This is a genomic window from Stenotrophomonas sp. AN71 (genome assembly GCF_050435725.1).
Lineage (GTDB): Bacteria > Pseudomonadota > Gammaproteobacteria > Xanthomonadales > Xanthomonadaceae > Stenotrophomonas.
Genome location: NZ_JBNDKU010000003.1, coordinates 227,708 through 285,378 on the forward strand (window position 1 = coordinate 227,708; position 57,671 = coordinate 285,378).

Here is a 57,671-nt window from a genome sequence, read left to right on the forward strand (position 1 = left end):
AACTACGCGGCAACAACAACGAACGCTACAGCGCCACGCTGAGCGGGCAGCTGCAGAACCGCATCGGCCAGACCGGCGCCACGGTATCGCGCTACCAGCACCAGGGCGGCAACGAGGTGGCGTACAGCGCCACACACAGTTCCGGCCTCGCGATCGGCTCGCGCGGCCTGTACTGGGGCGCAGGCGTGGGCGCCGATGCCGGCTTGGCGGTGCAGGTGGACGGCACCGACGACCTGGACCTGACCGGCGTTGCCGCCGAGCTGCAGGTGGGTGGACTGCGCCGGCAGCGGCTGAAGCTGGGCGAACGTCGCCTGCTGCCGGTGTCCGCCTATCAATCGCACCGCGCCGAAGTGCAGGATGCCAGCGCATTGGACAGCATCGCGGCGGTCCGCGTGAGCGGCGTGGGTGGCGCGCGCCCGCTGTTCCTCTCGCCCGGGCGGCTGGTACGCATGCCGGTGCCGATTGAAGTGACCTATACCTTCATCGGCAACGCCCACGACATCGCCGGTGCACCGCTGCGCGGCGCCCGCATTCTCAACGCGCCGGTGCCTGGCACCGGCAGCAACGGAGGCTTCGTGGCCGACTTCCCACGACGCGAAAAGACCCTGTACCTGCTGCAGGACGACCGGCTGCTGCATTGCCCGCTGCAGGTGCGCGAGCGCCGCAGCGTGGTGATGCTGGTGGGCGCTGTGCAGTGCGAACCCTTGGCCGTGGCGCAGCTACCTGCTGACATCCGGCATCAGGCACGGGTGACACGACTGCTGCAGGAGCAGGCGTTGATCGCCGCCACGCCGCAGACCGCGGCAGCGGGAGGTGCGCAGTGAGCCGCCGGGTGTGGTGGGTGATGGCGGTGCTGTGTGCGCTGGTGGTATTGGCGCCGCGAGCGATGGCGCAGCAGCCGCCGGAGACGCATCCGACGAGTGAGCATCGCGGCATCGTGATGAGCTGGGATCGCTCTGCGATGCCGGGGGATATCGAGTTGTGGGCGCCGAGGACTGTGCTTGGCTATGAGCTGTCCGGGACGCTTGATTACGGAAGTCTCTATCTGACCTGCAAGTCGAACAGCGACGCCGCGACCGGAAGATGCCCGGTCAATGACACGCTGGAGAATGCGACAAACCTCAAGAGCGTTATTCCTCTTCGTTTCACCGAGCAGCGAAGTGGAATGACCGAGGAGATTGAAGTAACAGCGGATCTGCGTAGAGGTGACGCCACAGTTGACTGCAGCCTGGATTATTGGGACAGCTCGACTCGCTACATATGGTCTTCGACTTTCACGCCATGCTTCGGAAAGCCCGTAGGCACTGCTGTATCGATGGAGATACAGAGGCAGCAGCTTGAGAGATTGGTTGCAGGAAGATGGAAGGCCCAACTGGCTCTCTCGCTGCACACGCCCTCTCAGTCGGGCATCGCAACGTACAAGTTCGATTTCGAACTTGCCATCACCGACTACAACGCGGTCTCCATCTACTTCCCGCTCTTCGACCAGGTCACGCCACACGTCGGCTTGAACCTTCAGTACGACCCGATCGCACAGACCGTCGGCGGCCGAGCCCAACTCGACATGTGCCTGTACGACGGACTTGGCTCGCAAAGCCAGTACCTGGGCGTCACCGTGCGCGATAGCGGGCCACGTCCTCCGGGGCCTTCCGGCTACTCGGTCTGGCACACCGACGGCGGCGGTGACGCCACGCAGCGCGTGGACTACACCGTCACCCTTGATCACAACGGCAGCGCCCTGCCCATGCGCAACGGCGTGGAGCAGCTGCTGCATGGCATCGATACCGCAAAGCTGCGCTTGGTGCTGCTACCCGGCATGACGCAGCCGGTGTTCTGCGTGCCCACGCCACTGACGCTGGAAACCCCCCGCGTGCCGGTCAGCAGCAAACGCCCCGGCTATTACGACGGCGATCTCAAGGTGGAACTACGCGTTCCCACTGTCACGCCCTGATTCCCATGGAGCCCCCGATGAAGCCCCTCATTCGCTGCCTGCTTCCCCTGTCGCTGCTGATGGCGATGCCTGCCCACGCCAACCTCACCGTGCATCCCATGCGCACGTCGGTCGACGTGAAGAAGGGCGCACAGATCCGCATCTATTCGCAGTCCACCCAGCCGCAGTACGTGCAGGCCTCGATCAAGCGCATCGTCAATCCGGCCGGTGCAGACGAGCAGGAGGTTGAGGTCGAGCCCGGCGAAGCAGCCATCGCCATCACGCCCGGCAAGTTTGCGCTGGCCGGTGGTGGCAATCGCCTGATCCGGGTGATTCCGCTGCAGCCGGTCGAGAAGGAAACCGCCTACCGCGTGTACTTCGAAGGTGTGCGTGGCCCTGAAGGGATCGAACGCGCAGGCGAGGGTGAGCGTGCACAGGCCAACATCGGCGTCAGCCTGGTTTGGGGGGCGCTGGTCAATGTGCTGCCCGCGCAGCCTGCCATGGCGGTACAGGTGGAAGGCAATCGCCTGCGTAACACCGGCACGGTGCGAGTGGGCATCACCAGCATCGCCGATTGCGATGGTGCGCGCTGCACCGCGCACGACGTGTCGAGAAGCCTGTACCCGGGCAGCGCGCTGGAACTGCCTTTCCCCGTGCAGCCGGGACACACGCTGCAGATGCGTTACCGCCTGACCCGCGATGGCTATCGCGAACACGTACAAACCTTGGCGCCCAGCGCCGGTTGATTCCCCAGCCCCGCCAGCGGCGCTGGTGGGGTTCTTTCTGACATCCCTGTTAAGGAGATCCAATGAATCGTATCTATCGTCGACTGTGGAACCGCGTTCGGCAGTGCTGGGTGGTTACCAGTGAATTGGGGCGGGCAAAAGGCAAGTCCGCCCGGCAAGGTAGGGTCACACCCGCGTTGGTGCTGTTGACTCTGGCCGGTTCAGTTAGCGCTTCAGTCGATGTAGAGCGGGATCGCGGTGATCACGTCGATTGGCGTGATCCCATGTCGTTGATCGGATCACCTCTTGCCTTGAGGTCTGCCGTCAGTCCGATGGCGACGTACAGGCAACTAGCCATCGTGAACGACCCAAACTATCGCGATTCGACCGTGAGCGGGGATTTCTCGATGATCCTTGGCTCGCGCTCGACGGCAACTGGAAAGTCATCTGTTGTGTATGGGACGCTGGCAATCCTTGATGGTGAAAGCTCCGCCGCCATTGGTTCGCATTCCACGGTGAGGGGGAGCTTCAGTGTCGGCGTTGGTGCAGGTTCGTACGTCAATGGATCTGGTTCAACTTCAGTTGGTGCGTATGCGAGGACTGTTGGCGACAACGGGGTGGCGATCGGAAGAGCGGCTTACGTAGACACTGGCGCTGGAGTTTCAGGAGTTGCCATCGGTGCTGATTCCCGAGCTGGTACGCCAGGCTGGACAGGTGCCGTAGCAGTGGGTGGAGAAGCTCAGGCGGGCTACGATGGCGTGGCGCTCGGGTATGTGGCGAAAGCCAACGGCGCAGGCGCATTGGCCATGGGCAGCAGGGCCAATGCGACCTCCAACGATGCCCTTGCCTTCGGAAGGAACTCCAGATCGAGCGGCGCCGGTGCAACTTCGCTCGGGGGGTACGCCTCTGCCAGTGGCACGGGAGCAACGGCAATCGGGCTCAACGCCTCGGCCACAGGCGAGTTCGCAATCGCCTTCGGTTACGAGTCAAAGGCGAGCAGCACTCACACGACTTCCTTGGGCAGTCGCTCCAGTGCCAGTGGAATTGGCGCAACCGCCTACGGCAACTCGTCATATGTGAGCGGACGTAATGGTATTGCCGTGGGCAGTGGCTCCCGTGTTGACAGCGGAAGCTCGGAGGGTGCCATCGCAATCGGTGGCGATTCCCGTGCCGGGGCCAACGGCTACAACGGTGGCATCGCGTTGGGAGGCAAGGCGAACGCCAGCCACGATAGTGTAGCCATCGGCTACGAAGCTGCTACGCGAGCAAACAATGCGGTTGCGCTGGGGCGTGGCTCGATTGCGACCGAGGCCAACACGGTCTCAGTGGGAACCAGTAGCGCCAAAAGGCGCGTTGTGAATGTGGAGGACGCGCGTCTGTCGACCACCAGTACCGATGCGGTTACCGGCAAGCAGCTCAATTCCACCAACACCAACGTGACCAGAGCCCAGACCGCTGCCGATGCAGCGAAGACGACAGCCGCGGCAGCGCAGTCCACGGCCAACACGGCCAATACCAATGCCAACACAGCACTGGCTAAGGCCAATGCAGTCAGTGGCCTGGTCAGCCAAGTCACGGCCAGTGGCAACGTGCGCCTTGGCGGCGAGAACACAGGCAACGTGCTGGATGTGCGCAACAAGTCCAACGCAGTTCGCAGTATCACCGGCCTGAAGGATGGGGCGCTTTCTACATCCAGCACTGAAGCTGTGACGGGCAAGCAGCTCAATGCAACCAACACGAATGTGACCAGTGCCAGAACTGCAGCCGATGCAGCGAAGACAACGGCCACGGCAGCGCAGTCCACGGCCACTACGGCCAATACCAATGCCAACACTGCATTGGCCAAGGCCAATACGGTCAGTGGCCTGGTCAGCCAGGTATCGGCCAGTGGCAACGTACGCTTGGGTGGCGAGAACACCGGCACGGTGCTGGATGCCCGCAACAAGTCCAATGCTGTTCGCAGTATTACGGGCCTGAAGGATGGGGCGCTGAGCACGTCAAGCACGGAGGCGGTCACCGGCAAGCAGTTGAATGCCACCAACAGCAACGTTGCCGCCGTGAAGTCCACGGCGGACGCAGCGCAGGCACGCGTGGCGGTACTGGATGGCCTGGTGGGGCAGGTATCGGCAAATGGAAACGTGCGCCTGGGTGCAGACAACACCGGTACCGTCGTCGACGTTGCCAACAAGGCTGGTGCCAAGCGCAAGCTGCAGAATCTGGCCAATGGCGTGCTCAGTACGTCCAGCACGGATGCAGTGACCGGGCAGCAGCTCAATGCCACCAATAGCGAAGTGACCAGTGTGCGGACGGCGGCAACCGCGGCGAAGACGGCGGCCGACGCCGCTCGTGGCGTAGCCGATGGCGCTGTGCAGAAGGCTGATGCGTTGGCTGGGCTGGTGGGGCAGGTCTCTGCCAGCGGCAATGTCCGCCTGGGTGCAGAGAACACCGGAACGATTGTGGATGTCGCAAACAAGAGTGGTGGCAAGCGGCGCATCTACAACATCGCCAACGGCACGCTGAGTGCAGGCAGCACAGATGCGGTGACCGGGCAGCAGCTGTTTGCGACCAATGCCACGGTGGAGACACAGCGACAGGCTTTGGCTGGGCACACGCAGCAGCTGACGGATCAGGACGGGCGTATCACCGACAACCGGGTCGAGCTGGATGTGCTGCGTGCGGACTTCGACAACTTCGATCCGGATCTGGATGGCGTGGTCAAGTTCAGTGCTGACCGCCGGTTGGTGGACATGGAGGGCGCCCGCGTATCCGGTGTGGCGGCGGGGGATATCAGTTCTGCGACCAGTACGGATGCGGTGAATGGTGGGCAGTTGTTTGTGACCAACGCAAGGTTGGAGGAGCTCGCTGAAGCTGGAGAGCTTGTTTCAGTCGGCAGTGGTGGACCGGGCGTTGAGGCGGTCACAGGCTTGGTTGCAGTAGCAGTCGGTGATTCGACAAGGGCCGAAGGCGAGGGGGCAGTGGCACTCGGTAGTTTCGCGGTAGCAGAGGGTAAGAACTCCGTCGCGCTCGGGAGGGCTGCCAGTGTCGCGGCTAAGGCTGAAGATGGTTTTGCGCTGGGAGTAAGGGCGTCGGTTGAGTCGGCAAAGGGTGTTGCAATCGGCGCCGGCAGTTCGGTTGCGGAAGGTGCATTCAACAGTGTCGCGATTGGTGCTGGCTCTGCTGCGAATGACGCGTTGACGGTCTCCTTTGGAGAGGGCGCATTGAAGCGCCGGCTTGTAAATGTTGCCCGAGGCATGAGTGAGAGCGATGCATCGACACTTGGTCAGTTGAGTGACGCTTTGGCTGCGCTTGGTGGCGGCGCTGGCGTTGGCCAAGGAGGCGATGTTGTTGCTCCTGTCTATGGTGTGCAAGGCGGAGTGCAGAACAATGTCGGAGACGCCTTGGCTACGCTTGATGGGGCGGTGGTCAGGTCAGAAAGTCGCGTAGATGGCCTCGAAGGCCAGCTGCGTGCGACATTCCAACAATCACCCTCGACCCGGGCGGATGGTGTGGGTCAGCTGAATCTGACCGGTGCGCAGGGCATGGTTCTGTCGAATCTTGCCGATGGGCGTATTGCTGCAGGTAGCCGTGATGCAGTTACGGGTAGCCAGCTGTACGCAGCCAAGCAGGAAATCGCCAGGAATGGAGATGAAATCGAGCGTATGAAGAGCATGTCAGACGGAGGTGTGAAGTATGCCCTTCGGGAAGCACTTGATCTGCGCGGCGGACCGATCGATTTCGCTGGATCGCGATTGACTGGGATTGATTCGGGGGACATCTCATCTGCCTTCAGTACTGATGCAGTTAACGGTGGTCAGCTTTATGCGACCAATGAACGAATCGCGAGCGTGGAATCGACTCATCGATTCTTCAAGATCGGTCGGGATGATTTGAGTGAGGAGGCCAAGGCTGGATTGTTTGGTGTTGCGATTGGTGAATCCGCGCAGGCCACACCACAGGCTGGAAGTGAGGGTGGAACAGTCATTGGCGCTTTTGCGGTTGCTTTGGGCAAGAATTCTGTTGCTCTGGGTAGAGGGGCCTTGGTCGAGGAGGGAGCCGAAAGTTCCTTTGCTCTCGGTGTGGGCTCACGCGCTGCTGGTGTCGAGAGTGTGGCACTAGGCGCGGATAGTAGGACGGATGCCAGTGCGCTCAGATCCGTTGCCATTGGTGTGAGTTCTTCGGCTACCGAGGCTGACACTGTTTCCTTTGGTCACGGCAGATACCAGCGTCGCCTCGTCAACGTAGCCAACGGCCGCAACACCAACGACGCAGCCACCATCGGCCAGCTGCGCGGCGCCCTGTCCACCCTCGGCGGCAACATCGACGCCAACGGCAACGTCACCACCCCTGGCTTCAACGTCCAGGGCCAGCACCAGAGCACCGTCAACGATGCCCTCGCTGCCTTGGACTCCGCCGTAGTCACCACCGGCTCCCGCATGGTCCGCGTCGAGTCCCAGCTCCGCTCGGTCTTCCAGGAAACGCCCTCCACCCGTAGCGACGGCACCGCCCAGCTCACCTTGGCCGGCGCCAACGGCATGGTCATCTCCAACGTGGCCAACGGTCTGATCGCCGCCGGCAGCCGCGAGGCGGTCAACGGGGGCCAGCTGCATGCCGTGCAGCAGCAGCTCAATGGCCGTATGGATGGCTTGGAGCAGCGCGTGGATGGCCAGCCGCAGTCGCGTGCATTGGCTACGGCTTCGGCCGCGCACACCGAACAGGTCACGCCGACGCCGGCAGCCAGCGATTCGCCGCAGGTGGCCTCGGCAGGCGAGGGCACGTCGCCTACGCCGCAGCCGAAGTCGACGAAGGACGACACGCCGTCGCCCACGCCGCAGGTCGATACCGCTGAACTGGAGAAGATGCTGGCCCGTGCCAACGAATACACCGATAGCGCCATCAGCAACGTCGAACGCCGCCTGGACAAGATGGACAAGCGCTTCAACCGCATGGCGGCGATGAGCAGTGCGCAGACGGCCATGGCCATGAACACCGCTGGCCTGGCCACCTACAACCGCCTCGGCGCGGGCGTGGGCTACGCCGAGGGCGAGTCGGCCATGGCGGTGGGCTACCAGCGCGTACTCAACGAAAAGGGCTCAGCCACCTTCAGCCTCAATGGTGCGTTCACCAACAGCGGTGAGCGCAGCATGGGCGTGGGTGTGGGCATCGGCTGGTAAGCCATGCTGCCCTGGCGTGGTGCGCGTAACCCGTCCCGCCGCGCCGGGGCCATTGCCGAGGAGATGGCGATGTATAGATGGGTAAGTCGATTCATCAGTTACCGCAGCTTCTACCTATGGCGAGCACGTTTTCGGTACTACACGCGCAACCTGGACCGATGGGTGCTGTTCTCCGCGCTGTGCCTGGCGGGCATGGCGCTCGTGCTGTGGTACTACTGGCGGGTGGCCTCCCTGCCACCGCCACGTGTGCATCCGGAAGTGGCAGCACTGCGGGTGGAGGGCATCACCAACGAGGCGATTCATCGCGTCGTTCTGGTGCGCCACGGTGGCAGCACGCCCGGTGTGGTGTTCACCACGCCCGAAGAGATTCGCGCCAGCACGTTGCGGACACTGCGGGTGCGGCAGGTGATGGAGGGGGAGGTGGTGTGGCAGCTGAAAGCCAATCTGCTTGCTGATATTGCAGGGTACATTGCTGTGACTGGTGGTTGCTTCCCGTATGACTGCCGGCGGGTGATGCAGCGGCTGCAACTGCTGCGAGCCGTGCAGGAAGAAAATGCAGCGATCAACGCTGCGCTGGAACCCTTGCTGGAGGTGCCCTTGCACAGCATGCCCAACCTCCAGGGTGGCGAGCGTGCGCGGGTACAGAGTGGTTGGTCCGATGCGTTCGGCGACATCTACAACCACACCTGGTTGCTGGGTGATGTGCAGCGGATGCACGCGCGGATGATGCAGGAGTATCCGCAACGCGCAGGGGCGCCGTGGTTGGCACGCCTGCTGACCGGCGATGCGCAGGACCCGCACCCGGCCTGGTAGGACAAGGTGAAGTGTGAGTGGAAGACGGTGCGTCAGGCACTGCGTCCCTCAGTAGAGCCGGGCCATGCTCGGCTGCTTTGCGCCCCCGAATCGAGACGCCGGAACACGGTGCGGACCGACGGTCCGCACCCACCGGGTGCGTCGGCGCAGTCTTCAACCGCCGATGTAGGCGGTGATCTCAGCCTCGGCCAGCACCTGCCGCAACTGCGCCACGGACGCGCGCCGCATCGGCTTCTCATCCACCGGCGACAGCGGCGCCTGACGCAGGGCATCGTACGGCAGCACCGCCAGATCGAAGGTCAGTTCCTCGGCACTGAACACCCAGACCGGCACGTCGAGGCAGCGCTCGCGGTCCATCCGCAGCCGCCGCACACGCGATTCGGCAGGGATGCCATGCTCCTCCAGAAAACGATGCACGGCTTCCGGGTCGTCGCTGTGCACGTGCAGCTGCACGGGGCTGTTGGCATCGGCGGTTCCCTCCAGCACCGGGCCGACCAGCCGCGGTGCGAAGCCGTGCAGGAACTCCAGCGCGCGCATCGCCGCTTCGCGGCGGCGCTGCAGTTCGTTGCCGTGCTGGGGGCCGGAGAACAGACGCTGGTACTCGCGCAGGGCGTCTTCGATCTCGGTATTGCGGGGCAGGGAGGCATCGTCATGGATGCCAAGACGGCTGGCGGCCTTCAACTTGGCCTGGTGATAGTCGCGGATGCCGCCCTCGGCCATCAGGCGGGCGGCTTCGTGGGCGAGGCGGTGACGACGCTCGCGGGTCTGACTGGCAGCATGCTGGTGGGCGCGATGCATGCGATGACTCCTGTGGCGACCTGGCCACAGCCTAACGCACGGATGTGACATCTGCGTGGGTAATTCACGGAGGCGCCGCTGCGCTCGCCGGGCGTGGCCCGGCGCTACCCGGGCAAAACTGCGGCCGGCGGATGCATCGGTGCCAACCCACGGTTGGCACCCACCGGACCCTTCCTCAGAAGATATCGAACGCGGCGGCGTCGGCCTGTGGGGTATTGAGGTTCAGGTCGTAGTCGGTCAGGCGGTCCATGTCTTCTACCTTCACCCACTCGGTTGCGCCGTTGAGGGTCGCCTGCACCATCCCGCTGGGCGGGTCGTTCTGCGCGATCGGGGTGTCCTTCAGCGCGGTGCGCATGTAGTCGATCCAGATCGGCAGGGCTGCCTTGCCGCCGTATTCGCGGTAACCCAGCGAGCGGAAGTCGTCGCGGCCCACCCACACGGTGGTCACGTACGGGCCGCCGAAGCCGGAGAACCAGGCATCGCGGTGGTCGTTGGTGGAGCCGGTCTTGCCGCCCACGTCCTCGCGGCCGAGCACCTTGGCCTGCACACCGGTACCGCGCTGGACCACGTCGCGCATCATCGACACCAGCTGGTAGGCGGTGCGGGCGTCGATCGCGCGCGGTGCGGTGCGGGCATCCGGGTTGGCCGGTACGGCGGCGGTTTCGGTCTTGGCTTCGGGCTTGGCGGCAGCGGGGTCCACCTTCGGTGCCGGGGCGCCGAAGTTGAAGCCGTCCACCACCTGGTTGACCGGCTGGTCGCTGCTGCCGGCACAGTCACGGCAGGCCAGTGCCGGGTTTTCCTTGAACACCAGGTTTCCATCGCGGTCGTTGACCTGGTCGATCAGCCAGGTGTCCACGCGCGAGCCGCCGTTGGCGAACACGGCGTAGCCACGGGCTACCGACAGCGGGGTCAGCGAGGCGGTACCCAGCGACATCGACAGGTTCGGCGGCAGTTCCGACTCGGCAAACCCGAACTCGCTGATGTACTTGCGTGCGTAGTCCACGCCCATGCCATCGAGCAGGCGCACCGAGACCAGGTTGCGCGACTGCACGAGGGCCTCGCGCAAGCGCATCGGGCCGCGGAACCCGCCGCCGTCGTTCTGCGGGGCCCAGGTCTTGCCGCGGCGGTCGCGGAACACGACCGGAGCGTCGAGCACGATCGAGGCCGGGTTGTAGCCCTTGTCGAAGGCGGCCGCGTACACGAACGGCTTGAAGCTCGAACCCGGCTGGCGACGGGCCTGGGTGGCACGGTTGAACTTGTTGCCGGAGAAGCTGAAACCGCCCACCAGCGCCCGCAGGGCACCGTTGTGGGCATCCAGCGAGACCAGCGCGGACTGACCGCGCGGGATCTGGTCCAGCAGCCACTCCCCTTCCTTGGCGCCGGTGCGCACGCGCACGATGTCGCCGCGCTGCACCAGCTTGCCCGGGGTCTTGTTGGTCCACTTGGCGGCGCCGGCCGGCAGCACGATCTCGCTGCGGTTGGCCAGTACGACGGTGGCGCTGCCATCGGCGCCGGTGCTTGCGACGATGGCCGGCAGCAGGCCGGATTGGCCGGAGATGCCACGCAGGTGCTCGGCCAGGGTGGCGGCATCGTCACCGGCGCCGAGCTGCACCTGCTTCTCTACGCCATGCCAGCCGTGGCGGTGGTCGTACAACAGCAGGCCGTCACGGACCGACAGGTTGGCTGCGGTCTGCAGGGTCGAATCGATGGTGGTGGTGACGTGGTAGCCCTTGTTGACCACATCGCCGCCGAAGCGGGCGATCATTTCCTGGCGCACCAGCTCGGCCACGTACGGCGCCTCCACCTGCACCGGCGGCTCATGCGCACTGGCGTGCATCGGTACGGCCTTGGCCGCATCGGCCTCGGCCTGGGTGACGAACTTCAGGTCGGCCATGCGCTGCAGCACGTAGTTGTCGCGGCGCTGGCGGGCACGTTCCGGGTTGGAGATCGGGTTGCCCGAGGAGGGGAACTTGGGGATGCCGGCCAGTGAGGCCATCTCGTCCAGGTTCAGCTCGCCCAGCTTCTTGCCGTAATAGAACTCGGCCGCAGCGGCCACGCCGTAGGCGCGGTTGCCGAAGAAACTCTTGTTCAGGTACAGCTCGAGGATCTCGTCCTTGCTCAGCTCGGACTCGATCTTGCGCGCCAGCAGGATCTCGGCCAGCTTGCGGGTGTAGCTGTACTCGGAGCTGAGGAAGAACTGGCGGGCCACCTGCTGGGTGATGGTGGAGCCACCCGGCACGCGCTTGTCGTTGGTGGTGGCCAACAGCCACACCGCACGGGCGATGCCCTTGTAGTCCACGCCGCCATGCTCATAGAAGCGGGCGTCCTCGGTGGCCAGGAAGGCTTGCTTCAGCTTTTCAGGCACGTCCTTCATGGTGATCGGGGTACGCCGGGTCTCGCCGAACACCGCCATCAGCTTGCCATCGGCAGCATAGACGTACATCGGTTCCTGCATTTCCACGTCGCGCAGGGTCTGCACGTCGGGAAGCTTGGAGGACACGGCATAGTACAGACCGCCCACGGCGGCCGCGCCGATCAGCGCCAGGACCAGGACAATCAGGAAGATCCAGCGCAGCCAGCGGCGGAGTCGAGTCATCGGGTTCAGATTCCGATTGCGAATTTCGTGGTCGCAGAGTATAGATTACGCAAGGTGGCGGCTGGGGTCGGCACCGGGGAGCGCAAGGGGAATTGCCAGGGGCTGCTTCGTGAATCCGTGAGGGACTTCACAGCAGGGCGGTTGCCATTTGCTAAGAATACGTTATTAATGCGCGGACGCAGCTCTTGCGTCCAAGTGCCCGTCGGCAGGGGAGAAACCGTGGGGCTCATCCCAAAAAGTCAGTCGCCGCTTGTAGGCGTCGACATCAGTTCGACTGCGGTAAAGCTTTTGCAGCTGTCCCGCAGCGGCAATCGTTTCCGTGTGGAACACTATGCTGTGGAACCTCTTCCGCCCAATGCGGTGGTGGAGAAGAACATTGTCGAAGTGGAGGCCGTGGGTGAGGCCATCCGCCGGGCGATGAACCGTTCAGGCAGCAAGGCCAAATTGGCCGCTGCCGCCGTCGCCGGGTCGGCGGTGATCACCAAGGTGATCCCGATGCCGGCCGATCTCGACGAGAACGACATGGAAGCCCAGATCGAGCTGGAAGCGGTCAACTACATCCCGTATCCGATCGAGGAAGTGAACCTGGATTTCGAGGTGATCGGGTCGATCCCGAACAACCCGGAGATGGTCCAGGTGCTGCTGGCTGCGTCGCGTTCGGAGAATGTCGAGCTGCGCCAGTCCGCGCTGGAACTCGGCGGCCTGCAGGCCAAGGTGATGGACGTGGAGGCCTTCGCGGTCGAAAACGCCTACGCCCTGGTCGCCAGCGAACTGCCGGTGTCCATCGATGGCGTTGTCGCTCTGGTCGACATCGGCGCCACCATGACCACCCTTAACGTCCTGCGCGGCGGCCGTAGCCTGTACAGCCGCGAGCAGGTGTTCGGTGGCAAGCAGCTGACCGACGAGATCATGCGCCGTTACGGCCTGAGCTATGAGGAAGCCGGACTGGCCAAGCGCCAGGGCGGGTTGCCGGAAAGCTACGAGATGGAAGTGCTGGAGCCGTTCAAGGAAGCCACGGTCCAGCAGATCAGCCGCCTGCTGCAGTTCTTCTATGCAGGCAGCGAATTCAACCGCGTCGATCACATCGTGCTGGCCGGCGGCTGCGCCGTCCTCGGTGGCCTGCCTGAGATGGTCGAGGAACAGCTGGGCGTGCCGACCGTGGTCGCCAACCCGCTGGCACAGATGACCCTGGGGCCGAAGGTGAACGCGCATGCGCTGGCCCAGGATGCCCCCGCGCTGATGATCGCAACCGGTCTGGCGCTGAGGAGCTTCGACTGATGGCACGCATCAATCTATTGCCCTGGCGCGCCGAGCGGCGCAAGCAACGCCAGCGCGAGTTCTACGCAATGCTGGGCATGGCCGCGATCGGTGGCCTGCTGCTGTCGCTGCTGATCTGGTTCTATTACGACCGCCAGGTGAGCGGCCAGATGGACCGCAACAGCTATCTGGAAGCCGAGATCGAGAAGGTCAAGGAACAGAACAAGGAGATCGACCGCCTCGACGCCCAGAAGGAACGCCTGCTGGCGCGCAAGAAGGTGATCGAGGAACTGCAGGCCAAGCGCTCGCAGATGGTCCACCTGTTCGATGCACTGGTGCGTACCATCCCCGACGGCGTGGTGCTGACCGCACTGAAGCAGGAAGGCGACGTGCTGACGCTGGAAGGCCGCACCCAGTCCAACGCCCGCGTTTCGGCCTACATGCGCAACCTGGAGACCTCGGGCTGGATGACCAACCCGGAGCTGTCGATCATCGAGGCGCGTGACCCTGAAAAGGACAAGGACGGCAAGGCCGGCCCGCTGGCCGACATCAAGGCGCTGCCGTACGTGTTCGTGGTCAAGGTGAAGCTGCCGGCACAGAGCGAAGAAGTGTCGGCGACGCCGGGGCTGAACGCCGATGGCTCGGTGGCGACCACTGCCCCGGCACCGGTGGCTCCGTTGGCCGCAGGTCCGGATGCTGCCACGCCTGCGGCTCCGGCCGCGGGTCAGCCGGCCGCGGCACCCGCTGCACCTGCCGCTGCGCCGTCAGCCGCTCCGGCCGCTCCGGCCAAGCCGAACCAGCCCGCCGCGCCGGCCCCGGCACCTGCCCCGAAGCCTGAAGGCAGCCGCCTGGCGCAGCCGCCGCAGGCCTTCAATGCGCTGCTGCAGGGGGATCGCGCATGAGCCAGAAGATCGACATCAAGAACCTGGATTTCAACGACATCGGCAATTGGCCGCAGAAGGCCAAGATCGTCTTCTGCTCGTTGCTGGCGCTGGTGATCATGTTCGTGGCGTGGATGCTGCTGATCAGCGGCAAGCGCGAGGAACTGGCCGGGCTGGAATCGAAGGAAGTCGAGCTGCGCACCGAGTTCACCAAGCAGCAGGAGCGTGCGGTGAACCTGGAGCCGCTGAAGCAGCAGCTGGCGCAGATGGAACAGGTGCTGCAGCAGATGCTGCGGCAGCTGCCGAGCAAGACTGAAATGCCGGACCTGATCATCGACATCTCGCAGACCGCGTTGTCCAGCGGCCTGACCAACGAGCTGTTCGAGCCCGAACAGGAGCAGATCAAGGAGTTCTACGCCGAGAAGCCGATCAAGCTGCGCATGGTGGGCAGTTACCACCAGTTCGGTGCGTTCGTCAGTGGCGTGGCCTCGTTGCCGCGGGTGGTGATCCTGACCATGCACGACATCAACCTCAAGCCCAAGGAAAAGACCGGCGGCAACGTCCGCAGCGGCGCCCTGGAACTGTCCGGTACGGTCAAGACCTACCGTTACCTGGACGAGACCGAGGTGCAGGCGCAGCAGGCGGCTGACGCTGGCAAGGAGGGCAAGAAGTGATGCGCGCGCAGACCGTACGTGGTGCGATGGTGCTGGCTGTCCTGCTGCTGGCCGGTTGCGGCCGCGGTGTGACCAGCACGCCCGGCGATGCACCGAATCTGGAAAAGTGGGTGGAAGGCGAGCGTGCGCGACCGGCGCAGCCGCTGGAGCCGCTGCCGGTGATGCAGCAGTTCGAGACCTTCGAATACTCCGCGCAGGGCATGCGCGATCCGTTCACCGATGCCTGGACCAATCCGCAGCAGGGGAATGGCGGATTGCGGCCGGATCCGAACCGGCGCAAGGAGCCGTTGGAAGGCTTCCCGCTGGATGCGCTGGACATGGTCGGCACCATCGGCACCGGTGCAGGCACCGTGGCGCTGGTAATGGGGCCGGACAAGGTCACCTACCGGGTTCGTCCGGGCGGTTACCTGGGGCAGAGCGACGGGCGGGTCACAGCGGTCTTCGAAGATCGCGTGGAGCTGATCGAACTGGTGCCGGATGGCGCGGGTGGCTGGCTGGAACGGCCGGCAACGCTCTCGCTTGAAGATCAATGATCGTTTACTGGGGATAGCACGATGACCTTTCACCAAGCCAAGGGGCTGCGTCCCATCCGGCGCTCTACCTTGAACCGTGTCAGCGCGCTGGGAGTCGCGCTGATGCTGGCCTGCGCTCCGGCACTGGCGGCCGCACCGGCGGAAAAGCCGGTGGGCGCCACCGTGGCACCGGCCGCTGCGCCGGCCAGCCTGTCGGTGGCCAAGATCGATTTCAAGCGCGGCGATGACGGCGCCGGGCGCCTGATCGTGCAGTTCGACGGGCAGGGCGCGATCCCTGACCTGCGCACGCAGGGCAACAGCGTGGTCGTCGACGTGGGCAATGCGCGCCTGCCGGCGAACCTGCAGAAGCCGATGAACGTCATCGACTTCGCCACGCCGGTGCAGCGCATCGATGCCAAGCCGTCCGGCGCCGGCACCCAGCTGGTGCTCAGCACCGGCGGGGCGGTGGAATCGCTGGCCTACCAGAGCGGCAACGAGTACGTGGTCGAGATCAGCCCGCGCCAGGCGCCGGCTGCGGTGGGCGCGGTTACTTCCAGCAGCGTGACCCAGGCGGCCAAGGCCGTCGGCCAGCGCGGCTTCACCGGCAAGCCGGTGACCTTCAACTTCCAGGACGTGCCGGTGCGCACCGTGCTGCAGTTGATCGCCGAAGAGTCCAACCTGAACGTGGTCGCGTCCGATTCGGTGCAGGGCAATGTGACCCTGCGCCTGGTCAACGTGCCGTGGGACCAGGCGCTGGACATCGTCCTTCGTGCCAAGGGCCTGGACAAGCGTCGCGACGGCAGCGTGATCTGGGTGGCGCCGCAGGCCGAGCTGGCCAAGTTCGAGCAGGAGAAGGAAGACGCGCGCATCGCCATCGAGAACCGCGAAGACCTGCAGACCGACTACATCCAGATCAACTACCACAGCGCCACCCAGATCTTCAAAGCGCTGACCGAAGCCAAGGGCATCGGCGGCGGCGGTGGTGGTGGCAGTGGCGGCGGTGGTGGTGGTTCTTCGCAGGAAGACAGTGGCTTCCTGTCCTCGCGCGGCCGCATCGTCGCCGACGAGCGCACCAACACGCTGATGATCAGCGACATCCCGAAGAAGATCGCGCGCATGCGCGAACTGATCAACGTGATCGACCGCCCGGTCGACCAGGTGCTGATCGAAAGCCGCATCGTCATCGCCACCGACACCTTCGCCCGCGAGCTGGGTGCGAAGTTCGGTGTCAGTGGCAGCCGCGACAACGTGTACTTCAGCGGCAGCCTGGATGCCAACGCCAAGACCCGCGAATCGCAGGTCGCCACAGACCTGGCCAACGCCAAGGCCGAGCGCGATTGGCTTGCCGGTGGCAGCGTCGGTCCGGCCCCGGTGAAGTCCGGTTCGGCCATCACCCGCGGCCTGAACTGGAACCTGCCGGTGGCCGCGGCCAGCAACCCGGGTTCGCTGGCACTGTCGATCCTCAATGCCGGTTACCTGCTGGACGTGGAGCTGTCGGCCATGCAGCAGGAATCGCGTGGCGAGGTGATCTCCAATCCGCGTGTGGTCACCACCAACCAGCGCGAAGCGATGATCAAGCAGGGTAAGGAAATCGGCTATGTCACCATCAGCGGTGGTACCGCGGGCGGTGTGGCCACGCCGAACGTGCAGTTCAAGGAAGTGGTGCTGGAGCTGAAGGTCACCCCGACCATCACCAACGACAACCGCGTGTTCCTCAACATGCAGGTGAAGAAGGACGAAGTCGACCAGCTGATCCAGCTGGAAGGCTACGGTACCGTGCCGTCGATCAACCGCCGCGAAGTCAACACCGCGGTGCTGGTCGAGGATGGGCAGACCGTGGTGATCGGTGGCGTCTACGAGTTCACCGACCGCAACAGCATCAGCAAGGTGCCGTTCCTGGGCGACGTGCCGTTCCTGGGCAACCTGTTCAAGAAGCGGGGTCGCAACAAGGACAAGGCCGAGCTGCTGGTGTTCGTCACCCCGAAGGTGCTGCGCGTGGCCAAGCAGAACTGAGCCTGCGCAACGCCGTGTACGACGAAGGGCCGCCCTGTGCGGCCCTTCTTCGTTCGAGTCCCGGTTTCCACGCCACGCGCGGGCTTCCGTAGATCCACGCCATGCGTGGATGCCCAGTAGATCCACGCCATGCGTGGATGCCCGTTCAGCCGTTCTTGATGCCATCCACGAAACACCCTGCGATGATGTCGGGAACCCGTGCCGTCCTGCGCCGGTCAAAGGCCCCCATGAACCTGCCTCCGCCGATGCCCGAAACCGTCTTGCCGCCGCCCGCGCCGGCCGTCTCCCGCCTGCATGCGGCATTCACCCAGCTGCGCGACGCGCTGTCGGCCGAGATCGTCGGCCAGGCCGCACTGGTCGAACGCCTGCTGATCGCGCTGCTGGCCGACGGTCACCTGCTGGTGGAAGGTGCGCCGGGCCTGGCCAAGACCACGGCCATCCGTGCGCTGGCCTCGCGCCTGGAAGCCGACTTCGCCCGCGTGCAGTTCACCCCCGATCTGCTGCCGGCCGATCTGACCGGTACCGAAATCTGGCGCCCGCAGGAAGGGCGCTTCGAGTTCGTGCCCGGCCCGATCTTCCATCCGATCCTGCTGGCCGACGAGATCAATCGCGCACCGGCCAAGGTGCAATCGGCACTGCTGGAGGCGATGGGTGAGCGCCAGGTTACGGTGGGCCGCCATACCTACGCGCTGCCCCCTTTGTTCCTGGTGATGGCCACGCAGAACCCGATCGAGCAGGAAGGCACGTTCCCGCTGCCGGAGGCCCAGCTGGACCGCTTCCTGATGCATGTGCGCATCGGCTATCCGGACCAGGCCGCGGAATCGGAGATCCTGCGGCTGGCCCGCGAGCGTGCTCGCGGTGCGTTGGGCGAGGCCGTGCAGGCGCCGGAGAAGTTGCCGATGCAGGATGTGTTCGACGCCCGCCGCGAAGTGCTGGACCTGCACATGGCACCGGCGCTGGAGCGCTATCTGATCGAACTGGTGCTGGCCTCGCGTGACCCCTCCCGCTATGACGCCGGCCTCGGCCGTCGCATCGCGTGGGGGGCAAGCCCGCGTGGTTCCATCGCACTGGAGCGCTGCGCGCGAGCACGCGCCTGGTTGGCGGGGCGCGACTTCGTCACTCCCGATGACGTGCGTGCGGTCGCCGCCGACGTCCTGCGCCATCGCGTCCTGCCCAGCTATGAAGCCACGGCCGAGGGCTGGGACGGCGAACGCCTGGTGCAGGAACTGCTGGCTCGGGTGCCGGCGCCCTGAGCCTGCGCATGTCCGATCCGTCCCTGCAACACACGCCTGCCGCGATCGACGGTGACGGGCTGCGCCCGCAGTTGGCCGAACTGGTCGCGCTGCGCCGCCTTGCCCAGCGCCCGCCTCCGCCGCGTCGCGGGCGTGCCGGCAACGCCGGCCAGGCGCCCTCGCCGCTGCGCGGACGCGGCATGGAATATGCCGAGTCGCGTGAGTACGTGGCCGGTGATGACGCGCGGCATATCGACTGGCGTGTGACTGCACGCACAGGCCGGGCCCACACCAAGTTGTTCCAGGCCGAGCGCGAGCGGATCAGCCTGATCGTGGCAGACACATCGCCGGCGCTGTATTTCGGTACCCGTGTACGTTTCAAATCCGTGCAGGCCGCGCGTGCCGGCGCCGTAGCGGCGTGGTCGGCGCAGCGCCGTGGCGACCGCATCGGAGCACTGCGCGGCAGCGACCGCGAAGCGCCGATCACGCCGGCCGGTGGGCCGCGTGGTGTGCTGCGCGTGCTCGACGCGCTCAGCCGCTGGTACGCGCAGCCTCCGGCGGATGACCTTGGCCTGGAGCGTGCGCTGGAGCACGCCGGTCGCGTGCTGCGCCCCGGTGCACGCATGCTGGTGCTGGCCGATCCACAACAGGCCATCCGCATTCCGCCGGCGCGCTGGAGTGCGCTGGCCCAGCATCACGATCTCAGCCTGGTGCTGCTGGTCGATCCTTTGGAGCTGCAACCGCCCTCGGCCGCACTGCAGTTCCAGACGGCACAGCAGCGCATCGGCCTCGATCTGCGTCGCAGCGAGGTGCAGGCGCACTGGCAGGCGCATTTCGTCGAGCCGCTGCAGGAGCTTCGGCGCCAGCTCGGTGCACGTCGTGTCGACGTGCAGGTGCTGTCCACCGATGCGCCCAGCGACGCTTGGCTGACGCCGACAGCGACCGAGGTGCCGGCATGAGTGCCAATCTGCCGTTGCGCGATGTGCAGCTGCCACCGGCACCTTCGTGGTGGCCGCCGGCCCCCGGCTATCTGATGATTGGTGGCGCGGTGTTGCTGGCGGTGTTGGTGGTTGCTTTCATCGGATGGCAGCGCCGCCGCCGTCGCCAACGCTGGTTGCAGCTGTTCGATCAGGAGCTGGCAACCGCTTCCGATGCTGCTGCGGAACTGGCGACCATTGCCAGCCTGCTGCGGCGTGCCGCACGCCATGCAAGGCCGGGTAGTGAATCCCTGCGCGATGAGGCCTGGTGGCAGCGTGTGGATCCGAAGGGCTCGTTGCCCGATGCGCGCCGCAGCTTGTTGGCCGAAGGGGCCTATCGCCCGCGCGTGGACGCCAACGAGGTGGCGGCGGTGCGCAGCTGGGCGCGTGAGCGCTATCTGGCGATGCTGCTGGAGCGTCGCCGATGAATCTGCTGGCGAGCTACTGGCCATGGCCGGACCTGCAGCTGGCGTGGCCGTTGGCGCTGCTGGCGCTGCCCCTGCCGTTGCTGATGCATTGGTGGAAACGTCACGCCGATCCGGGCGCCGCCTTGCGCGTACCTTACGCGGCCACCGAGCTGGAAGCGCTGGCCGGTGGCGGCCGCGTCGATGTGTCATGGCTGCGCACGCTGCTGCTGTGGCTGGGATGGTGCGCACTGTGCATCGCCTTGGCGCGACCGCAGCAGCTGGGCGAAGCCATCACGCCGCCGCAGCAGGGCCGGCAGATGATGCTGGCGATGGATGTCTCCGGCAGCATGGGCGAGGGCGACATGGTGCTGGGTGGCCAGGCCGTTGATCGGCTCACCGCCGCCAAGGCCGTTCTCGCCGACTTCCTCGACCGCCGCGCTGGCGACCGCGTAGGGCTGCTCATTTTCGGTGATCGTGCCTACACGCTTACGCCGCTCACTGCCGACCTGGCCAGTGTGCGCGACCAGCTGCGCGACAGCGTGGTTGGCCTGGCCGGGCGCGAGACCGCCATCGGCGATGCCATCGGCCTGGCAGTGAAGCGCCTGCGCAGCCAACCCGAAGAACAGCGCGTACTGATCCTGCTCACCGACGGCGTCAGCAACGCTGGTGTGCTGGAGCCACTGCGCGCGGCTGAAGTCGCGCGTGCCGAGGGCGTGCGCATCCATACCGTTGCCTTCGGTGGCGATGGCAGCATGCGATTTCTCGGCATTCCCATTTCCGCTGATCAGGATCCGGTCGATGAGGCGACGTTGAAGCAGATCGCCAGCATGACCGGCGGCCGGTTCTTCCGCGCGCGCGACACCGCACAGCTGGCCGGCATCTACGCCGAGCTGGACCGGCTGGAGCCCGTCGCCGCCAAGGGGCCGAGCCTGCGCCCACGCGAAGAACGTTATGCGTGGCTGCTTGGCCTGGCGCTGCTGCTGGGCGTGCTGGCCTGGCTGTGGCCGGAGCGCCGCCGATGATGGCCCTGGTCGCGAATCTTCCCGACTGGAATGCGCTGCACTTCCTGCGCCCGGAGTGGCTGTGGGCGCTGTTGGCGCTGCCGCTGATCCTTGCGCTGGCGTTGTACCGGCAACGACGCAGCGACGTATGGCGACATGCAGTGGACGCGCACCTGTTGCCGCACCTGCTGGCCGCGGGCGCGCGTCGTCGCGCACGTCTGCCCTGGGCCATCCTGCTTGGCTGGGCACTGGCATCGCTGGCGATGGCCGGACCGAGCTGGCGACAGCAGGCGCAACCGATGTTCCAGGCCAGCGCACCGCTGCTGGTGGTGCTTGACCTGTCCAGCCGGATCACCGCAACCGACCTGCCTCCTTCGCGCCTGCTGCAGGCGCGGGCGAAGCTGGGAGAACTGCTGCGCGCACGCCAGGGCGGACAGGTTGGCCTGGTGGTGTATGCCGACGATGCCTACACCGTTGCGCCGCTGACCGATGACGGCAGCAACGTCGCGCTGTATCTGGATGCGCTGTCGCCGGAGGTGATGCCGCGCGATGGCCAGCGGGCCGACCGTGGCATCGACTGGGCAACGCGCCTGATCCGGCAGATCGGCGCGTTGCAGGGGCAGATCCTGCTGGTCAGTGATCAGGCGGACAGCGAAGCGGCACTGGCGGCGACACAGGCGCGTGGCCTGGGCCTGCAGGTGTCGGTGCTGGGCCTGGGCACGCCGGCCGGTGCCGCCTACCGTGACGGCAGTGGGCAGATCCGTCAGGCGACGCTGGACGAAGGCAGCCTGCGCGCGGTGGCCGCCGCGGGTGGCGGACGCTATGCACGGATTGCCGCCGATGACAGCGACCTGCGCGCGCTGGGCGTGCTTGATGCGCGCGAAGGCGCGGCGGCGCAGCGGCCGGGCGAGGGCAGACAGTGGCGTGACGAAGGCTTCTGGCTGCTGCCGCCGGTGATGCTGCTGGCATTGCTGGCTTTCCGTCGCCGCGCGGTGCTGTCTGCGCTGCTGGCGGTGGGCCTGCTGCCGTGGATGGGCAACGTGCAGGCGCAGGCACCCGCCGCGCCGTCGTCGCAGCCCACGCAGGGCACGTTGTGGAAACGCAGCGACCAGGTGCAGCACCAGCGCTTGGCCGAGGGCGTGCAGGCCTACCACAAGGGTGACTTCGCCGGTGCACGCAGGCAGTTTGAAAGCATCGACAACGATGCCGGTTGGTACAACCTGGGCAACACGCTTGCACGCGAAGGCCACTACGACGAAGCGATCGCAGCCTACGACCGCGCATTGGCATTGCATCCGGGCATGGCCGATGCGGTGGCCAACCGTGCCGTGGTCGATGCCGCACGCAAGCGCAGACAGTCCGGTGGCGGCCAGGGTCAGGATCAGCAGAAGCCGCAGCAGAACGGGCAGCAGAAACCACCGCAGAATTCGCAGGACCGGCAGAATTCCCAGGGCCAGCCACCGCAGCCGGGCCAGAAAGACTCCGGGCAGGGCCAGCCGCCGTCGGGCCAGCAGGGCCAGCCGAAGCCCGGCGACGACAAGACACCCCCAAGCCCGCAGCCCGGCGAGCGTGGCCGCGATGGCCAGCAGGCACCGCCGAAGGTGGAAGATGCCAAGGCGCAGGCGCAGGCTGACGAACAACAGCGCCAGCGCATGCAGCAGGCGATGCAGCAGGCCCGCGAGGGCGAGACGGACAAGCAGGGCAAACCGATGCCCGGCAGCGAAGGGCGTTCCTCGCGCCAGCGCGAGGAGCAACAGGCCGTGGAAGCGTGGATGCGGCGTGTGCCGGATGATCCGGGGGCGCTGCTGCGGGCCAAGTTCCAACTGGAAAACGAGCGCAGGAAGAGGGAAGGGCGATGATGCGGGCGATGAACATGCGCGGGCGTTGGCCGCTGCGGCTGCTGGCAACGCTGCTGCTATGGCTGCCGCTGCTGGCCTGGGCGCAACCGCGAGCCTGGCTTGACCGCGACCGCATTGCGATGGGCGATACGGTCACCCTCAACGTTGAAAGTGACCAGGGCGCGCCGGACTTCACCCCGCTGCGCACCGACTTCGACCTGAGCGGGCAGACCAGCAGCCGCCAGGTGGAGTGGAGCAATGGCAGCATGCAGCAGCGCAACCTGTACGGTGTGGCGCTGACGCCACGCCGCAGCGGCGCACTGGTGGTGGCTGGGCTGCAGGTGGGCAGCGCACGCACCGCGCCGCTGACCCTGCAGGTGGACGCGGCTACCGTGGCCGGCCCGGACAGCAACGCAATGGCGTTCATCGAGACCGTTGTCGATGACGAAACGCCGTATGTGCAGCAGAGCGTGGGCGTGGTGGTGCGACTGTACTTCGCTTCGCAGCTCGCCTCCGGCGAGCTGGTGCTGGACACACCGGCGGGAGCGTCGCTGCAGCGCGTGGGCGATGACCGTACCGACGTGCGCCAGGTCAACGGCCGTCGCTACAACGTGGTCGAACGCCGCTTCCTGCTGATTCCCGAGCGCAGCGGTGCCCTGCGGCTGGCCGGTGCGCGCTTCAGCGGCCGCAGTGCCGGTGGCTTCTTCGATGATTTCTTCGGCGGCGGCGACGGGCGCATGAATGCCACCGGCGCCGATCGCACGCTGCAGGTGCAGGCGCAGCCGGCGCAGGCACCGCAGCCATGGCTGCCGTTGCAGAGCCTGCAGCTGCGTTACACCAGCGCACCGACCCGCGCCAGCACCGGTGAGGCCGCCAACGTCGTGGTCGAGGCCATTGCCGAAGGGGCGACCCGCGCGCAGTTCACCGATCTTCCGGTGCCGGACCTCGGCAGCCAGGCGCAGGTGTTCGCCGAGCCGGCGCAGTACGAAGAGACGTTCAACGGCAGTACGCCGCGACTGAAGATCACCCGCCGCTATTCGATCGTGCCGCGTCAACCCGGCCCGCTGGTTGTGCCGGGGCCGCGCCTGCCCTGGTGGGATGTGCGCAACGGCAAGGCCCAGCAAGCGCGCCTGCCGGACCTGACACTGGCCGTGGCCGCCGGCACGGGCGCTGGCAACGCCTCACCCTCACCGCTGCCGCCGATCGATACCGATGCCGCGCTGCCCGGTGGCGATGCCCCGGACAGCCGCATCGCGGCGACCGATCCACGGGCCAGTGGTCTGTCCAAGCAGCCTTGGCCGTGGATGGCAGCGGCCATCGGCCTGGCGCTGCTATGGCTGCTGACCCTGCTGTGGGGCTGGCAGCGCGGCCGTCGCCCCCGTGCAGCGGCGCCGGTGGCGGGCGGGCCCGCTGTGCCGAACGTGGCAGGCGGGCGTGCCGGCGTGGCCGAGCTGCGCCGTGCGCTGGATGGCGAAGGCTTCGAACAGGTCGAAGCACAGCTGTGCGCGATGGCTGGGGTCGAACGCCTCGAGCAGGTCATCGCCCGGCTGGGCGACCCGGCCCAGCGCCAGGCACTGCAGGATCTGCAGCAGGCACGCTGGGGCGGTCAGGGCGACCTGGCGCCGTTGCGAGCGCGCCTGCGTGAGGCCTTCCGTGACGGACCGCACTGGTCGGTGGTTGCCGCCCCCGCCGACACTGGGCTGGCGCCGCTGTATCCGCCACGGCGAACCTGAACCAGCGCCGCTTGCGCGCTTTGTTAGAGTGCATTCATTTTTCGAGGAAACCCGCGTATGACAGCAGCTGCTGCCGACAAGAAGAAGTTGCCCCTGCATTGGAAGATGGGCATCGGCTTTGCGATCGGCCTGGTCCTGGGACTGATCGTGCACGCCCTGGGCGGCAGCGTCGATGGTCTGCAGGCCGGTGCCAAGTGGGTAATGGACTACGTCACCACCCCGGCTTCGGGCCTGTTCCTCAATCTGATCTTCATGCTGATCGTGCCGCTGATCTTCTCGGCGTTGATCATGGGCGTGTCGGAGATGGGCGACATCCGCGCCCTCGGCCGCATCGGCTGGAAGACCCTGGCCTACACCGTGCTGCTGTCCGGTATCGCGGTGGGCATCGGCCTTGTGCTGGTCAATGTGCTCAAGCCGGGCGCAGGCGTCGACCCGCACACCGCCGCGCTGATGCTGTCGGAGAATGCCGAACGCAGCAAGGAAATCGTCGCCGGTATCCATGGCACGCCGAAGGGCATGGACATGCTGCTGTCGATCGTGCCGAGCAACGTGTTGCAGGCCGCGTCGGACAACGGCGCGATCCTGTCGCTGATGTTCTTCGCGCTGATGTTCGGCATCGGCATGGTGCTGACCGACAATGAGAAGGTTGCGCCGCTGCGTCGCGCCATCGAGGGCGTGTTCGAAATCTCGATGACCCTGATCAACCTGGTCATCCGCCTGGCCCCGTATGCGGTGGCCTGTTTCATGTTCAATCTGGCGGCCCTGTTCGGCTTCGAGCTGATCATCCGCCTCGGTGCGTACGTGGGCGTGGTGGTGCTGGCGCTGGGCCTGCACATGATCGTGACCTACGGCACCGCGGTATGGCTGTCGGGTCGTTCGCCGCTGTCGTTCTTCCGCGAGACCCAGGAAGCGACGGTGATGGCGTTCTCCACCGCTTCCAGCAACGCCACCCTGCCGACCGCGCTGCGCGTGGCCGACCAGATGGGCCTGCCGCAGCGTGTGTCGCGCTTCGTGCTGACCGTGGGCGCCACCGCCAACCAGAACGGCACCGCGCTGTTCGAGGGTGTGACGGTGATCTTCCTGGCCCAGTTCTTCGGCGTGGACCTGAGCATCGGCCAGCAGTTCATGGTGATGGCGGTGTGCATCCTGGGTGGCATCGGCACCGCGGGCGTCCCGTCGGGCTCGCTGCCGGTGGTGGCGATGATCTGCGCCATGGTGGGCGTGAACCCGCTCGGCATCGGCCTGATCCTGGGCGTGAACCACTTCCTGGACATGTGCCGCACGGCGCTGAACGTGACCGGCGATCTGGCCCTGACCACGCTGGTGGCCAAGGGCGAGCCCCACGACGGCCCGGCGCTGACCCCACACCAGGACTGAGTCCTGGCTCCGCCCCCGGACTCCGGGGGCGGTAGTGCCGGTCGCTGGCCGGCAACCTCATGATCTTCGTTGAATTCTGCGCAGCTGCCGGCCAGCGGCCGGCACTACCGGGCAAGGTGAACTGACCCCCGCGCCCGGCGACTATGGGACAATGGGCCGCCCGCACGTCCGCGGCCGCCTCCCGATTCCGACAGAACCATGACGCAGCCTACCCGTCGCCAGTTGGCCAACGCCATCCGCTTCCTTGCCGCCGATGCGGTTGAAACCGCAAAGTCCGGCCATCCCGGTATGCCCATGGGCATGGCCGACATCGCCGAAGTCCTCTGGAACGACTACCTCCGCCACAATCCGAACAACCCGCAGTGGTTCAACCGCGATCGCTTCGTGCTGTCCAACGGCCACGGCTCGATGCTGCAGTACGCACTGCTGCACCTGAGCGGCTACGACCTGCCGATCGAACAGCTCAAGCTGTTCCGACAGCTGGGCAGCCACACCGCTGGCCACCCGGAGCGCCACGAAACCCCGGGCGTGGAAACCACCACCGGCCCGCTCGGTCAGGGTTTCGCCAATGCCGTGGGCTTCGCCCTGGCCGAGAAGCTGCTGGCACAGCGCTTCAACCGCCCGGAGCTGGAAATCGTCGACCACCGCACCTGGGTATTCATGGGCGACGGCTGCCTGATGGAAGGCGTGTCGCATGAAGCAGCCTCGCTGGCCGGCACCTGGGGCCTGCACAAGCTGGTCTGCTTCTGGGACAACAACCACATCTCCATCGACGGCAACGTCGAGGGCTGGTTCACCGACAACACCCCGGAGCGTTTCGAGGCCTATGGCTGGAACGTGGTCCGCGATGTTGATGGCCATGACCCGGAAAGCATCAAGGCCGGCATCGAGGCCGCGCTGTCGCAGAGCGACAAGCCGACCCTGATCTGCTGCCGCACCACCATTGGTTTTGGTTCGCCGAACAAGGCGGGCAAGGAATCCAGCCACGGCGCTCCGCTGGGCAAGGACGAACTGGAAGCTACCCGCAAGCAGCTGGGCTGGGAATACGGTCCGTTCGAGATTCCCGAAGCGATCTACGCCGGCTGGCGTGCCGGCGGCACCGGTACCCTGCGCCAGGCCGAGTGGGAGCAGCAGTTCGACAAGTACGCCGCGCACTACCCGGCTGAAGCCGCCGAACTGACCCGTCGCTCGCACGGCGAACTGCCGGCCGATTTCGTTGCCAAGGCCGATGCCTACATCGCCCAGGTGGCCGCGGAAGGCGCAACGATCGCTTCGCGCAAGGCATCGCAGCTGGCCATCGAAGCCTATGCGCCGTTGCTGCCGGAAATCGTCGGCGGCTCGGCTGACCTGGCGCACTCCAACCTGACCCTGTGGAAGGGCAGCAAGTCGGTCGCCAGCGACGACGCCAACGCCAACTACGTGTACTACGGCGTGCGCGAGTTCGGCATGACCGCCATCGCAAACGGCCTGGCCCTGCACGGCGGTTTCCTGCCGTTCGACGCCACGTTCCTGGTGTTCAGTGATTACGCCCGCAACGCGGTGCGCATGAGCGCGCTGATTCCGGCCCACGCCATCCACGTCTACACCCACGATTCGATCGGCCTGGGCGAAGACGGCCCGACCCACCAGCCGGTCGAGCACCTGGCTTCGCTTCGCTACATCCCGAACAACGACGTGTGGCGTCCGTGCGACGCGGTCGAGTCGGCTGTGAGCTGGAAGGCAGCGATCACCCGACAGGACGGTCCGAGCTGTCTGGTGTTCAGCCGTCAGAACCTGCCGCACCAGCCGCGCAACGCCGAGCAGATCGCCCAGATCGAGCGCGGTGGTTACGTGCTGGCCGATGCCGCCGGTACCCCGGACGTGATCCTGATCGCCACCGGTTCGGAGGTCTCACTGGCCACCGAAGCCAAGGCCCAGCTGGATGCGGCCGGCCTCAAGACCCGCGTGGTCTCGATGCCGTCCACCGACGTGTTCCTGCGCCAGGACGCGGCCTACCGTGAATCGGTGCTGCCGAACGCAGTGCGCAAGCGCGTGGCCGTGGAAGCCGGCATCACCGGTTTCTGGCGCCAGTTCGTCGGCCTGGACGGTGCGGTGATCGGTATCGACACCTTCGGTGCCTCGGCTCCGGCCGACCAGCTGTACAAGCACTTCGGCATCACCACCGCCCACGTGGTGGAAGCAGCCAAGGCGCTGTAAGCAGCATCGCCACGCAGTAAAGGAAAGGCCGGCGCACGCCGGCCTTTCTGCTAAAAGGGGACGGAGGGGATTAAGTCGTATATGCACATGCGACTTAATCCCCTCCGTCCCCTTTTCCTGCGGGGCGAAACGAATCGTCCGCCGTGCCAGTAGATCCACGCCATGCATGGATGGACGTTACATCGCGTCCCGCACGTCCATCAGCGCAAACCCCAGCAGATTCAGCCCGCGCCACTGCGCCGGGTTGTGCGCATCAACGTGATCCTTGGCCAGGCCGATGCCCCAGACGAAATCCACCGGGCTGGCTTCCACCAGCACCTGGTCTGCCGTGGCGCGCAGGAAATCACCCAGCGAGGCATTCTGCGAGAACTTGGCCCGATTGCCTTCTACCACCAAGGCGTAGCGCGCCTGCGCCCACAGAGCCTCATCGAAGCCCTCGATCTTGCGGCCCAAGGCTTTCACTTTGTCGGGTGTGCGGCTGGTGAGTACCTGTTCGAGGATGTCGGTGGCACGAAACAGACGCGCTTTGCCAGCCATCATGAAGTGCTCGGCGGTGGGGTAGTGCACGCCATCGATGTTGAAGCCCGCGTCGTACCATTGGCTGAAACACGACGCAGAAACGCCCGTGCGCGGTGGCTGGTGGCCCCAGAAGCAGAGGTAGCGCAGGTGCTCGCCATCGGCTTGGCGGCGTTGCAGGTCATGCAGGAAGCGGGAATCGTCGTTCATCCGCACAGGATAGCGCGTCGTCAGAAGGCGAGCGGAGGAGAGGGCCATCATGCCGCAAACGACTTAATCCCCTCCGTCCCCTTTTCTCAGGCGGTGCGCGCCAGGGCGAGCCTCAACAACCATGCGTTGAGCCGCTCTCCGAAGTCCTTCGGTGCCTGCAGGTCCATGCGCTGGAGGTACACCGCATCACCGTCACCGGCCGGTTGCAGCAGTGCGGCCCACACGGTGCGCAGCTTGCTGCCGCGCGTCTGCGTATTGGCCTTCAGCCAGCCGAGCGCTTTCACCAGCACCTGCTCGATCTCGTTGAAGTCGCTGCCCAAGGGGTAGTCCGGCAGCGTGCCATCGTTGCGGAACGGCGCCAGTGCGGCCGACAATGCCCCTGGTGTGTTGCGCTGTTGACGTGCGAGGTCCGGCTGGGGCATCGCCAGCACTTTGCGTGCGGCCTGCGCCTGCTGCAGCAGGCCATCCTGGAAGGGGGCCTCGGTGATTGCGGTCATCGCATGCACGCAGTCCTCGTCGGTCAATCCGCGCAGATCGGCGATGCCGTATTCGTTGAGGTAGATGTCGCGCAGGTGGCGCGGGATGGTGGTGTGCCCGTAGTTCCAGCGCACGTTGGATTCGCGCTGGCCCTTGTCGTCGCGCGCTGCGCGGAACATCAGCACGCTGCGGGCTTCGGGCAGGGCATGGGCCATCGCCACGAAGTTGTACTGGCCACCCACACCGGACACCACGCGTCCGTCGTCCAGTGCGTCGGAGACGGCCGCACCCAGCGCGGTTGTCATCATGCACGAGTTGAAGAAGCGCGCGTGGCGGCGCTGCAGTCGTTCAAGCGTCTCGTTGCCGCCGTACAGCTGGTTGATCTCGCTGATGCGGCGCATCCCGATCGCACGGCACTCGTCCTCCGGCAGCGTGCGCAGCCACTCGTAGAATTCAGGCGACCCCAGGTAGAAGGCGCCGTGCAGGTACTCGCCCTCGGCCGCCAGGGTGGCGTGATCGATCGACAGCGTGCTGCCATTCTCGATGCGTTGCATCAACGCCAGATCGTCGTGCACCTTGCGCTTGATCACCCCGGTCTGCACCAACCGGCGGAAGCCCTCGTTGAGCATCTCGCTGCAGCCGTACAGGCCGACCTCGAACGGGTCCAGACCGCCAATCTCCTGCACCAGCGGGTGGCTGGCCAGCTGTGGGTCCAGTGCGTGCAGCACGCGGCGGTAGCGCGCGTTGTCGGTATGGCGCAGCACCAGCGCATGGCTCAGTGCATCGGCCAGCGTACCGATGCCGATCTGCAGGGTGCCGCCATCACGGACCAGGGTGCTGGCGTAAAGGCCGATGGCATAGTCGGCGTCGCCGACTGGCTGGCGGGGGAGACCGAACAGTGCCGGGTACGGCGGCGGCGGGGTGATCACCAGATCGAAGAACGACACATCCACCGTGGCCGAGCCGCTCAGGTACGGCAGCTGCGGGTCGATCTCGGCGATCAGCAAGGGCCGGGGCAGGCCACGCGCCGCGATCGCATCCAGCGTGTCCTGGGTGATGTCGTTGTTGCACGACAGCGAGAGCCGGCGGTCATCCGGGCGCATCGCCACCTTCTGCACGATCACCTGCGGCGCGCGCTGCGCGACCGCATCAGCGGCGTGGGTATAGTTCAGGCTGGTGTAGCTGGACTGTGCCTGCCGCGAGCCGAGCAGGGCGCCGGACTGCATGTAGAACTCTTCCACCTGTACATGCGCCGGCAGTGCGTCGTGGGCGATCGCATCGGCATAGGCCAGACGGGGGAAATCCTCGCCGAAATGGCGCTGCACGAACGGCGCCATGAAGCGCGCTTCCAGGCCATCGCCGCGTGCCTTGGGAGGATTCAACGACAGGGCGGTGTACAGCTGCAACGGCCTCGACGGGTCGTGCTCGACACGTGCATACAGGGCATTGAGCAGCCGATGCGGTTTGCCCAGTGCCAGCGGTGCCCCGATCCGCAACGGCCCTTCCACGCGCGCAAACAACCAGTCAACGGCAGCGTCCAGGTCGGTGAGGTGTTCGGTCATGCGGGGCGGTCCTGCGTATGTTGGGGGTGCCGGCATTACAGCATGTCGGGCTTGAACCGCCGTCGACGCGAGATTTCGGCGCCGGCCACCATGAACTGGCCATCGCCGCGGTAATGCACCGTACGCGGCAATTTCGGCCGGGGTGCAACGTGCGCACGCACGATTTCCCAGATGAACAGGTTGCTCGATGCCACCTGGCTGTCGTCATACAGGCGGCACTCGAAGCTCGAATGGCATTGCCCGACCAGCGGCGCGCCGACCTCGCGTGCGGGCAGTGCGTCAAGCCCGAAGCGGGTGAACTTGTCGACCTCGCGGCCGCTGCAGTTGCCGATGTCCACCACGGTGTCGAGCAGCTCAACCCCCGGCACATTGATCACGCATTCGCCGCTGCCGACGGCCAGTGCATGGCTGTGGTTTTCCTTCCACAGGTAGGTGGCGACCAGTGACGGCGAAAAGCCCATCACCATGTGCCAGCCCATCGTCATCAGGTTGCGCTGGCCGCGCCAGGCCGTGCTGACCAGCACGATCGGGCCGGGTTCGAGGAAGCGGCGGGCCTGCTCGACCGGGAAGTCCTTCTTGGGCAGTGCTTTCATCCGGGGCCTGGGGTGGGAGGTACCGATGCTGGCGCAGCCGGGATGAACCCGGAGTCGAGGGGCTTGACAGAGGGTGCGATTACGCGCGTAATCAATTCGTCGATTACGGATGTAAACCATGACCCCGATCAGCGAAGCCGAAGCCGTTGTGATGGAGGTGCTGTGGCAGCAGGCACCGCGTAGCGCCGATGAGGTGGTGGCCGCATTGGCCCACCGCGACTGGGCCGAGCCGACCATCAAGACCCTGCTCAACCGCCTGCTGACCAAGGGCGCGATCGCTGCCGAGCGCGACGGCCGGCGCTACCTGTACCGGCCGCTGCTGCAGCGCCAGGCGTGGGTTGAGGCGCAGAGCCAGGATTTCATCGGGCGTGTCTTCGAAGGGCGCGTGGCGCCGTTGGTGGCGCACTTCAGCGAACGCGGCCAGTTGAGCGCGCAGGACATCGCCGAACTGAAGAAGCTGATCCAGGAGCTGGACCATGACTGAGCTGCTCGACGCATTGTGGCGGGCCAGCCTGTGGCTGGCGGGGGCGGTGATGCTGCTGGCCCTGCTGCGACCGTTGCTGGTGCGGATGGGGGGCGCTGGGCTGGCCTACCGCAGCTGGTGGCTGCTGCCGCTGGTGTTGCTGGCGTTGTTGTTGCCCCTGCCGCAGGTTGCGTTGCTGCAGCACGTGCCGACGCTGTCGCTGAAAGTGGTGCCGGAGGCCGCGGACAGCATGACCGGACAGGCGGTGCCGTGGGCCTGGCCGATGCTGATGGCATGGGCGTTGGGCATGGGTATCTGCCTGTTGCGCGACCTGCGTGCGCAGCGTCGTTTCGAACGGAACATGGGCTCGCTGCGCCTGCGTGCCGATGGCAGCTGGCAGGCCAGCGGCGATCCCGGGTTGCCCGCGCTGGTCGGCCTGTGGCGACCGCGGATCGTGGTCGGGCCGGACTTCGACCAGCAGTTCAGCGCGCAGGAACAGCGCCTGATCCTGCAACACGAGCGCAACCATCGTCGCAATGGTGATCACTGGGCCAATGCGGCGCTGTTGCTGGCACGCGCGATGTTCTGGTTCCACCCGCTGCTGTCGTGGGCGGCACACCTCTTCCTGCGCGACCAGGAGCTGGCCTGCGATGCCCGCACCATTGCCCCGCAGCCTGCACTGCGTGGCCTCTATGCCAGCACGCTGCTGAAGGCACAGCTGGTCCACCCGGTTGCGCCAGCGGTCTGCCACTGGCGCAGCCAACCCGTGTTGAAGGAGCGTATCGCCATGTTGAAGCAGTCCAAGCGGAAGGCATTGCCGTGGGTGTCCGGGCAGATGCTGGTGGTCGGTTTGTGCGTGGGAATGGGGGCAGTGGCATGGGCCAGCCAGGGCACTGCGGCCCTGGTTCCGTCCACCAGTGCTGAGCCGTTCCAGTTTGCGCAGGCGGATGCGGCCAGGGCCGGCCTGCAACGCCCGGTACAGGTGGACAAAATGACGCCGCCCGCCTATCCCCGTGCGGCGTTCGAACGAGGTCAGGAGGGCGTGGTCACGCTTAAGGTGCAGGTGGACGCGCAGGGACTGCCGACCGATATCCGTGTGCTGAGCGCGACCAATCCGGGAGTATTCGATGCCGTTTCGATCGAGGCGGCCAAGCGTTGGGTCTATCAGCCGGCAATGAAGGACGGCAAGACCGTAGCGGCGGCCGTGCGGATTCCGCTCACGTTTTCCATGAGCGAGGACAGCCCGGCACCAGGAAGCGGCAAGTGAAGGGGGCGCCGCTGTGCATCGCAGCGGCGCTGTTTGCGGGGTGTGCCACGCAGGAGCGCTTGACCACGCAGGACACCCGCAGCGAGTCGGTTGGCCACCAGCGCCTGCAACCACAGGGCGCTGGTGGTGCAGGCGCGGCGCAGGCCTACGCGTTGGGTGCCAGCGAGGGCTATCGTATGCCGCAGCTGCACGTTGCGCCCGATCCGGTGGTGGGTGAACGCGATCCGCGCATGTCGTTGCCGCCGACCACGGTCTGCCTGCAGGTGGTGGTGGATGCGCAGGGCAGTGTTGAACGCAGCATGCCGCTGACCGACCGCAGCGAATGCAGTGCGGGTGGCGCGCCGGAGAATGCGCCCTTGCTGCAGGCCGCGCAGGAGGCGGTTGCGATGTGGCAGTACTCGTCCGCCGCGGTCTGCCACTTCGAACCGGGCAAGGTGCCGGCGGATCGCGGCGACTGCCGCGGTGCCCAGCGGGTTGAACCGGTGGCCGTCACCCTGCAGTACGCCTTCACCTTCGAGATCGTGAAGGGGCAGCACGTGGTGAGGACGCAGGGTCGGTAGCGCCGGGCCGTGCCCGGCGAGCGCAGCGGTGTGGTCTATGCCCCACCCTGGATATTGGCTTTCACCGCTGGTTGCATCAATGTCGGTTCGGCCAGCGTTGCATCGCGGGCCTGGCGCACGCTGACGAACTCCGCCTCGGCCACGCCGTCGTGCACGTGGATGTTGTGCGCGCGCTGTTCGCCGATGGTGGTTTCGTTGGCGAAGTCGCGGCCGCCCGGACCGTAGTCATGGCAGACGAACACGCGGGTCGTATCCGGCAGCGCAAGCAGGCGCTGGATCGAGCGGTACAGCTGCGCGGCATCGCCGCCCGGGAAGTCGCAGCGGGCGGTTCCGCCATCGGGCATGAACAGCGAGTCGCCGGTGAACAGCGCGTCCCCGATCAGGTAGGCGATGCTGTCGCTGGTGTGGCCGGGTACGGCGATCACCTGGCCCTGCACCTTGCCGAGGGCGAAGGTCTCGCCGTCGCTGAACAGGTGGTCGAAGATCTCATCCGCACCGGGAAGCTGCAGCCCGTAGCGCGGTGCAAAGGTGGCCTGCACCGCGCGGATGCCTTCGCCGATGGCCAGCGTGGCCTGCGGGAAACGCTGCTTCAGCCGTCGCCCGCCCGACACATGGTCGGCATGGGCGTGGGTCTCCAGCAACCAGCGCAGCTGCAGGCCCTGCTGCTCGATGGCCTGCAGCGCCGCGCGCAGTGGCGATTCGCTGCTGGCGTCGGTGTCCGGGTCGTAGTCCAGCACCGGGTCGATCAGTGCCGCCTCGCCGCTGGCCGGGTCGCTGACCAGATAGCTGAAGGTATGGCTGTCACGGTGGAGGAACGACTGCACCTGGACCGACATCGGAGCTCTCCTCAGCGCGTGCCGAGCACGCGGTTCAGCAACTGCGCCAGGTTTTCGCCGGCCAGTCGCAGCTGCGCTTCGGCCAGCGGCCGGTAGCGCTCGGTGTACTCGTCACCGATTTTACGCGAGGCCGGATAAACGCCAGGTTGCAGGGAGATGCGGCAGCTGGCTTCGGCCCACGTCTGCGGGTCGCGCTGCGGGTTGGACTGGCGTGCCAGCTTGGGAGCGCGTTGGCTCTGCAGCACCGGCAGGTAGCCGGCATCGTCCAGCTTGCGGGTATTGAGCATGCCGCTGTCCCACAGCGAGTGCAGATTGGTACCGCGGTTGCCGAACTGCAGCTGGAAATCGTTGCCGCCCTTGTCGTGGGCGTAGCCGGCGTGCATTGGCTGATGGATGTCGCCGACCAGATGCACGACGAACTTCAGCGCCTGCAGGCGCTCGCCGTCGGTCAGGCTGCGGTCGCCAAGGATGGCACTCTGCGCCTTGAGGGCTTCGACGATGCAATTGCCATTCTTGCAGTGCTTCGGCGCTTCGTAATGGCAATCGTCTTCGGCGATGTTGACGTAGTGCCAGCCGGCCGAACGACGGCCCAGGCCCGGGTCCTTGGCGCGCAGCTGGTCGGCCCAGGGTGCGATGCTGGCCAGGGTGGCATCGGGTTCGGTGGCCAGCAGGCGGTCCACTTCGGTGCGGGCGGAGGGGGTGAGACGGGCGTCGGCGACTTCGGCGACAAGGCGGTGGCCTTGTGCGCCCCAGGCGTGGGCCGGGGCGGAGGCGGACAGCAGGACCGGCGCCAGGGCGGCGGCAAGGAAGAGAGAGTGCAGGGCTTTCATGGGCCCATTCTAGCGGCGGGCGGGCCCAGGGGGATTGATCAAGCCCGGCCAGTCGCCACGTTGCCTTGATGTCCTCGCCGGTACGGTGGCCCGGCCACGGAAAGCGGGAGAGGGTGATGATCATCACGGACAGGCGCATCCAGGCGGGCCATCCGCAAGACGATGGGTTCTCTGCCGCCTTCAATGCCCAGGTGGTCTGGCGCATGCGCTGGGCCTGTGCGGTGGCGGGCGCCTTCTCGCTGGGCTTTGCGGTACTCGACACGCACTGGTTGCCGCCGGAGGTGCATGCGCCGGTGCTGCGCTGGCGGTTGGGCGTGCTGCTGCCCGTCCTGCTGCTGGGTGTCGTCCTGACCTTCGTGCCGGTGATTCGCCGCCACCTGCAGTGGTTGGGCGGCGGCGTGGTGCTGGTCAGTGGACTGGCGCTGGTGACCATGATCTGGACTGCGCATCGCGCCGGCGTCAACTATCCCTATGAAGGCATCAGCCTGTTCCTGCTGTTGAATTACTTCCTGTGCGGACTGCGCTTCGGGGTTGCAACCGTGACCGGTACCCTGATCGCGTTTGCCTTCGTGCTGGCGGAACTGCAGGTTGGGCGGCATTGGGCGCAGATGCTGCAGAGCGTGATGTTCGTACTGGCCAGCAACCTGGCCGGCATCGTGGGCAGCTACATCTCCGAGCGCCAGGCACGTGCGACCTGGCGCGCCGAGCAGCGACTGGATGCACTGGCCAACCATGATGGGTTGACCGGCCTGCTCAACCGGCGCGCATTCGACCGCCATGCCAACCAGATTTTCCAGCGCTACCTGCGTACGCCGCACGTGCGCGGCGCACTGCGCATCGCGATGATCGATATCGATTACTTCAAGCGCTACAACGATCATCACGGCCATCCCGCTGGCGACACGGTGCTGCATGCCGTGGCGGTGACCCTGGCCGCGCAGTTGCGTGGTGTTGATTCGGTGGTGGCGCGTTATGGCGGTGAAGAGTTCGTGGCACTGGGGCACTGGACGCCGGGTGAGCCGGAGACGGCGCCGTTTGAACAGTTACGCCAGCAGGTGCAGGCGCTGGCGATCGCGCATGCCGATTCGGACGCGGCGCCGGTGGTCAGTGTGAGCATCGGCGTGGCGCGCTGGCATGACGATGGCGCCGACACGCTGGAGCAGGCGCTGGCGCGCGCCGATGCGGCGCTCTACCGCGCCAAGGAAGGCGGCCGCAACCGGGTGGAAGTGGCGCCGGATCAATGACCGGCAATCGACCCGCTCCGTGGTGTCGCCGCACTGCGCCAGGCGGTAGATCCACGCCATGCGTGGATGAACCTTTACATCCCAAAAAAAGCCCCGGCAAACGCCGGGGCAACATGCTGCGAGGGTGGTGCGTGTAGCGGTGAAGCGGGAGCGAGGCCCCCGCGTTCAACGCACTGCTTAGAACTTGAAGACGTAGGAGGCGCCGTACACCAGCGGATCGATGTTGACCGTGCCGATCTTCTCACCGTTCAACTTCACCTTGCTGTCGATGTCGATCCAGCGCATGTCCACGCGCAGGGCGCCCTTCTCGCCGATCGCGAAGTCCACGCCGGCATGCGCGGCCAGGCCCCACGAATCCTGCAGCTTCAGGCGGCTGTCCTTCAGCGCACCGGTGGTGTCTTCGCTGAAGAAGGTCGTGTAGTTCACGCCGGCGCCGATGAACGGCGACACCTTGCCCTTGCTGTTGAAGTGGTACTGCACGGTCACCACCGGCGGCAGCTGCTTGGTGCTGCCGACGCGGCCGAGGCCGTTGATGTTGATGTCATGCTTGAACGGCAGCGCTGCCAGCACTTCGATGCCGAGGTTGTCGGCGATGAAGTACTCACCGGTGATGGTCGGCTTGACGTCGTTGTCGACGTCGACCTTCAGAGTGTGGTTGGCCAGCCAGCCGTTGTTCGACTTCGGCGCCACCTGGTGAATGCCGGCGGAGAGGGTCCAGTCGCCCTTGGACTGGGCCATGGCCGGGGCGGCGGCGAGGGACAGGGCGGCGGCCAGGCTGGCCACGATCAGGGGGGACATCTTGCGCATGGGGGTGTTCTCGTTGCTGGGTGGATGGCGACAGTCTCGGCCTCACGCCGCGCTAACGCTTTGATCCGGATCAAATCCTGTCCGCCAGCCCGCTGCGGGCCCCGGCTGGCCCACGGTGGCCAGCGGCGGTTTGCTAGACTTGTGGGCCCTATCCATCCCGCCGCACCTGTCGCGGCCGCAGGAGCTTGAGAACATGGCAATCAAGGTTGGTATCAACGGTTTCGGTCGCATCGGGCGTAACGTCCTGCGCTCGGCGGTGCTGAACTTCGGCGACGACATCGAAATCGTGGCCATCAACGATCTGCTGGAGCCGGACTACCTGGCTTACATGCTCAAGTACGACTCTGTGCACGGCCGCTTCAAGGCCGACGTGGCGGTGCAGGGCAACGACCTGCTGGTCAACGGCAAGAAGATCCGCCTGACCCAGGAACGCGACCCGGCCAACCTGAAGTGGGACGAAGTCGGCGCCGATGTGGTGCTGGAAGCCACCGGCCTGTTCCTGACCAAGGAAACCGCGCAGAAGCACATCGATGCCGGCGCCAAGAAGGTCATCATGTCGGCCCCGTCGAAGGACGACACGCCGATGTTCGTGTACGGCGTGAACGACAAGACCTACGCCGGCCAGGCGATCATCTCCAACGCCTCGTGCACCACCAACTGCCTGGCCCCGCTGGCCAAGGTCATCAATGACAAGTGGGGCATCAAGCGCGGCCTGATGACCACCGTGCATGCGGCCACCGCCACCCAGAAGACCGTCGATGGCCCGTCCAACAAGGACTGGCGCGGTGGCCGCGGCATCCTGGAGAACATCATTCCGTCGTCCACCGGTGCGGCCAAGGCCGTCGGCGTGGTTATTCCGGAACTGAACAAGAAGCTGACCGGCATGAGCTTCCGCGTGCCGACGTCGGACGTGTCGGTGGTCGACCTCACCGTCGAGCTGGAGAAGGAAGCCACCTACGCCGAGATCTGCGCTGAAGTGAAGGCACAGAGCGAAGGCCCGCTGAAGGGCATCCTGGGCTACACCGAAGACAAGGTCGTGGCGACCGATTTCCGCGGCGAGACCTGCACCTCGGTGTTCGACGCCGATGCCGGCATCGCCCTGGATGGCACCTTCGTCAAGCTGGTGACCTGGTACGACAACGAGTGGGGCTACTCGAACAAGTGCCTGGAAATGGCCAAGGTCATCGCCGCCAAGTAAGGCGGCGCAGGATCACGTACGGACCCCGGCCTGGCCGGGGTTCGTCGTTTATGGGGGCCGGGCTGTCGTAGCATGGGCCGGTCGACCGCTGCCGCTGGGGCGCGGGATCGCAATGGAAGCACGCAATGGAAGCATTGATAGCCCTGGTCGTACTGGTCCTGCTGGCCATCCCGCTGCTGCTGGTGGTGGCACTGGTGATGATTGCCGGCCTGCGCCGCCGGGTTGCTGCGCTGGAAAGCGCCCAGGTGCCGTTGTCGCCAACAGCACGACCGGCGGCCGCCATGCCCGAGACGGCCGCCTCGGGGTCTGTGGCTGCGCCTCTGGCCGGCGCGGATCCCCCGTTCCTGCGTCCGATTGCAGCAGCTGCCTCGCCCCCAGCGCAGCCAACACCTGTGCCGCCGCGTGAGCAGGCGCCTGCCGAACCGCGCGCTGCGCCTCCGGTCGCACCGCCGCCGGTGCCACCTTCGGCACTGGAACCCCCCTTGCCCTCCGAGCCGGCGCTGCCGAATGTCATCGAGCGCGGCATCGGCGCGGTCAAGCGCTGGTTCACCGAAGGCAACGTGCCGGTCAAGATCGGCATGCTGGTGTTGCTGGCCGGTGTTGCTGCGCTGCTGAAGTACGTCAGCGACCAGGGCTGGCTGGTACTGCCGATCGAACTGCGGCTGGCCGGCGTCACCGTGGGTGCGCTGGGTCTGCTGGCGTTCGGCTGGCATCAGCGCGAGCGCCGGCGCCTGTTCGCGCTGGCGCTGCAGGGCGGTGCCATCGGTGTGCTGCTGCTGACCATCTTCGCTGCCTTCAAGCGCTTCGATCTGGTTACCCCGGGTTTTGCCTTCGTCAGCTCGATCGCGCTGGTGGCCGGGCTGTGCGTGCTGGCAGTGGTGCAGAACTCGCGCACGCTGGCGGTGCTGGGCATCCTGGCCGGTTTCATGGCGCCGCTGTGGCTGTCCACCGGCAGTGGCAATCATGTGGGGTTGTTCAGCTATTACGCCGTGCTCAATGCCGGCATCTTCGCCATCGCCTGGTTCCGTCCGTGGCGCGTGCTGAACCTGCTTGGCTTTGCCTTCACCTTTGGCATCGGCACGTTCTGGGGCGTGTTGCAGTACGCGCCGGACAAGTTCAGCAGCACCGAACCGTTCCTGTTGCTGTTCTTCGCGTTCTACCTGTTGATTCCGCTGCTGTACGCGCGCCGCCAACCGGCTGGAAAACGTGACCTGATTGATGGCAGCCTGGTGTTCGGCACGCCGCTGGTCGCGTTTTCGTTGCAGGCCGGCCTGTTGCATGAGCAGCCGATGACGCTGGCACTGTGCGCGTTGGGGCTGGCCGCGATCTATGCGGTGCTGGCACGCGCGCTGATCGCACGCGCGTCGTACACCATGCTGGCGCAATCGCATGCGGTGCTGGCGGTGGGTTTTGCCACGCTGGCGGTGCCATTGGCACTGTCGGCACGTGCCACCGGCGCGGTGTTCGCGCTGGAGGGGGCCGGCCTGGTCTGGCTGGGCCTGCGCCAGAAGCGCTGGCTGCCGCAGGTCTCCGGCGCGCTGTTGCAGCTCGGAGCCGCGTTCGCGTTCGTGGCCGGCGGCGATCACTGGCACGAGGACCTGCGTTTCCTGCTCAACCCGACCGCGATCGGCGCGCTGTTGCTGGCGCTGGCCGGCTTCGCCGCGGCGTGGAGTTACCAGCGCAGGCCACGGCATGAGATCGCACTGGTCTACTACCTGTGGGGTCTGTTGTGGTGGCTGGGTGGCCTGGTGCATGAGATCACCCGCTTCTTCCCGTACCGCACCGAAGTGGATGCACTGCTGGTGCTGGCGGCGGCGACCGCGTGGCTGGCCGCCGAGGCGCAGCGTCGTCAACCGGCGCGCGCGCTGGGCGTGACCGCGCTGGCGATGCTGGCGCTGGGCTTCCCGCTGGCGCTGTTGCAGAGCGATGCGCACCAGCAGCCGTTTGCCGGCCATGGTGCGCTGGCCTGGGCGCTGTTCGCGGTGCTGGGTGTACGTACCCTGCTGTGCCTGCGCCAGGGCGGTGACACCGTTGCGCGCATCGCCCAGTTCCTGTGGTGGCTGCTGTGGCCGTCGCTGCTTTCGCTGCTGGCGCTGTGGGGCGGCGGCCAGGCCAACCTTGCGCAGGGCTGGACCACGCTGCTGGTCACCCTGCCATGGTTGCTGATGGCGGTGCTGTCGCTGTGGCGCTGGAACGTGCTGCGCTGGCCGCTGGGTGAAGCGTTCGACAGCGTGCGCCAGCCGCTGCAGTGCGTGCTGTTCGGCCTGCTGTCGATCGGTTGGCTGTGCGGCCAGTTGCTGCCGGGCGATGCGGCGCCCTTGGTGTGGTTGCCGGTGCTGAACCCGGCCGAGATCGGGCAGTGGCTGAGCCTGCTGCTGCTGGCGCGCTGGCTGTACAGCGATCAAGCGCCGCAGGCACTGCTGAACATCCGCATGCCGGTGCTGTCACTGGCAACGTTCGTCGCGCTGACCAGCGTGGTGCTGCATGGCGTGCATCAGTGGGGCGGCCTGTCGTGGAACGCGTCGATGATGCGCTTCAGCCTGGCGCAGACCAGCCTGACCGTGCTGTGGAGCGTGCTCGGCGTGATTGCCTGGGTGTGGGGCTCGCGCCGCGGCCAGCGTGTGTTGTGGATGGTGGGTGCCGTGCTGATGGGCGTGGTGCTGGCCAAGCTGGTCATTGTCGATCGTCAGCATCTGGGCAACCTGCTGGGTATCGCATCGTTCATCGCCTACGGCCTGCTGTGCACGGTCGTGGGGTATCTGGCACCGGCACCGCCGAGCGCGGCGCCGGCCGTGGAGGAAAAACAATGAAGACGTGGAGCAGGGTGGTGCTGCCGGCGCTGTTCGGCCTGGTGGCCGCCTTCGCGGCACAGGCCGCCGATTATCGAACGCAGTACGCCGAACAGTGGCCGCTGACGCTGTCCAGTGCGCAGTCCGGCGCCTACCGCATCGTGCTGGAGCCGGCGATCTACCGCCGCGCTGGTGCTGCCGACCTGGGCGATCTGCAGGTGTTCAATGCAGCGGGGCAATCGTTGCCTTCGGCGCTGCTGGCCCCGGATCAGCCACTGGCGCAGCCGCCGGTGCAGCGTGAATTGCCGTGGTTCGCGCTGCCGCCGTTGGCCGAGGCGCAGCGCAACGATCTGCAGTTGCTGACCGAGCGCGATACCGATGGCCGCGTGCGGCGCGTCGAGGCGCGCGTGAGCGGTAGCGCGCCCGCGAACGCGCAGGGCGGCTGGCTGATCGATGCCAGCGTGCTGGGCCAGCAGCCGCTGGCGGCGCTGGTGCTGGACTGGGCCGACAGCGACCAGCCGCTGCAGGCGCAGGTGCAGCTGGATGCCAGCGACGATCTGCAGCACTGGCGTTCGATCGCCAACGACATCCCCCTGGTGGATCTGCAGCGGGCCGGCAAGCGCCTGTTGCAACGTCGCCTGCAGGTGGAGGGTAGTGCGCGCTACCTGCGCGTGCTGGCCCAGGGCGATGCACGCCTTCCGACGCTGCGCGGTGTGCTGGCAGAGTTGCCGCCGGCACCGGCGACGCTGCCGTGGGAATGGCTGTCGCTGGAGCCAGCCTCGCAGGGCAAGGGCGAATACACCTTCAAGATGGACGGCCGCTTCCCGGTGTCACGCGCCGACGTGGCCAGCACCGACAACAGCCTGGTGCAATGGACGTTGTTCAGCCGCGATGACGAGAGCGCGGAATGGCAGCGACGCAGTGCACCGTGGATCGCCTACCAGGTGCAACAGGGCGCCGAGGGCCAGCGCCAGCAGTCGGCGGCGCAGCCGCTGGGGGGCGTGCACCGCGACCGTTACTGGAAGCTGGTGGCCAGCCCGGCCGAGACGGCGACCGCACCGACCCTGCGCCTGGGCTATCAGCCGGAAGTGCTGGTGTTCCTGAGCCAGGGTGCGGCGCCCTATGCGCTGGCCGTGGGCAGCTCGACCGCGCGCCGGGCAGAGGCACCGATCGGTGTGTTGATCGAGGAGCTGCGCCAGCGCAACGATCCGTCGTGGCAGCCGACGCTGGCACGCCTGGAGGGCAGCCCGGAGCCGCTGGCCGGTGATGCGGCGCTGAAGCCGCAGCACGATTGGAAGGCGTGGCTGTTGTGGGCGCTGCTGGGACTTGGTGTGTTGGTGGTCGGTGGTCTGGCGGTCAGCCTGCTTCGGCAGAAGCCGTCGCCTTCGGCGTAGTTTCCGGCGAACGGCGCAGCCCCTCGTGGGTGGATGGGTCGTGTAAAGCGAAAAGCCATGCTTGGCCGGGCGGGGTGGGTTCGCGGGGGACGCCGCAAGTACGTCCTTGTAGGCTTGGCCGCCGCATCCATGCGGCGGACACCCCGGCGAACCCACCCCGCCCGGCCTCTGACAGTTTCCGTGTGCGTCCACCCACGGAAGAAAAACAAGAAGAGCAAAAGCGGAAGCGGGTCGCTTCGCTCGACCCCTTCTTTCTCCATCCGATACCACAAACTGCTCTTGCCTTTGCCATCCGCTCCGCCTCATGAATCTGTCGAGGCCGGGGCGGTGTGGGCTGGCAGGGGTGTCCGCGGCATGGATGCCGCGGCCAAGCCCCCAAGGGTGAGGGCGCTTTGCTTGCGAAGCATTGCTTCGCAAGCGCCCGAACGCACGGCCGCCAGCGGCCGGGCCGGACCGCGGAGCGGGGTTTACGGCGTCCGCTGCCAGCCCACACCACCCCGGCCCACCCACAGCACCACGAAGCGCCAGCGCTTTGGCCGTTGCCGTTGCCGTGTGCCTCTGCCTGCCGCAGGCATCGGCCACCCCGCCAGCCGCACCCGATACAATGATCGTCTGCCGTACCCCGGCGTCCCGTCCCTGAGCCAAAGAGTTGCCCATGTCCATCGTCCGCATGACCGACCTCGACCTCTCCGGCAAGCGCGTGCTGATCCGCCAGGATCTGAACGTGCCGATCGAGAATGGCCGCATCACCTCCGAACAGCGCATCACCGCTTCGCTGCCGACGCTCAAGCGCGCGCTGGAGCAGGGCGCAGCGGTGATGGTCACCTCGCACCTGGGGCGCCCGAAGGAGGGCGTGTGGAGCGAAGCCGACTCGCTGGCGCCGGTGGCGCAGCGTCTGTCCGAACTGCTCGGCCGTGAGGTTCCGCTGGTGCGTGACTGGGTCGACGGCGTCGACGTGCAGCCGGGGCAGCTGGTGTTGCTGGAAAACTGCCGCATGAACGTCGGCGAGGGCAAGGATGATGAAGCCCTGTCGAAGAAGTATGCGGCGCTGTGCGACGTGTTCGTGATGGATGCCTTCGGTACTGCGCACCGTGCCCAGGCCTCCACCCATGGCGTCATCCGTTTCGCCCCGGTGGCTGCCGGTGGCCCGCTGCTGATGGCCGAACTGGACGCGCTGGCGCAGGCGCTGGGCGCACCGGCCAAGCCGCTGCTGGCCATCGTCGCCGGCAGCAAGGTCAGCACCAAGCTGGAGCTGCTGGCCAACCTGGTGGGCAAGGTCGACCAGCTGATCGTCGGCGGCGGCATCGCCAACACTTTCATCGCCGCAGCCGGCTACAACGTCGGCAAGTCGCTGTACGAGCCGGACCTGCTGGACACCGCGAAGAAGATCGTCGCCGATGCCAAAGCGCGTGGCGCGGATATCCCGCTGCCGGTGGACGTGGTCACCGCCAAGCAGTTCATGCCTGACGCCCTCGCGGAAGTGAAGGCGGTGGACGCCGTCGCCGAAGATGACCTGATCCTGGACATCGGCCCGCAGACCGCCGCGCAGTACGCCCAACTGATCGGCAAGGCCGGCACCGTGGTCTGGAACGGCCCGGTCGGTGTGTTCGAGTTCGAAGCCTTCAGCAAGGGCACCGAAGCACTGGCCCGCGCCATCGCCAGCTCCAGGGCCTTCTCCATCGCCGGTGGCGGTGACACCCTGGCCGCGGTCGACAAGTTCGATATCGCCCAGGACGTCAGCTACATCTCCACCGGCGGCGGCGCGTTCCTGGAGTTCCTGGAAGGCAAGACCCTGCCGGCGGTGGCCGCACTCGACGCGCGCGGCGCATGAGTGCCGACCCCCACAAGGATGTCCTGTTTTTTGACCTCGACGGTACGCTGATCGACTCGCAGGTGGGCATCACCGCCTGCATCGCCTACGCGCTGCAGAAGATGGATCATCCGGTGCCGCCGCAGGACACGCTGTTGAGCTGGATCGGTCCGTCGCTGCGTACCACCTTCGCGCCGTTGTTCGTTGAACCGGCGCGGGTGGAGCAGGCGGTGGGCTATTACCGCGAGCGTTTCGACGCCGAAGGTTGGCGCGAGCACACTGTGTACCCGCAGATCGAAGACACCCTGCGCACGCTGCATGGTCGCGGCCACCGCTTGGCGGTGGTCACGGCCAAGAACGAGCCGCATGCGCGGCGCATCCTCGCCCACCTGCCGTTCGGCGGGTTGTTCGAGGAAATCGTCGGTTCGACCCTGGATGGTTCGCGCAGCCACAAGCCGGAACTGGTCGGTGAGGCGCTGCGCCGCCTGCAGGTGCAGCCCGCGCAGTGCTGGATGATCGGCGACCGCCGAATGGACATCGAAGGCGCACGCCACCATGGCCTGCGCAGCGTCGGTGTGCTGTGGGGTTTTGGCGGTGAGGCTGAACTTATCGAGGCCGGCGCCGGCCAGCTGGCACGTGAGCCGGCGCAGCTGGAAACGCTGCTGGCGTAAGGCGTGCTTGTGATGGGAAGCGTCGGGCCATGCCCGGCGGCTTTCCAAGGTGCTCGCCGGGCATCGCCCGGCGCTACCGGGTCCCTGCGCCAGCGTATGTCCGGACGATGTCCGTTCCATGACCCGCGAAGTCAGGCAGCACAAGGGTGTAACCGTATACATGCGGCGTGAAGGATGTGCTAATTTCCGTTCTTTATCGGGAGAGGCCCATCCACCATGTTCGAGCGTCAGCGTCGCACCAAGATCCTTGCCACCCTCGGTCCGGCCACTGATCCGCCGGGCGTGCTGGAGGATCTGTTCCGCGCCGGCGTCAATGTGGTGCGGCTGAACTTCAGCCACGGTGATCCCTCCGGCCAGGCCAAGCGTGCCGCCGATGTGCGTGCCGCGGCCGCCCGCGTCGGCGTGGAAGTGGGCATCCTGGCGGATCTGCCGGGCCCGAAGATCCGTATCGAGCGCTTCACCGAAGGCAAGGTGCAGCTGAAGGCGGGCGACCGCTTCGACCTGATCGCCAGTGAGAACGCCGGCCCGGGTACCGCCAGCCAGGTGGGCGTGAGCTATCTTGGCCTGCCGCAGGATGTCGGTCCGGGCGATGTGCTGCTGCTGGACGACGGCCTCATGCAGTTGCAGGTGGTGGAGGTGCAGGGTGAGCGCATCATCAACACCGTGCTCAACGATGGTGCCTTGTCCGACCGCAAGGGCCTGAACAAGCAGGGCGGTGGCCTGTCGCTGGGCGCGCTGACCGAGCGCGACAAGGAACTGATCGGCATCGTCGCCAAGATCGGCGTGGACTTCATCGCAGTGTCGTTCTGCCGCAACGCGCAGGACATGAATGACGCGCGCCGGATCGCCGAATCGCATGGCTGCTACGCCGCGCTGGTGTCCAAGATCGAGCGCACCGAGGCGATCGAGAACCTGGAAGAGATCGTCGAGGCCAGTGATGTGGTGATGGTCGCCCGTGGTGACCTCGGCGTGGAAATCGGCGATGCCGAACTGCCGGGCCTGCAGAAGAAGATCATCAAGGCCTCGCTGGCGCAGAACAAGGTGGTGATCACCGCCACGCAGATGCTGCAGTCGATGGTGGAAAGCCCGATTCCGACCCGTGCCGAAGTGCTGGACGTGGCCAACTCGGTCATCGACGGTACCGATGCGGTGATGCTGTCAGCTGAAACCGCGGCGGGCGCCTACCCGGTCAAGGCCGTGGAAGCGATGGCGCGCATCTGCCTGGGCGCCGAGCGCCAGTTCCAGACCGAGACCGACTTCAATGCGTCGCCGCGCAATCTGGAACGTGCCGACCAGGCCATCGCCATGGCCACCATGTTCCTGTCGCAGCACGTGGGCGTGCGCGCGATCGTGGCGATGACCGAATCCGGTGGCACGGCGCGCTACCTGTCGCGTTTCCGCGCCAAGGCGCCGGTGTTCGCGGTGACCCGCCATGACGGTGCGCGCCGGCAGATGGCGCTGATGCGCGATGTCTACCCGATCAACTTCGACAGCCGCGGCCTGACCCCGCGCGAAGCCGCGCGCGGCAGCATCCGACTGCTGGTTGAATCCGAGCTGCTGCAGGCCGGTGACCGCGTCGTGTTCACCAGCGGCGAGCACATGGAAACGCTGGGTGCGACCAATACCCTGCGCCTGCTGGAAGTGGGCGATGACGGCCGCGCGAGCGGGCTGGGCGACCTGTAAGCCCTGGTTGAGGGGGCGGAGCCGCTGCGCGGGTCCGCCCCGGGGTCAGATCCCCGAAGGGGCTCTGACCCCCAACGGCAGGACATGGCTTGTCCGGTGCAGACATTGGAATCGTTTCCAACCTGGCCTCCACGGCGAGGCAACGGGTCGCGGGGCTATACTTACGTTTTTCCCGCACCCGCCACAGGAAGTACATGAGCATCGAACAGCTGGCTGAAACCGCCCAGGCCATGGTTGCCCCGGGCAAGGGCATCATCGCGATCGACGAGTCCACCGCTACCATCGCCAAGCGTTTCGCTGGCGTGGGTATCGAGAACACCGAGGAGAACCGTCGTGCCTACCGCGAGCTGCTGCTGACCACGCCGAAGCTCAACGAGCACATTTCCGGCGCCATCCTGTACGACGAAACCATCCGTCAGTCGACCAAGGACGGCGTGCCGTTCGCCAAGTACATGGCCGACCACGGCATGATTCCGGGCATCAAGGTGGACAAGGGTGCGCACCCGCTGGCCGGCTGCCCGGGTGAGCTGGTGACCGAAGGCCTGGACGGCCTGCGCGAGCGCCTGCAGGAGTACTACAAGCTGGGTGCCCGCTTCGCCAAGTGGCGTGCGGTGATCAACATCGGCGAGAGCATCCCGTCGGGCACCTGCATCGAGTCCAACGCGCATGCGCTGGCCCGTTACGCGGCGCTGTGCCAGGAATGCGGCCTGGTGCCGATGGTCGAGCCGGAAGTGATCATGGACGGCGACCACGACATCGAGACCTGCTACGAAGTCACTGAAGCCACCCTGCGCTCGCTGTTCGACGCGTTGTACCAGCAGAACGTGTTGCTGGAAGGCACCATCCTGAAGGCCTCGATGGTCATCTCCGGCAAGGACTGCGACGAGCAGGCCGACGTCGAGGAAGTGGCCGAATCGACCGTGATGTGCCTCAAGAGCACCGTGCCGGCGATTCTGCCGGGCGTGGTGTTCCTGTCCGGTGGCCAGAGCGATGAGCAGTCCACCGCCCACCTCGATGCCATGAACCAGCTGGGCAACCTGCCGTGGCCGCTGAGCTTCTCCTACGGCCGCGCCATGCAGCAGGCCGCGCTGAAGCTGTGGGCCAAGGACATGAAGGGCAACTACGCTGCTGCGCAGAAGACCGTGTACGAGCGCGCCAAGGAAAACGGCATGGCCGCGCTGGGCAAGTGGAACGGTTGATCCGTCCCATTGCAGGATGAACAGGGCAACGCCGGCATCACGCCGGCGTTTGCTTGTGCGGGTATCGTTCCCGCCCCCGCGTGCCCGGCCGGCACGTGGGAACTACATGGAAGGCCAAGGAGAAACAACATGCGTTTGGCAGCACTTACTCTGGCCGTTGCCACGGTCCTGGTCGCCAGCGGTTGCAACCGCATCGGCGGCGGCGCGGATGCGGGCAAGACCGCGTCACTCGATTTCGACAAGCCGGTGTCCGGCGAGATCACCTCGCGCAGCGGCATCAACTTCAACGATGGCAGCCACCACCAGCTTTACCAGATCACGCTGGAAGACAAGCAGCTGGTCGGCTTGAAGCTGACGGGATCGCTCAGTGGCTCGATCACCGTGTTCAGCAATGGCAGCCTGGTGGCCTCCAGCAACGCAGGTTATGGGCGCGAGGGGGATGTCTCGGTGGCGTTCCGCGCCAATGGTGCCGGCACCTACCAGGTGGCGATCAATGCCAATGATTCCACTGACTACGGCCCCTATCGGCTGCGTGCCGAAAAGCTGGTGCCGCACGATGGCAAGCCGATGGTGGGCGGTGGCGAGATCGTCGACATGCTGGCCAGCGACAGGCAGCAGTACACCCTGCAGGTGGACAAGGCCGGCCTGTATGACGTCCGCCTGGAATCGGATGCCTTCGACCCGGTGCTGAAACTGGAAGGGCAGGGCGTGGACGTCGAGAATGATGATGGCGACGGCATCAACTCGCGGCTGATGCTGTCGCTGAAGCCGGGCAAGTACACCCTGAGCGCGCGCGGCCTCGGCAACGGTGTCAGTGGCATGTTCAAGCTGTCGGCCACCCGTATCGATCTGCCGGGCAGTCTGGTCGAGCGCGATGGTGCGGCCCTGCCGAAGTCCGGCAGTGTGTTCACCATGCTCGACAACGATGGCCGTCGTCGCTTCCTGCTGACCCTGGACCGTCCGGCCGAGGTGCGCCTGGATGCGATTTCCAGCCAGGTCGACACGCTGCTGCGCGTGGTCGGCGCCGGCGTCGAGCTGTCCGATGACGATGGCGGCAACGACACCAATGCACGCCTGGAAGAAACCCTGCCGGCCGGCCACTACACCGTTGACGTGTCCAGCCTGAGCAATGGCACCGGGCTGGTGGAAGTGCGTGTACAGGTTGATGGTGCGAGTGCCGGCGACGCAGCGGTGGAAGTCGTCAGCCCCTGAGGTAGATCCACGCCATGCGTGGATGACATTGACGGCACAACCGAAAAGGCCGGGCAATGCCCGGCCTTTTCTATTCCTTCCAACCCGTAGGCTCAGTGCGCGGCGGCGAAGCCCGCATCGCCCAGCGGCGGCAGCAGCGTGCTGCGCGGCTCGCTTTCCGTGCTCTGGCCGGCGGCGGCCAATGCCTGCTGGTAGGCCTTGGCGGTGGCAGTATTGAAGGCCACCAGTACGATGCGCATCGGCTGCGTGTGGCTGCGCTGCCACGCCAACGTTTCGGTCACCGCGATCTGGGCAGCCTGGTACAGCGGATAGCCGTACACACCGCAGCTGATCGCGGGGAACGCGATCGACTGCACGCCGAGCGATTCGGCCAGCTGCAGCGACTTCCAGTAGCAGTTGGCCAGCAGTGCCGGTTCGTCGCGCTGGCCGTCGTGCCAGACCGGGCCGACCGTATGCAGCACGTGTCGCGCGGGCAATGCGTATCCCGCCGTGGCGCGCACCTCGCCCGTCGGGCAGCGCATGCCCGGGCGCAGCTCCGGCAACTGCTCGCACTCGGCCAGCAGTGCGGGGCCGGCCGCGCGATGGATCGCACCGTCGACACCGCCGCCACCGAGCAGTGTTTCATTGGCCGCGTTGACGATCGCATCCACCGCCAGGGTCGTGATGTCGCCCTGCCAAACTTCGATCTTCATGCGTCCGTCTCCTGCCTGTGAGGTGATCCGCGCAGCATCTGCGCCGGCTGTCCCCACGGTAGGGGACAGGGCATCGATACTGCGTCATGACCGTCTCACGCGCTGCGATCCGACGGTCTTCACGCAGGCTGAAGCAGAACGCGCGCCGGGCCCTGCCCGGCGGATCGCATCACGGCAGACCCGCCAGCCAGTCGTCGTCGGAGCCTTCGTTCACATCGGCAAACAGTGGTGTGGAGAAGTAGCGTTCACCGGTGTCCGGCAGCATCGCCAGGATCACCGAGCCAGGTTCGGCGCGGGCAGCCACATCCAGTGCACTGGCCACGGTGGCACCGGCGGAGATGCCGACGAAGATGCCTTCCTCGGCGGCCAGGCGACGCGCGGTGGCGATCGCTCGATCATCTTCGACCGATACCAGCTCGTCCACCACATCGCGGTTGAGCACGTCCGGCACGAAATCCGGGGTCCAGCCCTGGATCTTGTGCGGCTTCCAGTCATCGCCCTTGAGCAGTGCGGCACCGGCCGGCTCGGGGGCGATGATGCGGGTCTGCGGGCGCGCGACCTTCAGCACTTCACCCACACCGGTAAGCGTGCCGCCGGTGCCCCAGCCACTGACAAAGTAATCCAGCCGCTTGCCGGCGAAGTCGCGCAGGATTTCTGCGGCGGTGGTGTTGCGGTGGTAGGCCGGGTTGGCCGGATTGGCGAACTGGCTGGCCAGGAACCAGCCGTGCTGTTCGGCCAGCTCGCGCGCTTTGCGCACCATGCCGCTGCCACGTTCGGCGGCCGGGGTCAGGATCACCTTGGCACCGTAGGCGCGCATCAGCTTGCGGCGTTCCACCGAGAAGGTCTCGACCATGGTGGCCACGAACTTGTAACCGCGTGCGGCGGCGACCATCGCCAGCGCCACGCCGGTATTGCCCGAGGTGGCCTCCACGATGGTGTCGCCCGGCTTGAGCAGGCCGCGTGCTTCGGCGTCGAGGATGATCGCCAGCGCCAGGCGGTCCTTCACCGAGCCGCCCGGATTGAATGACTCGACCTTGGCGTAGACGCTGACCTGCGGCGGTGCCAGGCGCTGCAGCTTGACGATGGGGGTGTTGCCGACGGTATCGAGGATGGAGTCGTACAGGGCCATGGAAGCGCTCCGGAAACGGGCCGCGCCGGGCTGCGGCGGGCGAAGGGGGGAGGGCTGGCGGTTCAGGCCAGCGGCTGCCGGCTGACCGTAGCGCCGGCATATGACGCCCGGAAATGACCAGATACCTTTCTTAAACAACCTTTGGTTATAAGCTGGTGACGGCAATTGACCCTAGAGTGGACCTCCGCCCCCCGCTGCCTGCCCGCCCATGACGCTGACCCAGCTGCGCTACCTGGTTGCCATCGCCGATGCCGAGCTGAACATCACGCTGGCCGCTTCGCGCGTGCACGCGACCCAGCCCGGCCTGTCCAAGCAGCTCAAGCAGCTGGAGGACGAGCTCGGCTTCCTGTTGTTCGTGCGCAAGGGGCGCAGCCTGGAGTCGGTCACCCCGGCTGGCACCGAGGTCATCGCCCGCGCCCGCGCGGTGCTGGCCGAGGCCAACAACATCCGCACCTACGCGGCCAACCAGCGCCGCGAGAGCCAGGGTCAGTTGATCCTGACCACCACTCACACCCAGGCGCGCTTCGTACTGCCGCCGGCGGTGGCGGCGATCAAGCAGGCTTACCCGCAGGTCAGCGTGCATCTGCAGCAGGCCGGTGAAGCCGACGCGCTGGATCGCTTGAACCAGGGCGATGCCGATATCGCCATCATCAGTACCGCAGGTGGCGAGCCCACCGACGGCGTCGCGGTGCCGCTGTTCCGCTGGCGGCGCCTGGTGGTGGTGCCCAAGGGGCATCCGCTGGACCGGGCCGGTCGCGCGCCGGACCTGGCGGCGCTGGCCCGTCAGCCGCTGATCAGCTACGAGTCCTCGACCCGCCCGAATTCCTCGTTGCAGCGCGCGTTCGCCGCCAACGGCCTGGTGCCGGACCTGGCACTGACCGCGCTGGATGCGGATCTGATCAAGACCTATGTGCGTACTGGCCTGGGCGTGGGCCTGTTGGCGGAGATGGCGATCAGTTCCAACGATGAAGACCTGAAGGCCTGGCCGGCGCCGGAGCCGATTGCCGAGTGCATCGCCTGGGCGGTGCTGCCGCGCGACCGTGTGCTGCGCGATTACGCGCTGGAGCTGGTGCATGTGCTGGCCCCGCAGATCGATCCGCGCGACCTGCGGCGGGTGCTGGATGGCAACCAGGCGGCCGCGTGGCCGTTGCCGCCGACCTGGGAATCATTGACCCAGACCATCACGGTGTGAGGTTGGTCGGGCAGGGCTTGCAGCCCTGCACCCGCGGTAGTGCCGGCCGCTGGCCGGCAACCTCAACAGCAACAGCAACAGCAACAGCGGCATTCCGTGGGTTGGTGGGGCGGTGTCGGAGTGCGGGGACGCCGTAAACCCGTCCATGGGGGCTTGGCAGCCGCATCCATGCGGCTGACACCCCGCATTCCAACACCGCCCCACCTCTGACAGATTCCGATGGCTGTTGGTAGGTGTCGACCTTGGTCGACACGGTAGATCCACGCCATGCGTGGATGAACGTTGTCAGATATCGAAATACATCCGGGGTCAGATCCGTTTTCCTGCGGAAAACGGATCTGACCCCAAAAGCCGTTCCAACAGACCGCAGGAATCTGTCGAAGGCGGGGTGGGTCCGGTTGCGGGGGCGTGAGCGCCATGGATGGCGCGACCGAGCCTCCATGGACGGATTTACGGCGTCCCCCGCAACCGGACCCATCCCGCCATCCCCCAGGAAATCTGCTGTTGCTGTTGATCCAGCTCGTAGCAGGTGCGGGGCTGCAAGCCCTGCCGACACCCCCTCCTGCGACGGTTCGTCGCACGGGCATCCCGGGACCCGGCTCTACACTAGCGCGGTGAACCGTCTGTCCCGCCCGCAGCATTTCCTGCTCCAGCTCGCCGTCCTGGCGACGCTGTTGATGGTGTTTGCGCCGCTGGTCAGCCGCGCGCTGCAGGCATCGCCGATGGACCATGCGGCGATGATGGGCATGGACCACACCGCCATGGGCCATGACATGCATGACAGGGTCATGGCCGGGCACGATCCGCACGGTGCTGCGCCAGCAGCACCCAACCGTCCGGCCGACCCCCACGCCATGCATGGCGAAGCCTGCGAATACTGTGTGCTGGCCATGCGCCTGCTGCCGTGGCTGGCCGTGCTGGTGCTGCTGCTGCCGCTGCTGTGGCGGCCACGCCTGGTGTTTCCCTGGTCGCAGCAGGCGCTGCCCGCGCTGCGCTGGCCGGCCCATGCCGCGCGCGGGCCGCCGCGTTTCTCCATCGCCCATTGATGTCCCCATGAATCTGCCGCACGACGCCTGACCGGGCGCCGTGCGCGCGTGCGTACTTTGGAGCTGTTCCGATGAAAATGACTTCCCGCCCCGCGGGCGCCTGCGCGCGCCTGCCGGTTGCCCTTGGCCTGGCCGTGGCCGCGTCACTGGCCCACGCTGCACCCGCCGAACAGGCACGTACTCTCGACACCCTGGTGGTCACTGCAGCGGCACCGTCCTCGCCGCTGCACTGGTTGACCGATCCACGCCTGCCGCGACAGCCGGTGCCGGCCAGCGATGGTGCCGATTACCTGAAAACCGTTCCCGGCTTCTCCGCCATCCGCAACGGCGGCACCAATGGCGACCCGGTGCTGCGCGGCATGTTCGGTTCACGCCTGAACATTCTCAGCAACGACGGCAACCTGATCGGTGCGTGCCCCTCGCGCATGGACAATCCGCTGTCCTACATCGCGCCGGAGAGCTTCGACCGGCTGACCATCATCAAGGGCCCGCAAAGCGTGCGCTGGGGCGCCGGTGCCTCGGCCGGTACCGTGCGCTTCGAGCGCGATACGCCGCGCTTCGACGAACCGGGCCTGCGCGCCGATGCCAGTGCGCTGGTCGGTTCGCGCAACCGCAACGACCAGGTACTGGACCTGACCCTGGGCAATCCGACCGGCTACGTGCGGGCCAGTGGCAACCGCTCCGAAGCCGGTGACTACAAGGACGGCCACGGCGATGTGGTGCCGTCGAAGTGGCGCAAGTGGAATGGCGACGTGGCCATTGGCTGGACGCCGGATGCGGACACGCTGCTGGAGATCTCTGCCGGTGCGGGTGATGCGATCGCCCGTTACGCCGGGCGTGGCATGGACGGTGCCGCGTTCGAGCGCACCAGCTATGCCGCGCGCTTCGAGAAGCACAACCTGCCGGGTGCCTGGGACACGGTACAGGCCAACGTGTACTACAACGAGGCCGACCACGTGATGGACAACTACACGCTGCGCACGCCGAATCCGCACAGCATGATGCCAATGCCGATGGCCTCCAATGTGGATCGCCGTACCCAGGGCGGCCGGATCAGTTCCGAGTGGCGCTGGCAGGATGTGCAGCTGGTGGCGGGTGTGGATGGCGAGGACAGCCGTCATCGCGGCCGCATGGGCATGGGTCGTGACACCTACAGACAGGCCGACTGGCAGACCGATGCCAACTTCCGCCGCTATGGCGCCTTCACCGAACTGACGCTTGGCCCTGGCACTGACCAGCGCTGGATCAGCGGCCTGCGCATCGACCGCGCCAGCGTGCGCGATGAGCGCGCGTCGATCCGCGGGATGATGGGAAACCAGCCCAATCCGACCGCTGGCCAGCGTCGCAAGGAGTGGCTCGGCAGTGGTTTCCTGCGCTACGAGCAGGATCTTGCCGATGGCCTGACCTGGTATGCCGGCCTCGGCCACAGCGAGCGCATGCCCGACTACTGGGAGCTGTTCTCGCCCGACCATGGTCCGGCCGGTGCGCTGAACGCGTTTGCCGGCATCCAGCCCGAGCGCACCACCCAGCTCGACGTCGGCCTGCAGTACAAGGGACCGCGCGTGCAGGCTTGGGTCTCGGCCTACGCCGGGCAGATCCAGGACTACATCCTGTTCACCTACCACGGCAGCGGCATGATGGGCATGAGCCAGGCCAGCAACGTCGACGCGCGTATTGCCGGTGCCGAGGCGGGGCTGGAAGTGAGCGTGGCCGAACAGTGGAAGCTGGGCGGCACGCTGGCCTATGCCTGGGGCGAGAACCGCGACCAGCACCGTCCGCTGCCGCAGATGCCACCACTGGAAGCACGGTTGAGCGCGAACTGGGAAGGCCAGCGCTGGAGCGCGGGCGCCTTGTTGCGGGCGGTCACCCACCAGCATCGGGTGGCCGACGGGCAGGGCAACGTGGTGGCCCAGGACCTTGGGCCGAGTGCCGGCTTTGCCACCTTCGCACTCAATGCGGCCTATCGCTTCAGTTCGCAGCTGCAGCTCAGCGCTGGCATCGACAACCTGTTCGACCGCGCCTACAGCGAGCATCTCAACCTGGCCGGCAGCGCGGATTTCGGCTTCCCGGCCGACCCGGTGCGCATCAACGAACCGGGCCGCAGCGTGTGGATGAAGGTGAACTACCGGTATTGATCCGCCGGGCATGGCCCGGCGCTACCCATGCACCGGGAAAAAAACCGGGGCCGGATCCCCGCCAGGATCCGTCCCCGCCCGACGCCCTCTGCCGGGCAGCTTCGACTCTACGATGGCAGTAGCGCCGATGGGCGACTGGATACACCCCGACACACGCCGACACCGCTGCCGGCAGCCTTGCACGGAATGGGTTCAAGGCGCTATCGCGGCCTTGGTTCCACGCCGGTAAACGCTTGGCACATACCGCTTTTGCGGGCCCTTGCCTACACTCGGCGGCCGTGGATCAATCAGGACCGTTCATGTTGGCTCGTATCGCTTCGTCCCTGGCCTTCGGCCTCAGCCTGGCCGTACTGGCCGGGTGCGCAGGCAAACCGGAGGCCGCCGCCCGTCGGCAGGGAGAAGCGGTGCCGGTTACCGCGCAGGTGGTGCAGCCCACGCAGTGGAATGACACCCTGCAGGCGCTGGGCACGGCCAAGGCGCGCGAGTCGATCAGCGTGACCGCCAAAGTCAGCGAAATCGTCGAGAAGGTGCATTTCGAAAGCGGCCAGCACATCGCCGCCGGCGCCCCGATCGTGACCCTGCGCGGGCAGGCCCAGGAGGCCGCGCTGGTGCAGGCGCAGGCCACCTTCCACGAAGCCGATCAGCTGTACAAGCGCCAGCGCGAGCTGGCCACGCAGCGGCTGGTGTCCAGCGCCACGCTGGATACGCAGAAGTCGATCCGCGATGCCGCCGAAGCGCGCGTGGCGCAGATGCAGTCGGATATCGGTGACCGTCGGGTGCGCGCGCCGTTCGCCGGCGTGCTTGGCATCCGCCAGGTCAGTCCGGGCACGCTGCTGACGCCGACCACGGTGATCGCCACGCTCGACGACATCGAGCACATGCACATCGATTTCCAGGTGCCGGAAGTGGAGCTGGCCGCGCTGGGCGTCGGCGACAAGGTCAGTGCCACCAGTGTGGCCTGGCCGGGCCGCACCTTCGAGGGCGTGGTCAGCACCATCGACGCGCGCATCGATCCGGCCACCCGCGCGGTAACGGTGCGTGCCGACTTCGGCAATGGCGATCACGCACTGCGTCCGGGCATGCTGCTGGACGTGCGCCTGTTCCGTCCCGAGCGCCCGGCGCTGGTGGTGCCGGAAATCGCCGTGGTGCAGGTCGGCCGCGATACCTTCGTGTACCGCATCAAGAACGACGACAGTGTCGAGCGCGTGGACGTGGTCACCGGTGCGCGCCGTGCCGGCGTGGTCGAGATCAAGCAGGGCCTGGAGGCTGGCCAGCGCATCGTGGTCGATGGCACCGGCAAGCTGCGCCCGGGGTTGAAGGTCGCGGCCAAGGAGGCGGCACCGGCCCGTGGCACCAAACCGGCTGACGCGCCGGCGCCGGTCGCGGCCGAGGGCACCGGCGGATGAAGCTGTCCGACATCTCCATCCAGCGGCCGGTGTTCGCCGTGGTGATGAGTCTGCTGCTGCTGGTGCTGGGCGTGATGTCCTTCACCCGCCTGACCCTGCGCGAACTGCCGGCCATCGATCCGCCGATCGTTTCGGTGTCGGTGGACTACACCGGTGCGTCCGCGGCGGTCATCGAAAGCCGCATCACCCAGGTGCTGGAAGACGCGCTGGCGGGTATCGAAGGTATCGATACGATCAATGCGCGCAGCACCAACGGCCGTTCGCAGGTCAGCATCGAGTTCACCTCCAACCGCGATATCGAAGCGGCCGCCAACGACGTGCGCGATGCGGTCAGTCGCGTGGCCGACCGCATGCCGGAAGAAGCACGGCCGCCGGAAATCGCCAAGGTCGAGAGCGATGCTGACCCGATCATCTGGTTCAACATGGTCTCCTCGACCATGGACACGCTGGAACTGAGCGACTACGCCGACCGCTACGTGGTTGATCGTTTCTCCAGCCTTGATGGCGTCGCCCAGGTCCGCATCGGTGGTCGCCAGCGCTATGCGATGCGCATCTGGCTGGACCGTGACCAGCTGGCCGCGCGCGGGCTGACCACCGGCGATGTGGAGACCGCGCTGCG

The 57,671-nt window shown here is 66.4% G+C and carries 45 protein-coding genes (2 of these 45 running past the window's edge); 35 read left to right on the forward strand and 10 right to left on the reverse strand.

Annotation, left to right across the window (positions count from 1 at the left end; translation table 11 throughout):
- From ABH900_RS07010 to ABH900_RS07030, 5 genes are all read left to right on the forward strand, one after another.
- Positions 1-824 carry the 3' portion of a TcfC E-set like domain-containing protein gene (locus tag ABH900_RS07010; RefSeq protein WP_429622170.1) on the forward strand. The gene continues 1,900 nt to the left of window position 1, outside the view, so 824 of the gene's 2,724 nt are visible here — the last part of the coding sequence; its start codon lies off the left edge, out of view; it ends in the stop codon at positions 822-824.
- Positions 821-1,951, forward strand: coding sequence for a CfaE/CblD family pilus tip adhesin (locus tag ABH900_RS07015; protein ID WP_429622171.1), 1,131 nt, complete (start codon positions 821-823; stop codon positions 1,949-1,951). The genes ABH900_RS07010 and ABH900_RS07015 overlap by 4 nt, the downstream gene beginning before the upstream one ends.
- Positions 1,952-1,968: 17 nt before the next feature.
- Positions 1,969-2,676: a pilus assembly protein gene (locus tag ABH900_RS07020; protein ID WP_049453337.1), complete on the forward strand. Its 708-nt coding sequence runs from the start codon at positions 1,969-1,971 to the stop codon at positions 2,674-2,676.
- Positions 2,677-2,738: 62 nt separating this feature from the next.
- Complete coding sequence (locus ABH900_RS07025; RefSeq protein WP_429622172.1) at positions 2,739-7,826, forward strand: ESPR-type extended signal peptide-containing protein; 5,088 nt, start codon at positions 2,739-2,741, stop codon at positions 7,824-7,826.
- Between the two features lie 69 nt (positions 7,827-7,895).
- Positions 7,896-8,639, forward strand: a complete 744-nt coding sequence (locus ABH900_RS07030; protein ID WP_429622173.1) for a hypothetical protein — start codon at positions 7,896-7,898, stop codon at positions 8,637-8,639.
- A 153-nt stretch (positions 8,640-8,792) separates the two neighbouring features.
- Here ABH900_RS07030 and ABH900_RS07035 read toward each other — a convergent pair whose 3' ends face one another.
- A complete protein-coding gene (locus tag ABH900_RS07035; protein WP_429622174.1) occupies positions 8,793-9,437 on the reverse strand; it encodes a hypothetical protein in 645 nt (214 codons plus the stop codon).
- A 175-nt stretch (positions 9,438-9,612) separates the two neighbouring features.
- A complete protein-coding gene (locus tag ABH900_RS07040; protein WP_429622175.1) occupies positions 9,613-12,033 on the reverse strand; it encodes a penicillin-binding protein 1A in 2,421 nt (806 codons plus the stop codon).
- A gap of 219 nt (positions 12,034-12,252) precedes the next feature.
- Between ABH900_RS07040 and ABH900_RS07045 the strand changes: the two genes are divergently transcribed.
- The 13 genes from ABH900_RS07045 to tkt all read left to right on the forward strand — a co-directional run bounded on the left by ABH900_RS07045 (position 12,253) and on the right by tkt (position 28,131).
- The gene (locus ABH900_RS07045; RefSeq protein ID WP_014038321.1) at positions 12,253-13,311 is read left to right on the forward strand and encodes a pilus assembly protein PilM; all 1,059 of its coding nucleotides are present in this window, start codon (positions 12,253-12,255) and stop codon (positions 13,309-13,311) included.
- Positions 13,311-14,192 (forward strand): PilN domain-containing protein, encoded by an 882-nt coding sequence (locus ABH900_RS07050; RefSeq protein WP_429622176.1) that lies wholly within the window; start codon positions 13,311-13,313, stop codon positions 14,190-14,192. The genes ABH900_RS07045 and ABH900_RS07050 overlap by 1 nt, the downstream gene beginning before the upstream one ends.
- Positions 14,189-14,845, forward strand: a complete 657-nt coding sequence (locus ABH900_RS07055) for a type 4a pilus biogenesis protein PilO (RefSeq protein WP_049411380.1) — start codon at positions 14,189-14,191, stop codon at positions 14,843-14,845. The genes ABH900_RS07050 and ABH900_RS07055 overlap by 4 nt, the downstream gene beginning before the upstream one ends.
- The gene (locus ABH900_RS07060) at positions 14,845-15,378 is read left to right on the forward strand and encodes a pilus assembly protein PilP (protein ID WP_005418914.1); all 534 of its coding nucleotides are present in this window, start codon (positions 14,845-14,847) and stop codon (positions 15,376-15,378) included. Before ABH900_RS07055 ends, ABH900_RS07060 begins: the two co-directional genes overlap by 1 nt.
- A 21-nt stretch (positions 15,379-15,399) precedes the next feature.
- On the forward strand, positions 15,400-17,370 hold the full coding sequence (locus ABH900_RS07065; RefSeq protein ID WP_429622177.1) for a type IV pilus secretin PilQ: 1,971 nt from the start codon (positions 15,400-15,402) through the stop codon (positions 17,368-17,370).
- Between the two features lie 227 nt (positions 17,371-17,597).
- Positions 17,598-18,623: an AAA family ATPase gene (locus ABH900_RS07070; RefSeq protein WP_429622178.1), complete on the forward strand. Its 1,026-nt coding sequence runs from the start codon at positions 17,598-17,600 to the stop codon at positions 18,621-18,623.
- Between the two features lie 8 nt (positions 18,624-18,631).
- The gene (locus tag ABH900_RS07075; protein WP_429622179.1) at positions 18,632-19,561 is read left to right on the forward strand and encodes a DUF58 domain-containing protein; all 930 of its coding nucleotides are present in this window, start codon (positions 18,632-18,634) and stop codon (positions 19,559-19,561) included.
- Positions 19,558-20,007: a DUF4381 family protein gene (locus ABH900_RS07080; RefSeq protein WP_429622180.1), complete on the forward strand. Its 450-nt coding sequence runs from the start codon at positions 19,558-19,560 to the stop codon at positions 20,005-20,007. The genes ABH900_RS07075 and ABH900_RS07080 overlap by 4 nt, the downstream gene beginning before the upstream one ends.
- Positions 20,004-21,008 (forward strand): vWA domain-containing protein, encoded by a 1,005-nt coding sequence (locus ABH900_RS07085; RefSeq protein WP_429622182.1) that lies wholly within the window; start codon positions 20,004-20,006, stop codon positions 21,006-21,008. The genes ABH900_RS07080 and ABH900_RS07085 overlap by 4 nt, the downstream gene beginning before the upstream one ends.
- Positions 21,008-22,846, forward strand: a complete 1,839-nt coding sequence (locus tag ABH900_RS07090) for a VWA domain-containing protein (protein ID WP_429622346.1) — start codon at positions 21,008-21,010, stop codon at positions 22,844-22,846. The genes ABH900_RS07085 and ABH900_RS07090 overlap by 1 nt, the downstream gene beginning before the upstream one ends.
- On the forward strand, positions 22,843-24,558 hold the full coding sequence (locus ABH900_RS07095) for a BatD family protein (RefSeq protein WP_429622183.1): 1,716 nt from the start codon (positions 22,843-22,845) through the stop codon (positions 24,556-24,558). Before ABH900_RS07090 ends, ABH900_RS07095 begins: the two co-directional genes overlap by 4 nt.
- Before the next feature lie 57 nt (positions 24,559-24,615).
- Entirely contained in the window at positions 24,616-25,935 is a 1,320-nt protein-coding gene (locus ABH900_RS07100; RefSeq protein ID WP_429622184.1) for a dicarboxylate/amino acid:cation symporter, read from the forward strand.
- A 198-nt stretch (positions 25,936-26,133) separates the two neighbouring features.
- Positions 26,134-28,131 carry a transketolase gene (gene tkt / locus ABH900_RS07105; RefSeq protein ID WP_429622185.1) on the forward strand — a complete coding sequence of 666 codons (1,998 nt, stop codon included), beginning with the start codon at positions 26,134-26,136 and terminating at the stop codon, positions 28,129-28,131.
- Positions 28,132-28,308: 177 nt separating this feature from the next.
- Here the strand turns inward: tkt and ABH900_RS07110 are convergent, their stop codons facing one another.
- The 3 genes from ABH900_RS07110 to ABH900_RS07120 are packed head-to-tail and all read right to left on the reverse strand — an operon-like array spanning position 28,309 to position 31,489.
- Positions 28,309-28,908 (reverse strand): NADAR family protein, encoded by a 600-nt coding sequence (locus ABH900_RS07110; RefSeq protein ID WP_429622186.1) that lies wholly within the window; start codon positions 28,906-28,908, stop codon positions 28,309-28,311.
- A 35-nt stretch (positions 28,909-28,943) separates the two neighbouring features.
- The gene (locus tag ABH900_RS07115) at positions 28,944-30,896 is read right to left on the reverse strand and encodes an acetyl-CoA hydrolase/transferase C-terminal domain-containing protein (protein WP_429622187.1); all 1,953 of its coding nucleotides are present in this window, start codon (positions 30,894-30,896) and stop codon (positions 28,944-28,946) included.
- Between the two features lie 35 nt (positions 30,897-30,931).
- Complete coding sequence (locus ABH900_RS07120) at positions 30,932-31,489, reverse strand: flavin reductase family protein (RefSeq protein WP_429622188.1); 558 nt, start codon at positions 31,487-31,489, stop codon at positions 30,932-30,934.
- Between the two features lie 118 nt (positions 31,490-31,607).
- On the opposite strand from ABH900_RS07120, the gene ABH900_RS07125 reads away from it, so the two are divergent.
- Genes ABH900_RS07125 through ABH900_RS07135 form a run of 3 tightly spaced genes read left to right on the forward strand, consistent with a single transcriptional unit; the run spans position 31,608 to position 33,779 of the window.
- On the forward strand, positions 31,608-31,973 hold the full coding sequence (locus ABH900_RS07125) for a BlaI/MecI/CopY family transcriptional regulator (RefSeq protein ID WP_012481135.1): 366 nt from the start codon (positions 31,608-31,610) through the stop codon (positions 31,971-31,973).
- Complete coding sequence (locus ABH900_RS07130) at positions 31,966-33,219, forward strand: M56 family metallopeptidase (RefSeq protein ID WP_429622189.1); 1,254 nt, start codon at positions 31,966-31,968, stop codon at positions 33,217-33,219. Before ABH900_RS07125 ends, ABH900_RS07130 begins: the two co-directional genes overlap by 8 nt.
- Positions 33,216-33,779: a hypothetical protein gene (locus ABH900_RS07135; RefSeq protein WP_429622190.1), complete on the forward strand. Its 564-nt coding sequence runs from the start codon at positions 33,216-33,218 to the stop codon at positions 33,777-33,779. The genes ABH900_RS07130 and ABH900_RS07135 overlap by 4 nt, the downstream gene beginning before the upstream one ends.
- A gap of 35 nt (positions 33,780-33,814) precedes the next feature.
- Here ABH900_RS07135 and ABH900_RS07140 read toward each other — a convergent pair whose 3' ends face one another.
- Both ABH900_RS07140 and ABH900_RS07145 read right to left on the reverse strand, forming a co-directional pair.
- Entirely contained in the window at positions 33,815-34,615 is an 801-nt protein-coding gene (locus ABH900_RS07140; protein WP_429622191.1) for an MBL fold metallo-hydrolase, read from the reverse strand.
- Positions 34,616-34,626: 11 nt separating this feature from the next.
- The gene (locus ABH900_RS07145) at positions 34,627-35,445 is read right to left on the reverse strand and encodes a S1/P1 nuclease (RefSeq protein ID WP_429622192.1); all 819 of its coding nucleotides are present in this window, start codon (positions 35,443-35,445) and stop codon (positions 34,627-34,629) included.
- A gap of 116 nt (positions 35,446-35,561) precedes the next feature.
- Between ABH900_RS07145 and ABH900_RS07150 the strand changes: the two genes are divergently transcribed.
- Positions 35,562-36,689 carry a GGDEF domain-containing protein gene (locus ABH900_RS07150; protein WP_429622193.1) on the forward strand — a complete coding sequence of 376 codons (1,128 nt, stop codon included), beginning with the start codon at positions 35,562-35,564 and terminating at the stop codon, positions 36,687-36,689.
- A 177-nt stretch (positions 36,690-36,866) separates the two neighbouring features.
- Here ABH900_RS07150 and ABH900_RS07155 read toward each other — a convergent pair whose 3' ends face one another.
- Complete coding sequence (locus ABH900_RS07155) at positions 36,867-37,496, reverse strand: OmpW/AlkL family protein (protein ID WP_110713419.1); 630 nt, start codon at positions 37,494-37,496, stop codon at positions 36,867-36,869.
- A gap of 193 nt (positions 37,497-37,689) precedes the next feature.
- On the opposite strand from ABH900_RS07155, the gene gap reads away from it, so the two are divergent.
- From gap to ABH900_RS07195, 8 genes are all read left to right on the forward strand, one after another.
- On the forward strand, positions 37,690-38,694 hold the full coding sequence (gene gap / locus ABH900_RS07160; RefSeq protein WP_005414333.1) for a type I glyceraldehyde-3-phosphate dehydrogenase: 1,005 nt from the start codon (positions 37,690-37,692) through the stop codon (positions 38,692-38,694).
- A 125-nt stretch (positions 38,695-38,819) separates the two neighbouring features.
- Positions 38,820-41,504, forward strand: coding sequence for a DUF2339 domain-containing protein (locus tag ABH900_RS07165; RefSeq protein ID WP_429622194.1), 2,685 nt, complete (start codon positions 38,820-38,822; stop codon positions 41,502-41,504).
- Positions 41,501-42,877, forward strand: a complete 1,377-nt coding sequence (locus ABH900_RS07170; RefSeq protein ID WP_429622195.1) for a DUF3999 domain-containing protein — start codon at positions 41,501-41,503, stop codon at positions 42,875-42,877. The genes ABH900_RS07165 and ABH900_RS07170 overlap by 4 nt, the downstream gene beginning before the upstream one ends.
- A 655-nt stretch (positions 42,878-43,532) precedes the next feature.
- Complete coding sequence (locus tag ABH900_RS07175) at positions 43,533-44,708, forward strand: phosphoglycerate kinase (protein ID WP_429622196.1); 1,176 nt, start codon at positions 43,533-43,535, stop codon at positions 44,706-44,708.
- Entirely contained in the window at positions 44,705-45,358 is a 654-nt protein-coding gene (locus tag ABH900_RS07180) for an HAD hydrolase-like protein (protein ID WP_429622197.1), read from the forward strand. The genes ABH900_RS07175 and ABH900_RS07180 overlap by 4 nt, the downstream gene beginning before the upstream one ends.
- A gap of 216 nt (positions 45,359-45,574) precedes the next feature.
- Positions 45,575-47,041 (forward strand): pyruvate kinase, encoded by a 1,467-nt coding sequence (gene pyk, locus ABH900_RS07185; protein WP_429622198.1) that lies wholly within the window; start codon positions 45,575-45,577, stop codon positions 47,039-47,041.
- A gap of 194 nt (positions 47,042-47,235) precedes the next feature.
- The gene (locus ABH900_RS07190) at positions 47,236-48,240 is read left to right on the forward strand and encodes a class I fructose-bisphosphate aldolase (protein WP_429622199.1); all 1,005 of its coding nucleotides are present in this window, start codon (positions 47,236-47,238) and stop codon (positions 48,238-48,240) included.
- Between the two features lie 129 nt (positions 48,241-48,369).
- A complete protein-coding gene (locus tag ABH900_RS07195) occupies positions 48,370-49,452 on the forward strand; it encodes an ABC transporter substrate-binding protein (protein WP_429622200.1) in 1,083 nt (360 codons plus the stop codon).
- Positions 49,453-49,544: 92 nt separating this feature from the next.
- Here ABH900_RS07195 and ABH900_RS07200 read toward each other — a convergent pair whose 3' ends face one another.
- Positions 49,545-50,144, reverse strand: a complete 600-nt coding sequence (locus ABH900_RS07200) for an O-acetyl-ADP-ribose deacetylase (protein ID WP_429622201.1) — start codon at positions 50,142-50,144, stop codon at positions 49,545-49,547.
- Positions 50,145-50,313: 169 nt separating this feature from the next.
- Positions 50,314-51,273, reverse strand: coding sequence for a cysteine synthase A (gene cysK, locus ABH900_RS07205; RefSeq protein ID WP_429622202.1), 960 nt, complete (start codon positions 51,271-51,273; stop codon positions 50,314-50,316).
- A gap of 208 nt (positions 51,274-51,481) precedes the next feature.
- Here cysK and ABH900_RS07210 point away from each other — a divergent pair, with 208 nt between their 5' ends.
- From ABH900_RS07210 to ABH900_RS07230, 5 genes are all read left to right on the forward strand, one after another.
- Positions 51,482-52,465, forward strand: a complete 984-nt coding sequence (locus tag ABH900_RS07210; protein ID WP_429622203.1) for a LysR family transcriptional regulator — start codon at positions 51,482-51,484, stop codon at positions 52,463-52,465.
- 614 nt (positions 52,466-53,079) lie between these two features.
- On the forward strand, positions 53,080-53,511 hold the full coding sequence (locus ABH900_RS07215; RefSeq protein WP_429622204.1) for a DUF2946 family protein: 432 nt from the start codon (positions 53,080-53,082) through the stop codon (positions 53,509-53,511).
- Positions 53,512-53,582: 71 nt separating this feature from the next.
- A complete protein-coding gene (locus ABH900_RS07220; RefSeq protein ID WP_429622205.1) occupies positions 53,583-55,646 on the forward strand; it encodes a TonB-dependent copper receptor in 2,064 nt (687 codons plus the stop codon).
- A gap of 299 nt (positions 55,647-55,945) precedes the next feature.
- Positions 55,946-57,052: an efflux RND transporter periplasmic adaptor subunit gene (locus ABH900_RS07225; protein ID WP_429622206.1), complete on the forward strand. Its 1,107-nt coding sequence runs from the start codon at positions 55,946-55,948 to the stop codon at positions 57,050-57,052.
- A protein-coding gene (locus tag ABH900_RS07230) for an efflux RND transporter permease subunit (RefSeq protein WP_429622207.1) crosses the window boundary here: on the forward strand, positions 57,049-57,671 show its start. The gene runs 2,503 nt beyond the window's last position; the window shows 623 of its 3,126 coding nt (coding positions 1-623); it begins with the start codon at positions 57,049-57,051; its stop codon lies off the right edge, out of view. The genes ABH900_RS07225 and ABH900_RS07230 overlap by 4 nt, the downstream gene beginning before the upstream one ends.

Excerpts from the sequence above, each read along its gene's own strand:
- ABH900_RS07020 (WP_049453337.1), top strand. The coding sequence starts at position 1,969 with ATGAAGCCCCTCATTCGCTGCCTGCTTCCCCTGTCGCTGCTGATGGCG.
- ABH900_RS07025 (WP_429622172.1), top strand. The coding sequence starts at position 2,739 with ATGAATCGTATCTATCGTCGACTGTGGAACCGCGTTCGGCAGTGCTGG.
- ABH900_RS07030 (WP_429622173.1), top strand. The coding sequence starts at position 7,896 with ATGTATAGATGGGTAAGTCGATTCATCAGTTACCGCAGCTTCTACCTA.
- ABH900_RS07035 (WP_429622174.1), bottom strand. The coding sequence starts at position 9,437 with ATGCATCGCGCCCACCAGCATGCTGCCAGTCAGACCCGCGAGCGTCGT.
- ABH900_RS07040 (WP_429622175.1), bottom strand. The coding sequence starts at position 12,033 with ATGACTCGACTCCGCCGCTGGCTGCGCTGGATCTTCCTGATTGTCCTG.
- ABH900_RS07050 (WP_429622176.1), top strand. The coding sequence starts at position 13,311 with ATGGCACGCATCAATCTATTGCCCTGGCGCGCCGAGCGGCGCAAGCAA.
- ABH900_RS07055 (WP_049411380.1), top strand. The coding sequence starts at position 14,189 with ATGAGCCAGAAGATCGACATCAAGAACCTGGATTTCAACGACATCGGC.
- ABH900_RS07060 (WP_005418914.1), top strand. The coding sequence starts at position 14,845 with ATGCGCGCGCAGACCGTACGTGGTGCGATGGTGCTGGCTGTCCTGCTG.
- ABH900_RS07065 (WP_429622177.1), top strand. The coding sequence starts at position 15,400 with ATGACCTTTCACCAAGCCAAGGGGCTGCGTCCCATCCGGCGCTCTACC.
- ABH900_RS07070 (WP_429622178.1), top strand. The coding sequence starts at position 17,598 with ATGAACCTGCCTCCGCCGATGCCCGAAACCGTCTTGCCGCCGCCCGCG.
- ABH900_RS07075 (WP_429622179.1), top strand. The coding sequence starts at position 18,632 with ATGTCCGATCCGTCCCTGCAACACACGCCTGCCGCGATCGACGGTGAC.
- ABH900_RS07080 (WP_429622180.1), top strand. The coding sequence starts at position 19,558 with ATGAGTGCCAATCTGCCGTTGCGCGATGTGCAGCTGCCACCGGCACCT.
- ABH900_RS07085 (WP_429622182.1), top strand. The coding sequence starts at position 20,004 with ATGAATCTGCTGGCGAGCTACTGGCCATGGCCGGACCTGCAGCTGGCG.
- ABH900_RS07090 (WP_429622346.1), top strand. The coding sequence starts at position 21,008 with ATGGCCCTGGTCGCGAATCTTCCCGACTGGAATGCGCTGCACTTCCTG.
- ABH900_RS07095 (WP_429622183.1), top strand. The coding sequence starts at position 22,843 with ATGATGCGGGCGATGAACATGCGCGGGCGTTGGCCGCTGCGGCTGCTG.
- ABH900_RS07100 (WP_429622184.1), top strand. The coding sequence starts at position 24,616 with ATGACAGCAGCTGCTGCCGACAAGAAGAAGTTGCCCCTGCATTGGAAG.
- tkt (WP_429622185.1), top strand. The coding sequence starts at position 26,134 with ATGACGCAGCCTACCCGTCGCCAGTTGGCCAACGCCATCCGCTTCCTT.
- ABH900_RS07110 (WP_429622186.1), bottom strand. The coding sequence starts at position 28,908 with ATGATGGCCCTCTCCTCCGCTCGCCTTCTGACGACGCGCTATCCTGTG.
- ABH900_RS07115 (WP_429622187.1), bottom strand. The coding sequence starts at position 30,896 with ATGACCGAACACCTCACCGACCTGGACGCTGCCGTTGACTGGTTGTTT.
- ABH900_RS07120 (WP_429622188.1), bottom strand. The coding sequence starts at position 31,489 with ATGAAAGCACTGCCCAAGAAGGACTTCCCGGTCGAGCAGGCCCGCCGC.
- ABH900_RS07125 (WP_012481135.1), top strand. The coding sequence starts at position 31,608 with ATGACCCCGATCAGCGAAGCCGAAGCCGTTGTGATGGAGGTGCTGTGG.
- ABH900_RS07130 (WP_429622189.1), top strand. The coding sequence starts at position 31,966 with ATGACTGAGCTGCTCGACGCATTGTGGCGGGCCAGCCTGTGGCTGGCG.
- ABH900_RS07140 (WP_429622191.1), bottom strand. The coding sequence starts at position 34,615 with ATGTCGGTCCAGGTGCAGTCGTTCCTCCACCGTGACAGCCATACCTTC.
- ABH900_RS07145 (WP_429622192.1), bottom strand. The coding sequence starts at position 35,445 with ATGAAAGCCCTGCACTCTCTCTTCCTTGCCGCCGCCCTGGCGCCGGTC.
- ABH900_RS07150 (WP_429622193.1), top strand. The coding sequence starts at position 35,562 with ATGATCATCACGGACAGGCGCATCCAGGCGGGCCATCCGCAAGACGAT.
- ABH900_RS07155 (WP_110713419.1), bottom strand. The coding sequence starts at position 37,496 with ATGCGCAAGATGTCCCCCCTGATCGTGGCCAGCCTGGCCGCCGCCCTG.
- gap (WP_005414333.1), top strand. The coding sequence starts at position 37,690 with ATGGCAATCAAGGTTGGTATCAACGGTTTCGGTCGCATCGGGCGTAAC.
- ABH900_RS07165 (WP_429622194.1), top strand. The coding sequence starts at position 38,820 with ATGGAAGCATTGATAGCCCTGGTCGTACTGGTCCTGCTGGCCATCCCG.
- ABH900_RS07170 (WP_429622195.1), top strand. The coding sequence starts at position 41,501 with ATGAAGACGTGGAGCAGGGTGGTGCTGCCGGCGCTGTTCGGCCTGGTG.
- ABH900_RS07175 (WP_429622196.1), top strand. The coding sequence starts at position 43,533 with ATGTCCATCGTCCGCATGACCGACCTCGACCTCTCCGGCAAGCGCGTG.
- ABH900_RS07180 (WP_429622197.1), top strand. The coding sequence starts at position 44,705 with ATGAGTGCCGACCCCCACAAGGATGTCCTGTTTTTTGACCTCGACGGT.
- pyk (WP_429622198.1), top strand. The coding sequence starts at position 45,575 with ATGTTCGAGCGTCAGCGTCGCACCAAGATCCTTGCCACCCTCGGTCCG.
- ABH900_RS07190 (WP_429622199.1), top strand. The coding sequence starts at position 47,236 with ATGAGCATCGAACAGCTGGCTGAAACCGCCCAGGCCATGGTTGCCCCG.
- ABH900_RS07195 (WP_429622200.1), top strand. The coding sequence starts at position 48,370 with ATGCGTTTGGCAGCACTTACTCTGGCCGTTGCCACGGTCCTGGTCGCC.
- ABH900_RS07200 (WP_429622201.1), bottom strand. The coding sequence starts at position 50,144 with ATGAAGATCGAAGTTTGGCAGGGCGACATCACGACCCTGGCGGTGGAT.
- cysK (WP_429622202.1), bottom strand. The coding sequence starts at position 51,273 with ATGGCCCTGTACGACTCCATCCTCGATACCGTCGGCAACACCCCCATC.
- ABH900_RS07210 (WP_429622203.1), top strand. The coding sequence starts at position 51,482 with ATGACGCTGACCCAGCTGCGCTACCTGGTTGCCATCGCCGATGCCGAG.
- ABH900_RS07220 (WP_429622205.1), top strand. The coding sequence starts at position 53,583 with ATGAAAATGACTTCCCGCCCCGCGGGCGCCTGCGCGCGCCTGCCGGTT.
- ABH900_RS07225 (WP_429622206.1), top strand. The coding sequence starts at position 55,946 with ATGTTGGCTCGTATCGCTTCGTCCCTGGCCTTCGGCCTCAGCCTGGCC.